Annotated in this window: 54 protein-coding genes and 1 pseudogene (1 of these 55 cut by a window edge); 21 read left to right on the top strand and 34 right to left on the bottom strand. The window is 64.8% G+C overall.

Annotated features, from left to right (window positions below):
- The 4 genes from PSTAB_RS14480 to PSTAB_RS14465 all read left to right on the top strand — a co-directional run.
- A protein-coding gene (locus PSTAB_RS14480) for a hypothetical protein (RefSeq protein ID WP_013983507.1) crosses the window boundary here: on the top strand, positions 1-281 show its end. Its footprint begins 718 nt before the window's first position; only the last 281 of its 999 coding nucleotides appear in the window; the start codon falls outside the window, past its left edge; it ends in the stop codon at positions 279-281.
- Positions 282-660: 379 nt separating this feature from the next.
- Positions 661-2,148, top strand: a complete 1,488-nt coding sequence (locus PSTAB_RS14475; protein WP_013983506.1) for a SulP family inorganic anion transporter — start codon at positions 661-663, stop codon at positions 2,146-2,148.
- Positions 2,149-2,452: 304 nt separating this feature from the next.
- Positions 2,453-2,887 carry a DUF6152 family protein gene (locus PSTAB_RS14470; protein ID WP_232244007.1) on the top strand — a complete coding sequence of 145 codons (435 nt, stop codon included), beginning with the start codon at positions 2,453-2,455 and terminating at the stop codon, positions 2,885-2,887.
- 10 nt (positions 2,888-2,897) lie between these two features.
- Positions 2,898-3,371 carry a hypothetical protein gene (locus tag PSTAB_RS14465; protein ID WP_013983504.1) on the top strand — a complete coding sequence of 158 codons (474 nt, stop codon included), beginning with the start codon at positions 2,898-2,900 and terminating at the stop codon, positions 3,369-3,371.
- Between the two features lie 55 nt (positions 3,372-3,426).
- On the opposite strand, the gene PSTAB_RS14460 is transcribed toward PSTAB_RS14465, so the two are convergent.
- Entirely contained in the window at positions 3,427-4,329 is a 903-nt protein-coding gene (locus PSTAB_RS14460) for a LysR family transcriptional regulator (protein WP_013983503.1), read from the bottom strand.
- Positions 4,330-4,442: 113 nt separating this feature from the next.
- Here PSTAB_RS14460 and PSTAB_RS14455 point away from each other — a divergent pair, with 113 nt between their 5' ends.
- Both PSTAB_RS14455 and PSTAB_RS14450 read left to right on the top strand, forming a co-directional pair.
- Positions 4,443-4,871, top strand: coding sequence for a VOC family protein (locus PSTAB_RS14455; protein WP_013983502.1), 429 nt, complete (start codon positions 4,443-4,445; stop codon positions 4,869-4,871).
- A complete protein-coding gene (locus PSTAB_RS14450; RefSeq protein WP_013983501.1) occupies positions 4,868-5,455 on the top strand; it encodes a glutathione S-transferase family protein in 588 nt (195 codons plus the stop codon). Before PSTAB_RS14455 ends, PSTAB_RS14450 begins: the two co-directional genes overlap by 4 nt.
- Positions 5,456-5,462: 7 nt before the next feature.
- Here PSTAB_RS14450 and PSTAB_RS14445 read toward each other — a convergent pair whose 3' ends face one another.
- Positions 5,463-6,368: a LysR family transcriptional regulator gene (locus tag PSTAB_RS14445; protein WP_013983500.1), complete on the bottom strand. Its 906-nt coding sequence runs from the start codon at positions 6,366-6,368 to the stop codon at positions 5,463-5,465.
- A 152-nt stretch (positions 6,369-6,520) separates the two neighbouring features.
- Here PSTAB_RS14445 and PSTAB_RS14440 point away from each other — a divergent pair, with 152 nt between their 5' ends.
- Entirely contained in the window at positions 6,521-7,567 is a 1,047-nt protein-coding gene (locus PSTAB_RS14440) for an SDR family oxidoreductase (protein WP_013983498.1), read from the top strand.
- A 61-nt stretch (positions 7,568-7,628) separates the two neighbouring features.
- The gene (locus PSTAB_RS14435) at positions 7,629-8,954 is read left to right on the top strand and encodes an NTP/NDP exchange transporter (protein ID WP_013983497.1); all 1,326 of its coding nucleotides are present in this window, start codon (positions 7,629-7,631) and stop codon (positions 8,952-8,954) included.
- A gap of 186 nt (positions 8,955-9,140) precedes the next feature.
- Here PSTAB_RS14435 and PSTAB_RS14430 read toward each other — a convergent pair whose 3' ends face one another.
- From PSTAB_RS14430 to PSTAB_RS14385, 10 genes are all read right to left on the bottom strand, one after another.
- The gene (locus PSTAB_RS14430; protein WP_013983496.1) at positions 9,141-10,409 is read right to left on the bottom strand and encodes a carbohydrate porin; all 1,269 of its coding nucleotides are present in this window, start codon (positions 10,407-10,409) and stop codon (positions 9,141-9,143) included.
- A 164-nt stretch (positions 10,410-10,573) separates the two neighbouring features.
- Positions 10,574-12,706, bottom strand: a complete 2,133-nt coding sequence (locus PSTAB_RS14425) for a PQQ-dependent dehydrogenase, methanol/ethanol family (RefSeq protein WP_013983495.1) — start codon at positions 12,704-12,706, stop codon at positions 10,574-10,576.
- Between the two features lie 388 nt (positions 12,707-13,094).
- Complete coding sequence (locus tag PSTAB_RS14420; protein WP_013983494.1) at positions 13,095-13,862, bottom strand: lipoate--protein ligase family protein; 768 nt, start codon at positions 13,860-13,862, stop codon at positions 13,095-13,097.
- A complete protein-coding gene (locus PSTAB_RS14415) occupies positions 13,859-14,563 on the bottom strand; it encodes a 2-oxo acid dehydrogenase subunit E2 (protein ID WP_013983493.1) in 705 nt (234 codons plus the stop codon). The genes PSTAB_RS14420 and PSTAB_RS14415 overlap by 4 nt, the downstream gene beginning before the upstream one ends.
- A 2-nt stretch (positions 14,564-14,565) precedes the next feature.
- Positions 14,566-14,805 carry a lipoyl domain-containing protein gene (locus tag PSTAB_RS14410; protein WP_013983492.1) on the bottom strand — a complete coding sequence of 80 codons (240 nt, stop codon included), beginning with the start codon at positions 14,803-14,805 and terminating at the stop codon, positions 14,566-14,568.
- A gap of 4 nt (positions 14,806-14,809) precedes the next feature.
- The gene (locus PSTAB_RS14405; protein WP_013983491.1) at positions 14,810-15,832 is read right to left on the bottom strand and encodes an alpha-ketoacid dehydrogenase subunit beta; all 1,023 of its coding nucleotides are present in this window, start codon (positions 15,830-15,832) and stop codon (positions 14,810-14,812) included.
- A gap of 13 nt (positions 15,833-15,845) precedes the next feature.
- Positions 15,846-16,916 (bottom strand): 2,3-butanediol dehydrogenase, encoded by a 1,071-nt coding sequence (locus PSTAB_RS14400; protein ID WP_041771972.1) that lies wholly within the window; start codon positions 16,914-16,916, stop codon positions 15,846-15,848.
- A 180-nt stretch (positions 16,917-17,096) separates the two neighbouring features.
- Positions 17,097-18,086, bottom strand: a complete 990-nt coding sequence (locus PSTAB_RS14395; RefSeq protein WP_013983489.1) for a thiamine pyrophosphate-dependent dehydrogenase E1 component subunit alpha — start codon at positions 18,084-18,086, stop codon at positions 17,097-17,099.
- A 23-nt stretch (positions 18,087-18,109) separates the two neighbouring features.
- The gene (locus PSTAB_RS14390; protein ID WP_013983488.1) at positions 18,110-19,687 is read right to left on the bottom strand and encodes a GMC family oxidoreductase; all 1,578 of its coding nucleotides are present in this window, start codon (positions 19,685-19,687) and stop codon (positions 18,110-18,112) included.
- 49 nt (positions 19,688-19,736) lie between these two features.
- Positions 19,737-20,240: a gluconate 2-dehydrogenase subunit 3 family protein gene (locus tag PSTAB_RS14385; RefSeq protein ID WP_013983487.1), complete on the bottom strand. Its 504-nt coding sequence runs from the start codon at positions 20,238-20,240 to the stop codon at positions 19,737-19,739.
- 400 nt (positions 20,241-20,640) lie between these two features.
- Here PSTAB_RS14385 and PSTAB_RS14380 point away from each other — a divergent pair, with 400 nt between their 5' ends.
- Entirely contained in the window at positions 20,641-22,572 is a 1,932-nt protein-coding gene (locus tag PSTAB_RS14380; RefSeq protein ID WP_013983486.1) for a sigma-54-dependent Fis family transcriptional regulator, read from the top strand.
- 6 nt (positions 22,573-22,578) lie between these two features.
- Here the strand turns inward: PSTAB_RS14380 and PSTAB_RS14375 are convergent, their stop codons facing one another.
- On the bottom strand, positions 22,579-24,099 hold the full coding sequence (locus tag PSTAB_RS14375; RefSeq protein WP_013983485.1) for a hypothetical protein: 1,521 nt from the start codon (positions 24,097-24,099) through the stop codon (positions 22,579-22,581).
- A gap of 223 nt (positions 24,100-24,322) precedes the next feature.
- Here PSTAB_RS14375 and PSTAB_RS14370 point away from each other — a divergent pair, with 223 nt between their 5' ends.
- Together PSTAB_RS14370 and ggt are read left to right on the top strand one after the other, a co-directional pair.
- Positions 24,323-25,333, top strand: coding sequence for a zinc-dependent alcohol dehydrogenase family protein (locus PSTAB_RS14370; RefSeq protein WP_013983484.1), 1,011 nt, complete (start codon positions 24,323-24,325; stop codon positions 25,331-25,333).
- A 116-nt stretch (positions 25,334-25,449) separates the two neighbouring features.
- A complete protein-coding gene (gene ggt, locus PSTAB_RS14365) occupies positions 25,450-27,120 on the top strand; it encodes a gamma-glutamyltransferase (RefSeq protein ID WP_013983483.1) in 1,671 nt (556 codons plus the stop codon).
- A 91-nt stretch (positions 27,121-27,211) separates the two neighbouring features.
- Here the strand turns inward: ggt and PSTAB_RS14360 are convergent, their stop codons facing one another.
- Both PSTAB_RS14360 and PSTAB_RS14355 read right to left on the bottom strand, forming a co-directional pair.
- Complete coding sequence (locus PSTAB_RS14360) at positions 27,212-27,604, bottom strand: VOC family protein (RefSeq protein ID WP_013983482.1); 393 nt, start codon at positions 27,602-27,604, stop codon at positions 27,212-27,214.
- 117 nt (positions 27,605-27,721) lie between these two features.
- Positions 27,722-29,172 (bottom strand): annotated as a pseudogene (locus PSTAB_RS14355) (MBL fold metallo-hydrolase).
- A 206-nt stretch (positions 29,173-29,378) separates the two neighbouring features.
- On the opposite strand from PSTAB_RS14355, the gene PSTAB_RS14350 reads away from it, so the two are divergent.
- Positions 29,379-30,320, top strand: a complete 942-nt coding sequence (locus tag PSTAB_RS14350; RefSeq protein WP_013983481.1) for a class I SAM-dependent methyltransferase — start codon at positions 29,379-29,381, stop codon at positions 30,318-30,320.
- Between the two features lie 13 nt (positions 30,321-30,333).
- Here the strand turns inward: PSTAB_RS14350 and rloA3 are convergent, their stop codons facing one another.
- The 10 genes from rloA3 to PSTAB_RS14300 form a co-directional block, all read right to left on the bottom strand.
- Positions 30,334-30,852: a retropepsin-like aspartic peptidase RloA3 gene (gene rloA3 / locus PSTAB_RS14345; protein ID WP_013983480.1), complete on the bottom strand. Its 519-nt coding sequence runs from the start codon at positions 30,850-30,852 to the stop codon at positions 30,334-30,336.
- 57 nt (positions 30,853-30,909) lie between these two features.
- Positions 30,910-31,869 carry a LysR family transcriptional regulator gene (locus PSTAB_RS14340; RefSeq protein ID WP_013983479.1) on the bottom strand — a complete coding sequence of 320 codons (960 nt, stop codon included), beginning with the start codon at positions 31,867-31,869 and terminating at the stop codon, positions 30,910-30,912.
- Positions 31,870-31,873: 4 nt separating this feature from the next.
- Positions 31,874-32,545, bottom strand: a complete 672-nt coding sequence (locus PSTAB_RS14335) for a TetR/AcrR family transcriptional regulator (RefSeq protein ID WP_013983478.1) — start codon at positions 32,543-32,545, stop codon at positions 31,874-31,876.
- Between the two features lie 259 nt (positions 32,546-32,804).
- Positions 32,805-33,620 (bottom strand): outer membrane protein OmpK, encoded by an 816-nt coding sequence (locus PSTAB_RS14330; protein WP_013983477.1) that lies wholly within the window; start codon positions 33,618-33,620, stop codon positions 32,805-32,807.
- Between the two features lie 367 nt (positions 33,621-33,987).
- Positions 33,988-35,274, bottom strand: coding sequence for a hypothetical protein (locus tag PSTAB_RS14325; protein WP_013983476.1), 1,287 nt, complete (start codon positions 35,272-35,274; stop codon positions 33,988-33,990).
- Positions 35,275-35,321: 47 nt separating this feature from the next.
- Positions 35,322-35,819, bottom strand: a complete 498-nt coding sequence (locus PSTAB_RS14320) for a curli production assembly protein CsgB (protein ID WP_013983475.1) — start codon at positions 35,817-35,819, stop codon at positions 35,322-35,324.
- A 212-nt stretch (positions 35,820-36,031) separates the two neighbouring features.
- Positions 36,032-36,862 (bottom strand): CsgG/HfaB family protein, encoded by an 831-nt coding sequence (locus tag PSTAB_RS14315; RefSeq protein WP_013983474.1) that lies wholly within the window; start codon positions 36,860-36,862, stop codon positions 36,032-36,034.
- Positions 36,863-36,883: 21 nt separating this feature from the next.
- Complete coding sequence (locus tag PSTAB_RS14310; RefSeq protein WP_011913961.1) at positions 36,884-37,300, bottom strand: curli assembly protein CsgF; 417 nt, start codon at positions 37,298-37,300, stop codon at positions 36,884-36,886.
- On the bottom strand, positions 37,297-37,680 hold the full coding sequence (gene csgE / locus PSTAB_RS14305; RefSeq protein WP_013983473.1) for a curli production assembly/transport protein CsgE: 384 nt from the start codon (positions 37,678-37,680) through the stop codon (positions 37,297-37,299). The genes PSTAB_RS14310 and csgE overlap by 4 nt, the downstream gene beginning before the upstream one ends.
- Complete coding sequence (locus PSTAB_RS14300; protein WP_011913959.1) at positions 37,677-38,324, bottom strand: helix-turn-helix transcriptional regulator; 648 nt, start codon at positions 38,322-38,324, stop codon at positions 37,677-37,679. Before PSTAB_RS14300 ends, csgE begins: the two co-directional genes overlap by 4 nt.
- A gap of 211 nt (positions 38,325-38,535) precedes the next feature.
- Between PSTAB_RS14300 and PSTAB_RS14295 the strand changes: the two genes are divergently transcribed.
- The 3 genes from PSTAB_RS14295 (at position 38,536) to PSTAB_RS14285 (ending at position 40,769) form a co-directional block, all read left to right on the top strand.
- Complete coding sequence (locus PSTAB_RS14295; protein ID WP_011913958.1) at positions 38,536-39,171, top strand: LysE family translocator; 636 nt, start codon at positions 38,536-38,538, stop codon at positions 39,169-39,171.
- Positions 39,172-39,244: 73 nt separating this feature from the next.
- Entirely contained in the window at positions 39,245-39,700 is a 456-nt protein-coding gene (locus tag PSTAB_RS14290) for a VOC family protein (RefSeq protein ID WP_013983472.1), read from the top strand.
- Positions 39,701-39,794: 94 nt separating this feature from the next.
- Entirely contained in the window at positions 39,795-40,769 is a 975-nt protein-coding gene (locus PSTAB_RS14285) for an SDR family oxidoreductase (protein ID WP_011913956.1), read from the top strand.
- Between the two features lie 9 nt (positions 40,770-40,778).
- Here PSTAB_RS14285 and metR read toward each other — a convergent pair whose 3' ends face one another.
- Positions 40,779-41,705 (bottom strand): transcriptional regulator MetR, encoded by a 927-nt coding sequence (gene metR / locus PSTAB_RS14280; protein WP_011913955.1) that lies wholly within the window; start codon positions 41,703-41,705, stop codon positions 40,779-40,781.
- A gap of 154 nt (positions 41,706-41,859) precedes the next feature.
- Positions 41,860-42,450 carry an exopolysaccharide biosynthesis protein gene (locus PSTAB_RS14275; RefSeq protein ID WP_013983471.1) on the bottom strand — a complete coding sequence of 197 codons (591 nt, stop codon included), beginning with the start codon at positions 42,448-42,450 and terminating at the stop codon, positions 41,860-41,862.
- Between the two features lie 161 nt (positions 42,451-42,611).
- On the opposite strand from PSTAB_RS14275, the gene metE reads away from it, so the two are divergent.
- Positions 42,612-44,927 carry a 5-methyltetrahydropteroyltriglutamate--homocysteine S-methyltransferase gene (metE, locus tag PSTAB_RS14270; protein WP_013983470.1) on the top strand — a complete coding sequence of 772 codons (2,316 nt, stop codon included), beginning with the start codon at positions 42,612-42,614 and terminating at the stop codon, positions 44,925-44,927.
- A 25-nt stretch (positions 44,928-44,952) separates the two neighbouring features.
- Here the strand turns inward: metE and glpD are convergent, their stop codons facing one another.
- On the bottom strand, positions 44,953-46,497 hold the full coding sequence (gene glpD / locus PSTAB_RS14265) for a glycerol-3-phosphate dehydrogenase (protein ID WP_013983469.1): 1,545 nt from the start codon (positions 46,495-46,497) through the stop codon (positions 44,953-44,955).
- 71 nt (positions 46,498-46,568) lie between these two features.
- On the opposite strand from glpD, the gene ybaK reads away from it, so the two are divergent.
- Positions 46,569-47,039 (top strand): Cys-tRNA(Pro) deacylase, encoded by a 471-nt coding sequence (ybaK, locus tag PSTAB_RS14260; RefSeq protein WP_013983468.1) that lies wholly within the window; start codon positions 46,569-46,571, stop codon positions 47,037-47,039.
- A 7-nt stretch (positions 47,040-47,046) separates the two neighbouring features.
- Here the strand turns inward: ybaK and PSTAB_RS14255 are convergent, their stop codons facing one another.
- Complete coding sequence (locus PSTAB_RS14255) at positions 47,047-47,577, bottom strand: ankyrin repeat domain-containing protein (protein ID WP_013983467.1); 531 nt, start codon at positions 47,575-47,577, stop codon at positions 47,047-47,049.
- A gap of 205 nt (positions 47,578-47,782) precedes the next feature.
- Between PSTAB_RS14255 and PSTAB_RS14250 the strand changes: the two genes are divergently transcribed.
- Positions 47,783-48,010 carry a DUF3820 family protein gene (locus tag PSTAB_RS14250; protein ID WP_026006463.1) on the top strand — a complete coding sequence of 76 codons (228 nt, stop codon included), beginning with the start codon at positions 47,783-47,785 and terminating at the stop codon, positions 48,008-48,010.
- Between the two features lie 18 nt (positions 48,011-48,028).
- Here the strand turns inward: PSTAB_RS14250 and PSTAB_RS14245 are convergent, their stop codons facing one another.
- Entirely contained in the window at positions 48,029-48,559 is a 531-nt protein-coding gene (locus PSTAB_RS14245) for a hypothetical protein (RefSeq protein ID WP_013983465.1), read from the bottom strand.
- Positions 48,560-48,816: 257 nt separating this feature from the next.
- Between PSTAB_RS14245 and PSTAB_RS14240 the strand changes: the two genes are divergently transcribed.
- From PSTAB_RS14240 to PSTAB_RS14230, 3 genes are all read left to right on the top strand, one after another.
- Positions 48,817-49,467: a c-type cytochrome gene (locus tag PSTAB_RS14240; protein WP_013983464.1), complete on the top strand. Its 651-nt coding sequence runs from the start codon at positions 48,817-48,819 to the stop codon at positions 49,465-49,467.
- On the top strand, positions 49,464-50,387 hold the full coding sequence (locus PSTAB_RS14235) for a c-type cytochrome (protein ID WP_013983463.1): 924 nt from the start codon (positions 49,464-49,466) through the stop codon (positions 50,385-50,387). The genes PSTAB_RS14240 and PSTAB_RS14235 overlap by 4 nt, the downstream gene beginning before the upstream one ends.
- Positions 50,388-50,786: 399 nt before the next feature.
- On the top strand, positions 50,787-51,908 hold the full coding sequence (locus PSTAB_RS14230; RefSeq protein WP_013983461.1) for a beta-ketoacyl-ACP synthase III: 1,122 nt from the start codon (positions 50,787-50,789) through the stop codon (positions 51,906-51,908).
- Positions 51,909-51,957: 49 nt separating this feature from the next.
- Here the strand turns inward: PSTAB_RS14230 and PSTAB_RS14225 are convergent, their stop codons facing one another.
- From PSTAB_RS14225 to PSTAB_RS14210, 4 genes are all read right to left on the bottom strand, one after another.
- Complete coding sequence (locus PSTAB_RS14225) at positions 51,958-52,365, bottom strand: SufE family protein (RefSeq protein WP_011913944.1); 408 nt, start codon at positions 52,363-52,365, stop codon at positions 51,958-51,960.
- On the bottom strand, positions 52,362-53,567 hold the full coding sequence (locus PSTAB_RS14220; RefSeq protein WP_013983460.1) for an aminotransferase class V-fold PLP-dependent enzyme: 1,206 nt from the start codon (positions 53,565-53,567) through the stop codon (positions 52,362-52,364). Before PSTAB_RS14220 ends, PSTAB_RS14225 begins: the two co-directional genes overlap by 4 nt.
- Positions 53,568-53,638: 71 nt before the next feature.
- Positions 53,639-54,673 carry a 2,3,4,5-tetrahydropyridine-2,6-dicarboxylate N-succinyltransferase gene (dapD, locus tag PSTAB_RS14215; protein ID WP_013983459.1) on the bottom strand — a complete coding sequence of 345 codons (1,035 nt, stop codon included), beginning with the start codon at positions 54,671-54,673 and terminating at the stop codon, positions 53,639-53,641.
- 44 nt (positions 54,674-54,717) lie between these two features.
- Positions 54,718-55,089 (bottom strand): ArsC family reductase, encoded by a 372-nt coding sequence (locus tag PSTAB_RS14210; protein ID WP_013983458.1) that lies wholly within the window; start codon positions 55,087-55,089, stop codon positions 54,718-54,720.
- Positions 55,090-55,132: the final 43 nt, after the last annotated feature.

Raw genomic sequence — 55,132 nt, 5'->3', positions numbered from 1 at the left:
TGCATCCGCAGTGGAAGGTCAAGTTCGATGCCGACGGCCACTTCCTCGCCCGTTTCGATACCAAACTGAGCGCGGCCATTGCCGGACACGGTGGCGCAAAGTACTGGAATGCCGATCAAGAGTGGCTAGCGCCGCCCGGTGCGTTCGTCGATGCGATTCACCTTCGCTGGTCCGCCGTTCATGACTTTTCCGAGGCATTGGCCGACCAGCTGCGCGAAGCCGAACAGGCACGGCTTGGCGAGTCGGTACTGGCTGGCAGCGGCGTGTACGGTGCGCCCTGAGCAAACCTCGGCAAACGTCGCGAGGTCGGAGATGAGTAACGGAACGAGTCCGGCCAGTTGCTCGTCCTGCCGTATGTGGCACGGAGCCGCCGGTCGTCAGGTCGCATCGGGCGTGCGTGCTGTGGTATGGTCCGCGCCCTTTGCAATTCCGACCGACGTACCGACCGTATGAACGTTCCGACCCGCTCTGCCTGGCTGCCTACGCCGCCATAGCGAAACGCCCCACCATTCGATTCGGCCCATCGCGGCTGACTCGCCTCGCTGCTGCAGCGATCCGACCGCGCCCGTGCGGCCGTCAGTCATGCCTATATCTCGAACACGACGCGTTCTGAACGCCACTTTGCATGGTGCGGTTGCGTCCCTTGCCTTGGATTTACCAATGTTGCAATCGATCAAACACAACTGGCTCTCAAATATCCGTGGTGACGTGCTGTCTGGTCTCGTCGTCGCGTTGGCCCTGATTCCGGAAGCCATTGCCTTTTCCATCATCGCAGGCGTGGACCCGAAGGTCGGGCTGTACGCGTCCTTCTGCATCGCCGTGGTAATAGCCTTTGTCGGCGGCCGCCCAGGCATGATTTCAGCAGCCACCGGGGCCATGGCCCTGCTGATGGTCACGCTGGTAAAGAACCACGGTCTGGAATACCTCCTGGCCGCCACGCTGTTGTGCGGGGTGCTGCAGATCATCGCCGGCTACCTGCGGCTCGGCTCGCTGATGCGCTTCGTCTCGCGCTCGGTGGTGACCGGCTTCGTCAATGCGCTGGCGATCCTTATCTTCATGGCCCAGCTACCGGAGCTGACGAACGTCACCTGGCACGTTTACGCCATGACGGCCGCGGGCCTGGCCATCATCTACCTGTTCCCGTACGTGCCAAAGCTCGGAAAGGTCATTCCGTCGCCGCTGGTGTGCATCCTCAGCATGACGGCGGTAGCCATGTACTTCGGCCTGGACATCCGCACCGTCGCCGACATGGGCGAGCTGCCCGATACGCTGCCGGTTTTCCTCTGGCCGGACGTGCCGCTCAACCTCGAAACGCTGGCCATCATCTTCCCTTACTCAGCGGCGCTGGCCGTGGTCGGCCTGCTGGAGTCGCTGATGACCGCGACCATCGTCGATGACCTGACCGATACCACCAGCGACAAGAATCGCGAGTGCAAGGGGCAAGGCGTCGCCAACATCGCAGCGGGCATGCTGGGCGGCATGGCTGGCTGCGCCATGATCGGACAGTCGGTGATCAACGTGAAGTCGGGTGGGCGCACGCGTCTGTCCACGCTGGTCGCCGGTGTTGTGCTGCTGTTGCTGGTTGTCTTCCTGAGCGATTGGGTCGGGCAGATCCCCATGGCCGCGCTGGTGGCGGTGATGATCATGGTATCCATCGGCACCTTCAGCTGGGACTCGGTGCGCAACCTGCGTCGGTATCCGCTGTCGACCAATATCGTGATGGTCGCCACGGTGGTCGTGGTTGTGTTCACTCATAACCTGGCCTATGGCGTTCTGGTTGGCGTGTTACTGGCCGCGTTGTTTTTCGCCAACAAGGTTGGCCACTACCTCTCGGTGAGTTCCGAATTGAATGAAGCGGCGGATCACCGTACGTATACCGTTGCCGGCCAGGTGTTCTTCAGTTCGGCGGACAAATTCATCAACGCGTTCGATTTCAAGGAGGCGATCGCCAAGGTCACGATCGACTTGCGCCGCGCGCATTTCTGGGACATCACCGCGGTCGCTGCACTGGACAAAGTGGTGATCAAGCTGCGCCGGGAAGGCACCGAAGTGGACGTGCTGGGTCTTAACGAAGCCAGCGCCACCATCGTCGACAGATTCGGCGTGCACGACAAACCCCACAGCGCCGACGAGTTGATAGGTCACTGAGCCGAGCCGGCACCGCTGCGGGAATACCGGTGCCGGCTATTAGGTGCGATTGCTCATGTCGGCAGTGGCAAAAGGGGTCACGGCAGCGACTTTCGAGTTGGACGATGAAGGCCGAAGCAGTTCGGTCGGGGCAACCGGATCCATGGGAGTTCAGCTCTCTGGAGTGACCGAGGGTGGCGCTCGAAAAAGGATGCTACACATTCCTCCCTCGATCCTCGGCACTGCAGCGCTTTGCGGTCTAAAACTCGGGAACTGCGTTCGCCGTGTCGGACGCCCAGCCATTCTTCGCTGAGGAGCCATGATCATGTCCCTATCGAGCCAAAGCCGAACCGCCCGCCATGAGATCTTTATGGCGCGCGAAGCGCTTCATCGTTTCGCCCTGACGCTGTGCGTGACAGCGATGACGCTGTTCACGACGCAGGCCTTCGCGCATCACGGCTGGGCCTGGGCCGAAGAAGAGCAGTCGGAGTTGAAGGGCACGATTGCCGAGATCTCGATGGCGCCACCTCATCCGGCCCTGCGCGTGAAGGCAGAAGACGGCCGCATATGGCAGGTCGATCTGGGAAATCCGAACCAGACGAAACGTTCAGGCTTTACCGGCGATACCGCCAAGGTGGGCGATGAAATCACCGTGCTCGGCAACCGCACCAAAGAGCCGAACGAAGCGCATATGAAAGCCGTCCGCATCACCGTCGGCGGCAAGCAGTACGACATGTATCCGGAACGCATCGGGCAATGACGACAGGGCCATGACAGCTTTCCTGCAGGCGATTGCGGGCTGGCCCGGTGCCGTCTTCCTGCAGGAATACTGGGTCGCCTATCTCGTCGTCAACGCTGCACACATCCTTGGCATAGGGCTGCTCCTGGGCTCGATACTGCCGTTGGATGTGCTCCTATTGCGGTCTGCGCACGGCCGCGATCTGTCGGGCCTCGGCCCCTTTCTCGTCCGAGCGGCGGCAACGGGCGCCACGCTGGCGGTGGTGACGGGGCTCTGGTTGTTCTCGGTGAACCCCGTGGCGTATGCGGACAATCCTGCCTTCCTCTGCAAGGTCGCACTGCTCCTGCTGGCCATCTGCAACATTGCACTTCAGCATCGCGGCGAACACTTTCATGCCGCGCTGTATGGCGGGCCGCCGAGGATGCGCGTCCGCGCGCTGGCGGCCACATCCGCCACTCTGTGGCTATCCATACTGATAGCGGGTCGCTGGATCGGCTTTGTCTGAAACGCAGATGGCGCTGCAGGCGGCCGTAAGGCGCTTAAGAAGACCGCTGCGCCTGCTAACCGGCTTCCAACACCGGCATGACCCGCTCCAGCCGCGGACAAGCCCACTCCACAAATGCCCGCACCCGTGGCGACAGTTGCAGGCTGTGCGGGTAGACGAGCTGGATCGGCAGGTCCTTCGGTTCGTAATCCTTCAGTAGCCTCACCAGGCGGCCATCGGCCAGTTCGTCGGCGATCTGATAGTGCATCAGCCGGGTGATGCCCAGGCCCTGGACGCAGGCAAGGCTCGCGCTGCGGATCTGGTTACAGGTCAGGCGCGGGGTGATCTCTTCGACCTGTTCCCTGTCGCCGTCGCGGTAGTACCAGTGCCGGCCCTGGGCGGCGAAGAGGATGCAGGCGTGCTCCTTGAGCGCGGCCGGGGTGTCGATTGGCGGGCTGCTGGCGAGGTATTCCGGGCTGGCGCAGGTGACCAGCCGGGTGGTGCCGAGCGGGCGCGCGACGAGGGTCGAGTCGGGCAGGTGGCCGATGCGCAGGGCGAGGTCGAGGCGTTCGTCCAGCAGCGGGACGATCTGGTCGTTCAGGTTCAGCTCCACCTGTACCTGCGGGTGTTCCTTGAGAAAGGCATTCACCAGCGGCGCCAGGTAGCGCTGGCCGAACTCCACCGGGGCGGTGAGGCGCAGTAGGCCGCGAACGCTGCCGTCCTGCGCGTCCAGGCGCTGCTCGATGTCGGCGAACTCGGCAAGCATGCGTCGGCTCCAGGCCAGGTATTGCGCGCCTTCGTCGGTGAGGGCCATGCGCCGGGTGCTGCGGTTGAGCAGGCGCACACCCAGGTGGCGCTCCAGCGCGGCCAGCGAGCGCACCACCGATGCCACGGACTGGCCGCTGGCGTCGGCCGCCGCGCTCAGGCTGCCGTTGTCGACGATCCTCACGAAATTGGCCATCGCCTTGAGCTTGTCCATTACCACCTTCGATCTGTGCGATTGCTGCAGGGGTATTGTCAGGTCCGCGGCATAGCTGGGATGCGCAGGGCGGCGGACACTGTCCCGGACCGACGACTTCCGGAGTTTCGCACATGACCCCACCATCCAGCCCCGCTCGTATCCTCGCCTATGACCACATCGGCATCCGTGTCAGCGACCGCCGTCGCGCCATGGCCTTCTACCAGGCGCTGGGCTTCGTCGAGAGCGCCAGCTTCCCGCTGTTCGAGGCCAACGAGATGCTCAGCCCGGACGGCGTGCGCATCAACCTGATCTTCAACGGCGCGCGCACCCGCGACGCGCACAACGTACTGCTGGATGCGCCGGTCAAGCGCCCGGGCATGACCCATCCGGCCTTTATCGTCGATGACCTTCAGGCGCTGCAGCGCTGGCTGGGCGAAGAGGGCATCGTCATCACCGAGGGGCCGCATCACATCGGCCCGCGGCGGATCGCGCTGTTCATCCGGGACCCGGACGGCAACGTTCTCGAATTCAATCAGCTCGTCGAAGGAGATGCGCAATGAAACTGTACGACCTGGAAGCTTCCGGCAACTGCTACAAGGTGCGCCTGTTCGCGGCGCTGGCCGACATTGAACTGGAACGGGTGCCGGTGGATCTCGCCAATGGCGCGCACAAGAAGCCGCCGCTGTCCGAGATGAACCCGCTGCGGCAGGTGCCGGTGCTCGAGGACGACGGCCATGTGGTTCGCGATTCCCAGGCGATCCTGGTCTATCTCGCCGGTACCTACGGCGGCCTGGCCTGGTGGCCGGACCATGCCCGCGGGCAGGCCGAGATCGTGCAGTGGCTGTCCTTCGCCGCCAACGAGGTGCAGCACAGCCTGAGCGCTGCGCGGCTGGTGGAAAAGTTCGGCTACCCGCTGGACAAGGAAGCGGCGCTGGCCAAGGCGCCGGCGGTGCTCGCGCTGCTCGATGCGCATCTGGAAACGAACGACTGGCTGGCGATGGGGCGACCTACCATCGCCGATTGCGCGGTCTACCCTTACGTGGTGCTGGCGCCGGAGGGCAGCGTCGACCTCGGACCCTATGGCAACGTGGCGCGCTGGATGACCCGGCTGGAAAGCCTGCCGGGCTATCTGCCGCGGCCCTGACCTGCCTTCAGGCTGGCTCTTGCCCCTCGGCCTTCAGGAAGTCGACGAAGGCCCTGAGCGGCGAGGGCATGTGGCGGCGGCCGTGGTAGTAGAGGAAGGGGCCGTCGAAGGACTGCCACCAGTCCTCGAGGATGGGCGTCAGGCGCCCATCGGCCAGCGGCTCGCGGATGAAGTCCTCGAAGGTGTAGATGATCCCGAGCCCATTGATCGCCGCGCTGGTCTTCAAATCATGTGAGGAGGTGGCCAGCTGGCCTTGCGGCGGTACACGCAAGGTCCGGCCGTCCTTCTCGAACTCGAACACGCCCAGCTTGCCGCTCTCGAAGCGATGGCCGAGCAGTTGATGCCCGGTCAGCTCGCTGGGGTGGCGTGGCGTGCCGTGGGCGGCGAGGTAGGCCGGTGCGGCGGCGGCCACGAAGCGTTGCCGGCGCGGTCCGATGGGGATGGCGATCATGTCCTTGGCCAGGCTTTCTTCGTAACGCACACCGGCGTCGTAGCCCGCCGCGATGACGTCGATGAAGGTGTTCTCCATCACCACCTCGACGTTCACCGCCGGATAAAGCTTGAGGAAGCGGCTCAGCAGGTCCGGCAGCACGAAGCGCGCCACCGGGACCGGCACGTTCAGCTTGAGGGTGCCGACCGGGCGCTGGGATTCGTCGTCGAGGTCGTTGAACGCGGCGTGGATCTCTTCCAGCGCCGGGCGCAGGCGCTCGAGCAGGCGTTCACCGGCGGTGGTCGGGGTGACGCTGCGGGTGGTGCGGTTGAGCAGGCGCAGGCCGAGGTCGCCCTCCAGCCGGCGCACGCAGTCGCTCAGCGACGAGGCCGACATGCCTCGGGTCTGCGCGGCAGCACGAAAGCCACCGGCCTCGACCACGGCAGCGAACAGCGCGACGTCACTCAGGTTGGGTTGGCGCATGGGAACTCCGCAAGCCATTCGGTTGTACGGATAGTCGTACAGCCTGTCCAATTTTGCCCGGATTATCACCTGATTTCCGTACGCTGATAATCCTCGCGTCGGCCACCTCCATCGCAGGTCGGCCTGTTTGCAACGACGACGAGGACAGGATCATGACGCACAGAACCACAACCGAGCCGGGCGACCTCGCCCGCCATCTGCTGAAACTGGCTAGAACGCTGATCGCCGGGGTGGCAGTGGCTGGCGCACTGACGGCCGAGGCCGCCAACCGTACCGCACCGAAGCCGGACTGGAGCCCGGCGGACATGCCGGATCAGGCTGGCCGCATCGTGCTGGTCACCGGCGGCACCAGTGGCATGGGCTACGAAGATGCGCTGGCGCTGTCGCGCGCCGGCGCCGAGGTGATCATCGCTGCGCGCAATGCCGAGCGCGGGCAGGAGGCGATCGAGCGGATACGTGAGCAGGTGCCGGATGCCCGCGTGCAGTTCGAGGCGGTCGACCTGGCCAGCCTGGCCTCGGTGCGCAGTCTGGCCGAGCGCCTGCAGCAGCGCCTGCCGCGTCTCGACGTGCTGATCAACAATGCCGCAATCATGGCGCCGCCTGAGCGCGGCACCTCGGCCGACGGTCACGAGCTGCAGCTGGCCACCAACTACCTCGGCCCGTTCGCCCTGACAGCGCTGCTCATGCCGCTGCTGCTGGAAAGTGACGATGCCCGGGTGGTCAGCCTCTCCAGTATCGCGGCCGGGCGTGGCCAGCTGGACTTCGCGGACCTGCAGGCCGAGCAGCGCTACAACCCCTACGCCACCTATGCGCAGTCCAAGCTCGCGGTGCTGATGTGGGCCATGGAGCTGCAACGCCACAGTGACGCATCCGGCTGGGGCATTCGCAGCATCGCCGCGCACCCCGGAGTAGCCGTCACCGAGCTGGTCGAGCGTGGCCCAGGGCTGGACAGTGAGTTCGCCGCCAACTGGGCCAAGGACCGTGACAACTACCACTCCGCCGCCCAAGGCGCGCTGCCGACGCTGTATGCCGCCACTGCGCCCGACGCCATCGGCGGTGCCTACTACGGGCCGACCGGCGAGGAAGAAAAACGCGGGCCGCTGGGCTTTGCCAGGGTTCCAGACGCCGCCGCGAACCAGGCGGATGCCGCCCGGCTGTGGCAACTGTCGGAACGCCTGACCGGCGTGCGTTACCCCTGAATCCACGGGCGCGGCCTTGCGCTCGCGCCCTGTTCTCACTTCATTCTTCAGGAGCGCGCCCATGAGCACGCCATCCGTTGTGCATCGCCTGAGTGCCGCGATCAATGCCGAAGCGCATGAGCTGCGCCCGGCACTGAGTGGTTTCCTGCTGTTTTTCTGTCTGTTCGCTGGCTATTTCATGCTGCGCCCGATTCGCGAGTCGATGGGCATCGCCGCCGGCGTGGAAAACCTGCAATGGCTGTTCACCGCCACCTTCTTCGTCATGCTGGTAGCCGTGCCCCTGTTCGCCTGGCTCAGTTCCCACGTACCGCGCCTGCATTTCGTCGATTGGGTGTACGGCTTCTTCTGCCTGAACCTGCTGGGCTTCTCCGTGCTGTTTCTGCTGCAGGGTGACAGCGCCTGGCTGGCGCGGGTGTTCTACGTGTGGATTTCGGTCTACAACCTGTTCGTCGTGTCCGTGGCCTGGAGCCTGATGGCGGATGTGTTCGACAGCGCCCAGGCCAAGAGGCTGTTCGCCTTCATCGCTGCTGGCGCGAGTGTCGGCGGGCTGGTCGGGCCGGCGCTCAGCGCGCTGTTGGTCGGCAGCCTGGGCGAGTCGGGGCTGATGCTGCTGGCCGCCTTGTTGCTGGGCGCGGCGCTGGCGCTCAAGTTCTCGCTGATGCGCTGGCGCGAGATCGGCGGAGCGGGGCGCCCCGGCGCGGCTCCGGCGGAGAGCACGCGCCGGCCGGTGCCCGGCAACCCCTTCAGCGGCCTGACTCGGGTGATGCAGTCGCCCTATCTGCTCGGCATCGCCGGTTTCGTGGTGCTGCTGGCCACTGTGACCACCTTTCTCTACTTCGAGCAGGCACGCCTGGTGGCCGAGCTGTTCCCCGACCGCGCCGCCCAGGTTCGCGTGTTCGGCATCATCGACGTGGTCGTCCAGGCGGGCGCGCTATTGTCGCAACTCTTCATCACCGGGCGCCTGGCGCAGAAACTCGGCGTGCGCGTGCTGCTGGCCATCGTGCCGCTGCTGGTCGGCGTCGGCTTTGTCGGCCTCGCGCTGATGCCCAGCTTCGCCGTGCTCGCGGCGCTGATGATCGTGCGCCGCATCGGCGAGTACGCGTTCGTCCGGCCCGGCCGCGAAATGCTCTTCGCGCCGCTGGATGCCGAGAGCAAGTACAAGGCGAAGAACGTCATCGACACTGTCGTCTACCGCGCCGGCGATGCCGTCAGCGGTTGGGGGAAGACGGCACTGGACATGTTCGGGCAGGGCGCCGGCCTGGTCGCCGTGGCCGGCGCGATCTGCGCACTGCTCTGGGGCTATCTCGGCTGGCAGCTCGGCAAGCAGGCGGACAGGCGAGCGGAGGTGCGGGTGGGCACAGCTGTGGCGGGTGAGGGGGGAGCCTGAGCGGAACGCTAGCGGTGGCGGGTTCGAGGTTTGGCTGGTGTCAGCCTTGCAGGTGCGGCGCTTTGGTTCGCCAAGAGTCACAGCTTGGTGAGCCTGCGCTGAGGCTGAAGTCCCAAGCATGGTATCCGCTGCTTTTACCGAAGCGGCGACCGGCTTTTCGCGCGGTCGCCGCGCTTCATGCGCCGGTCAGAAGCTGACCACCGTCTTCAGTCCGACGACCACCACGTCCTTGTCTTCGTCGAAGCCGCCTGGTCGGTGGAAGTACTGGATGTTCGGCGTCAGCGAGAGGGCGGGTGTCAGCGCCACGCGGTAATACAGCTCGGCCGGGTATTCCACGTCGGGCACCGGGTCGCCCTGTTCGCGCAGGCGACGGCGGGCATCGTCGTTGATTTCCAGGCGCCCGAGGCCCAGGCCAAGCTCGTCGTTCGGGCGCGAGGCGAATGGCGCGGAGAGCATGCCGCCAACCTGCCAGACCCGCTCGATATAGGTCACGTCCGGGTCGGACTGGATGAAGTTGGCGAACAGCTTCAACCGTCGCGCCGGCACCGCGGCGCTCTGCCAGACCTGCTGCTCGGCCATCAGGTAGCCGCCCGTGCCCTGGTCGTGCTCGGCGGCTGATGCGCCGGAAAGCGACAGGGGCAGGCCGGAGCTGTCGCGGTACAGGTCCTCGAAGTCGCCGGTATTGCGCCACAGGCCCAGCCGATAGGCGCCGGGCTGGCCGGCAACGGTCGGCGTCCAGCCCAGCTCGGCGACCGCGTGGTAACCGGTGGTGCCCGACGGGCTGCCGAAGTTCAGGCGCTGGCTGCGCTCGGTGAAGCGCGGATTGACCTGATAGATCGCAGTCTGCAGCGACCAGGCTTCGTTCAGCTGGTAGCGCGCGGTGGCGCCCCATTGGCTGATCGGCCAGGTGTACCAGTTCGATGTGATGTAGCCGGGCACCGTGCCGCAGAAACCGAGGTTCTGGAACGGGCAGGCGAAGGGGTAGATATCGCCGCTCATGGGAAGGCGGCCGAGCTTGACCAGCAGGCGGTCGTCCAGCAGCGCCTGCTGGTAGTAGAGCTGCACCAGGCGGGTCGCGCTGCCGTAGCCGTAGATTTCCTGCGGTTGCAGGAGCACGCCCAGGTCCGCTTCGGCATTGAGGTTCTCGCCGTTGCGGTTGGTCAGCGTGAAGTGCAGGCCAGCGCCGGACCAGCCCAGCAATCTGTCCAGGTCCAGCGCCGCATCGAACATCAGCTGGTCGGCGTAGGTGCCGGTATGGTCGTCGCCGCCCTGGGTGTTGCGGGCCAGTTCGTTGACGTAGGTGAATTGCAGGTCGACCCCGGCCTCGTGCAGGCGGGTGCGGGCGCCGTTCCAGTCGCCGAAGAGAAACTGGTCCGGTGAATATTCGGCCGCTTGGGCAGAAGTGAGCAGGCAGGCGACGAGAAGGCCGCTGCCGCAGCGCAGGCTTGTTGTCATTGTTCTGATCCTTTGGGATGTAACGGTGCGGGTGCCGCGAATACCGTTAGCCGCCATGGGAGTGGGCATTCACGGTATTCGCGTGCGTTTCTGCTCAGTGGTAACGCCTGGCTACTCAGGCGTTACCGGTTCAACTGTTTGGTTGGCGATCGAAGGTTGCCGACCTAATGGCCGCCGCCCGATTTCACCCCGTCGTGTGCTTGCCTGCGCACGAAATGGCGAATGCTTTCCAGCTCTGCATCGGTCAGATCCGGGAACTTGGGCATGCCATTGACGAGCAATGCTCCACCGCGCACCACGCTCTCAAACGCTTTTTCGCTGCCTGTGAGCAAGATCGGCGACTCCCGCAGATCGGGTGCCTTCATGCCCGCAACAGCCCCGGCGCCGTGGCAACCAACGCAGAGGTTTTCCGCATAGACACCCGCGCCCGTCTCGGCCTTTTCGGCATCGACTTCAAACTTCTCATCGATGATGGGTTTGGCGAGTTGCGGCGCCGGCTGTTCTGGAACGACCGCTTTTCCGTCAAGCGAGAAGGTCATGATGCGGCGCTCATGCGCACCATATTTCCAGCCATGGCTTTCAAAACCCAGTTCGCCTGAGCCGCCGAAGTTGGAAGCCAATGCACCACCAGGGCCCACCAGCAGGGAAACCATCTGCTTGCCATCCAACTTGTAAGTGATCGGTGGCGCGGAGATACCGAGGCCGACGTCATAGGACCAGAGTTCTTGACCGGTGCGTGCGTCATAAGCCTTGAACAGGCCATCGGGCTCGCCCTGGAAAACCAGGTTGCCGGCCGTGGTCAAGGTACCGCCGCCCCAAGGACTCTTCTGATTTACTTGCCACACGCGCTTGTTCTTGACCGGGTCCCAGGCCTGCAACGAGCCCCGTGACTCGTGCGGGTCCTTGGTCAATTCCCAACCGGTCAGCCCCAGGTAGAGTTTGTGGCTCGCCATCTTATGGCCAGGCTTCGTATTTTTACCGTCGTCCTTGAAGGTGTTGCCTAGATGGTTGGTGGGGATAAAGGCAAGATTCAGCTCGGGGTTATAGGACATCGCGTGCCATGAGTGCGCACCGAATGCCGATGGATAGATATTCTTCTCGCCGTCGGGATACCTGGCGTCGTCGGCAACGATATGGCGCTGCTCTTTCAGGTCGTACCTGGTTGACCAGTTGGCATCGGCGAATTTCTCCGCGGACAGTACCTTGCCGTTCGAACGGTCGATCGTATAGAAGAAGCCGTTTTTGGGGGCGTGCAATACGGCGTCAACATCCTTGCCGTCTATTTTCAGATCGGCCAGCACGATGTCCATGTTCGAGTTGTAGTCCCAGGTGTCACCCGGGGCAGTCTGGACATGCCACTTGTATTCGCCCGTATCCGCATCGACCGCCACGACAGAACACAGGAACAGGTTGTCGCCACCCTCCGGGCTACGCACCTTGATGTTCCAGGGGCCGCCGTTACCTGTACCAAAGATGAGCTGGTTGTACTTGGCGTCGTACGTCCAGCCGTGCCAGGCATTACCGCCGCCGCCGTTCTCCCACCAGCGGCCACTCCAGGTCTTGGCCGCCATCTCCTGAGCGGCATCCTCGAATCCATCGGCAGGATTGCCGGGAACGATATAGAAACGCCAGACCTGTTTGCCGGTTTCGGCATCGTAGGCAGTTACATACCCACGCATCGGACCAAGTTCGGTGCCGCCATTGCCGACGAATACCTTGCCGTCGAAGGCCTTGGGATGGCCGGTGATATTCAACGGCTGGTCGTGATCGAATGTACGGGTCTGCCAGACTTCCTTGCCGTCCTTTCGGTTGATTGCAATCAGGCGGCCGTCCCAGGTGGCAATGAACAACTTGTCGCCGTAGGTTGAAAGTCCCCGGTTATGCTTCCAGAAGACCTTCTTCATATTGTTGTCGAGGATCTCTTTGGAAACTTGCGGATCGTATTCCCAAAGCTTCTTTCCCGTGCGGGCATCGAACGCACGTGTTCTGTTCATTTCGCCCACATAGTACATGACGCCATCGACCACCAAGGGCGTTCCGACCATATCTGAGCGGTCAGGTAGCGGCGAATACCATTCAGGTTTGAGTTGGCTGACATTATCTACGTTGATGTCCTTGAGCGGGCTGAACCGTTGTTCGGAGTGTGTGCGCCCGTAAGCCAGCCAGTCAGCAGTGTTTGATTCATCGGACAATTCCTTGTCTGTGATGATTCTGTCTGATGCATGCAGCGGCGTGATCGCAAAAAGCGAGGCGGCCATCATCAGGTGAACCCTTAGGTTTGACTGTTTTAATTTCATTTTTATTATTTCCTTGTTTAGGGTTTCAGGCGTGCGTGGGGTACAACGAGCATTTACGGATAAAGCTCTTCTGGCATTTCTTTTGTTATTAAGTCGATTCCGGTATGAGCCCCCGTAATGGCGCGAAACAACATGCACCTATCACGGCTTTTCGAAATCTTTATTCAAACTTCTATAACTTCTGGCCGGCTTCATTGCGCTCTGGTTGCCAGTGTTGGGGCCGTTGTGCCCTGCTGGGTGAGGCTCCTCGGAAGACGGTCACCGCTTCGCCTGGACTGGGCAGGGCGAAGTGTTGGATACCCGCGCTGGCCGGGCGGGTCGGGGGTGGAATAGCTCATGGGGTTTTCCTCCGATGCATGGCCGGACCGGTTGGTGGCCGTGGTGTTTTTCAAAGCACGGGGGAGGGTGGACCGGCGACCGTGCCTGTGGCCGGGCAGGGCAAGGGGCGGGCGCCGAGTTCCAGGCCTTGCCAGGCCAGCACACGTTGATAGCGGTCGGACAGCGACTCGGCTTCGCTCCAGGCGCCTGGCAGTCGCTCACCGAGCGCCAGATGACTGTCGGCCGCGCAGCGCAGGTCGCTGGCGCAGGCGTGATAGAAGCGGTTGACGATGTCGGCCATCGGTTCGCGCCAGTCGTCCATCAGCACCGCCGCATGGGCGAGCACCGCCGGGCGGCCATCACGGCTGCGCCGCCAGCGTTGCGCTGTGCCGGCCAGCTTGCGGCCTTCCAGCGTGAGGTTGTAGCGGCCGTCGCAGAAGGCACCCGGAACCGCGCCGACTCCGGCCCGCAAACCATGCTCGGCGAGCCACAGCGCCAGCGGATCGAGCAGTCGCTCGTAGGCAATGACGATGCGCTTGCCGGCCTCGTCTTCGATGGGCAGCGCGCAGGCGAGGGCGATATTGAGCACGGCAGGCGACTGCGGCACTGGCTCGCCGCCGGTGTCTCGCAGCAGGATCGGCCAGCCCTGCGCCGCGCAGCGTTGGCTGGCCAGGGCGAAACCGGGGCGGCGCTCGAAGCTGCCGGGCATCACCAGCGCCTGGCCGGTCGGGCGCCAGAGCAGCAGCTGGCAGTCGAACAGGCCATCGCAGACGCGCTGCAGCAGGGCACGTTCGGCATTCAGGCCGGCCGCTACACTGAAGCGGGCGATGCCGTTCATGCCGCACCCTCCTCGATGCGCCGGCACAGGTCGTCGAGGAAGTCCGCTGCCGGCGCGCCGTTCACGGCGCGATGGTCGAAGGTCAGCGACAGGCCCAGCCATTCGGCCTCCACCAGCGCACCGCTCGCGCTCAGTTCCAGCCGACGTTGCACGCCGCCGATGCCGAGGATGGCCACCTGCGGCGGGTTGAGCACCGGAGTGAAGTGGTGCACCCGCGACAACCCCAGGTTGGACACGGTGAAAGTGGCGCCGGTCAGCTCCTTGACCGACAGCTTGCCGGCCAAAGCCTTGTCCACCAGCGTCTTGCGCGCCTGGCACAGCTCTTCGCCGTCCAGCTGTTCGGCATTGAACAGCGCCGGTGCCACCAGCAGGTCGCCGGGCAGGGGGATGGCCAGGCCGAGATGCACCGCCGCATGGTGGTGGATCACCTCGTCGGCCAGGGTGGCGTTCAGGCCAGGATGCGCCTTGAGCGTTTCGATCACCTTGAGCAACACGAGGTCCTGCACCGACACCGCACTGCCAGCCGTCTTGAGTTCGGCGCGGCGGGCCTTGAGCGCATCCAGCCGGCATTCGGCGTGGTGGGTCAGCTGGGCGGTGGTCTGCAGGCTCTCGAGCATCTTCGCCGCGATCATCTTGCGCATGCCCTTGAGTGGCACCCGCTCGGGGGGCAGTGCGCCGGACAGGTTTTCCAGTTGCGTCATGGCTATTCCACCTGGGCGATGACTGCGCCCTTGGCGATCACCGCGTCTTCGTCTTCGAGGATCTTCAGTACGCCGGCCACCGGCGCTTCGATCTCGAACTGGGCCTTTTCCGACATGATCTCGGCGACCAGGTCACCGGCGGCGACTTCGGCGCCGTCGCTCACCAGCCAGGAGGTGATCACCGCTTCGGCGTCACCTTCCCAGAGGTCATCTGCGATCACGATGGGGGTTGGGTTACTCATGGGGTCATTCCTTGTTCAGGGCGTGATAGGCGGCCACGATCTTGTCCGCATTGGGCAGCGCCCATTGCTCCATGACCGGGGTGAAGGGGATGGGGATGTCGGGGAAGGCCACCCGTTGCGGGCGTGCCTTGAGCATGCCGATGTCGTGCTCGACGACGCTGGCGATGATTTCGCCGCTGACGCCGAAGCTGTGGTAGTCCTCGTCGATCACGATCAGTCGGCCGGTCTTGCGCACCGAGGCGATGACGTGTTCGCGGTCCAGCGGCACCAGGCTGCGCAGGTCGATGACCTCCGCGCTGACGCCATCCTTTTCCAGCAGCGTGGCGGCGCGCAGGGCGTGATGCACCCCGGCGCCGAGGCTGACCAGGCTGACGTCGCGGCCCTCGCGCACCGTCTTCGCCTTGCCGATCTCGACGATGTAGGGCTCCTCCGGCACCGGCACCGTGGCGCCTTTCTCGGTGCCCAGCCAGCCCATGCCCTGCAGCGCCTTGTGGAAGAGGTAGACCACCGGGTTGTCGTCGCGGATGGCCGCGGTCATCAGGCCCTTGGCGTCGTAGGCGTTGCTCGGCACCACCACCTTCATGCCCGGCAGGTGGGCGAAGGTGCCGTAGAGGCACTGCGAATGCTGGCCAGCGTCCGAGTAGCCGGCGCCGGTGGAGGCCATCAGCACCATGGGCACCGGCACCTTGCCGCCGGAGAAATAGGTGTTCTTGGCCATCAGGTTGTAGATGGCATCCATGCAGACGCCGAAGAAGTCGACGAACATCAGCTCGACGATCGGCCGCATGCCGTCCGAGGCGGCGCCCACCGCGGCACCGATAAAGGCCGTTTCGGAGATCGGCGTGTCGCGGATGCGCGTCTTGCCGAACTCTTCATAAAGGCCACGGGTGTTGCCGAACACACCGCCGAGCTGGCCGATGTCCTCGCCCATCACGAATACGCGCGGGTCCAGGCGCATCTCCTGGGCCACGGCTTCGGCCATGGCGCGGGCGACGGTGAGCTTTCTCTCTTTTACTGCTGTGGTCATGGTGGTCTCCTGCTCAGCCGGCCAGCGCGCTGGGGCTGACGATGATCTTGACGTTGCGGTCCTTGTGATTGGCCAGCTCCTCGAAGCCCTGCTCGAGGATGTTGTCCAGGCCGATGCGGCCGGTGATCAGCGGGGTCACGTCCATGCGCCCGTCGGCGATCAGGGCGATGACGTCGGGGAACTCCCCTGCATAGGCGAGCGAGCCGATCACCTGTTTCTCGGTGGCGACGATCTCGAAGAAGTTGAATTCCGAGGGCTCCTCGAAGATGCCCACCATCACGCAGCGACCGGCCTTGCGGATCACGTCGAGGGCGAGCTTGGCGGTGGCCTTGTGGCCGATGCACTCGAAGGAGGTGTCGGCGCCGTAGCCGCCGGTGAGCGCCTTGATCTCGGCGATGGCGTCGCACTCGCTGGGGTCGATGACCCGCGTGGCGCCGACTTCCAGCGCCTTGGCCTTGCGCGCAGCGGACATTTCCAGGGCGATCACCTGGCCGGCGCCGGCGGCCTTGGCGCACATGATGGTGCACAGGCCGATGGTGCCGGCACCGACCACCACAACCGTCTCGCCGAGCAGGCTGCCGGCCTTTTTCACCGCGTGCATGCCGACGGCCAACGGTTCGATCAGCGCGCCGGCCTCCAGCGGAAAGCCTTCGGGCAGGCGGTAGAGCAGCTCGGCGGGTACGTTGACGAACTCGGCAAAAGCGCCGTTGTTCATCAGGCCCGTGAAGGCCAGCTGCTCGCAGAGGTTGTACTGGCCGGTCTTGCAGAAACGGCACTGGCCGCAGTGCTGGCAGGCATCGGCGGCGACCTTGTCGCCCGGTGCGTAGCCTTCGACGCCGTCACCGGTGGCGACGATCTCGCCGCAGAACTCGTGGCCGAGGATGCACTGACCCCTGATGCCGGTGAGCGGGTGGGGCGCATCCACCGGGATGAACACCGGGCCGGCGAGGTACTCGTGCAGGTCGGAGCCGCAGATGCCGCACCAGTGCACGCGGATCTGTACCCAGCCCGGTTGTGGCGCGCCGGGCAGCGGTACCTGTTCCAGGCGGATGTCCTTGCGACCGTGCCAGACGGCGGCGGTCATGGTGGCTTGGCTGTTCATGGGTGTTCCTCTTGTTGTTCTGGCTGGTGCCGTTCTCGGGACTTCTTTCGCGAGCGAGCTCGCTCCTACGGGGTCGGTCTGTCACGTGCCGGCTTGTAGGAGCGACCTTGGTCGCGAACCGGTGGCTCCGGTGCTCGTTCGCGAACTCGCTCCTGCGGTGCGTTACACGAACACCTTTTCCATTGCCTCTTCCGGGCGCGGGTAGGGGCTTTCGCGGGCGAAGGCGACCGCTTCGTCGATACGGCCGCGGGCGCGTGCGGCGATGTCCTCGGCCTGGGCCTCGGTCATCACGCCTTCGTCGATCAGGCGCTGGCGGTAACCGGGAATGGGGTCCTTTTTCATCAGGCCGTCCTTCTCGCCCTCGGGGCGGTAGGTTTCGCCGTCGCCCATGAAGTGGCCGGCCAGGCGGTAGGTCTCGATCTCGATAAGGGTCGGGCCGCCACCGGCACGGGCGCGCTCGATGGCTTCGCCGGCCGCGCGGAACACGCCGTCCGGGTCGTTGTTCTCGACGAACACACCGGGCATTCCGTAGGCCGCGGCGCGCACGTGGTGCTGCTTGATGCAGGTGGCGCTGGCCTTGGCCACCGAGATGCCCCAGGCGTTGTCCTCGATGACGAACACCACCGGCAGCTTCCACAGCGCGGCGAGGTTCAGCGTTTCGTGGAAGGCGCCCTGGTTGGCCGCACCCTCGCCGATGAAGGACACGGCCACCCCGGGCTTGCCCTGCATCTGCCGCGACAAGGCGGCGCCGACGGCCGGCCCCATGCCTTCGGCGATGATCCCCGAGCAGGAGAAATTCACCCGGCCATCGAACAGGTGCATATGGCCGCCGCGGCCGCCGGAAAGCCCGGTGGCCTTGCCGAAGATCTCGGCCATCATCTCGTTGAGGTCGACGCCCTTGGCCACGGCGATGTGGTGCGGGCGGTGGGTGGCGGTGACGATGTCGCCGGCCTCGAGGTGCGCACAGACGCCTACCGCGCAGGGCTCCTGGCCGTTGGAGAGGTGCATCTCGCCGGGAATCGGCCCCTTGGCCATATTGAACACCGGCGTCTTGCCTTCCATGTAGATGCGCTCGATGGATTCCTCCATGTAGCGGCTGGTCAGCATCTGCTCGTACATCCACAGGCGCTGCGAGTTGTTGGGCTGGGTCATGGTCGACTCCCTTGTAGTGGTGGTCAGATCGCGCGTTCGTTGAGCAGCCGGCCGATCTGCTCGGCCTGGCGCAGGGCCAGCGCGACGATGGTGAGGGTGGGGTTCTGGCCGCCGCTGGTGGTGAACTGGCTGCCGTCGGAAACGAACAGGTTGGGGATGTCGTGGCTCTGGCCCCACTTGTTCACCACGCCGTCACGGGCCTTGGCGCTCATGCGGTTGGTGCCCATGTTGTGGCTGGCCGGGTAGGGCGGCAGCTCGATCACGTCGGTGGCGCCGGCGGCCTCGTAACACCTGGCGGTGGCGGCGACGCCGTGCTTGCGCATGGCGGCATCCATGGGGTGATCGCTCTTGGTCACCACCGAGATCGGCAGGCCGTACTGGTCCTTCTCGGTGGCGTGCAGGGTGATGCGGTTGCTTTCCAGCGGCAGGTCTTCGCCGCACAGCCAGACGCCAGACATGTGGTTGTACTTTTCCATCCGCGAGGCGAACTGGCGGCCCCAGCCCTTGGGCGTCGGGTCGAGGAAGGCGGACAGGAACGGCAGGCCGAGGGCGAGGATTTCCAGGCGGTAGCCGCCGACGAAACCGCGCGACGGATCGTTGTACGACTCGTCGGAGATGACCCCGGCGCAGGTGGTGCCGCGGTGCATGTTCACCGGCTTGGGCATCACCGCGAAGATGCCGGCGGTGGTGTGGGTCATGTAGTTCCTGCCGACCTGGCCGGAGGAGTTGGCCAGCCCGTCGGGGAACATCGAGGAAGCGGAGTTGAGCAGCAGGCGCGGCGACTCGATGGAATTGCCCGCCACGCAGACCACCCGGGCCTTCTGCCGCTGGATGGTGCCCTGGGCGTCGGCGTAGACCACGCCGTTCACCTTGCCCTTGGCGTCGTGTTCGATGCGCAGCACCATCGACTGCGGCCGCACCTCGCAATACCCACTGGCTTCGGCGCGGGGAATGTCGGTGTAGAGCGTCGACCACTTCGCGCCCATCTTGCAGCCCTGCATGCAGAAGCCGATCTGCTGGCAGGCGGCGCGGTCGTCGTAGGGCTCGGTGTTGATGGCCATCGGCCCGGAGAGGATCTCCTTGTAGCCGACCCGCTTGGCGCCGGTGGCCAGCACCTTGAAGGAGTTGTGCCAGGGGTGATAGGCCATGCCGGTGCTGGGGCCGGTCACGCCCATGTGCTTCTCGGCCTTCTCGTACCAGGGCGCCATCTCTTCCAAGGTTATCGGCCAGTCCAGCAGGTTGGCCCCGGCGATGTCGCCGTTGATGCTCCGCATCCTGAATTCGAAATCACGGAAGCGCAGGGCGATGCCGGCCCAGTGCACGGTGCTGCCGCCGACGCCCTTGACGATCCAGGCCGGCAGGTTGGGGTTGTTCTCGGCCAGGTGCCAGTCGCCGGCGGCGATGCGCTTGTCGAGCCAGGAGATCTTCTTGAACATCGCCCACTCGTCGTTCTCGATGTCCTCCAGCGTGTGCCGCTTGCCCGCCTCGAGCACCACGCTGCGAATCTTCTGTTTGGCCAGCGCGTTGGCCAGCGTGCCGCCGCCAGCGCCGGAGCCGATGATCACCACGACGCCATCGTCGTCCTGGGCAAAAGTTGCCATGGGGTATCCCTCTCTTGTTCTTGTTGTCGGCGCCGCGAGGCGCCCTGGCTCAGAGCCAGTTGAGATCGTCGAAGCCGCGGTTGACGTAGCCGCCGTATTCCCACGACGAGCCCTCGTAGCCGAACAGCGGGAATAGCGTCTTGTTGTCGTACAGGCCGAACATCAGGCTGCTGCGCACCGCCTTGAAAAACGGGGTGTTCTCGATGTCGCTGAGCAGCGCCACGCGTTCGGCTTCGTCCAGCTGTTCGAAGCGCTTGCCGTGGGCCTTGCGTGCCTGACGCTGCAGCTCGTCGAGCCCGCCGCCGAGCAGCGCCGGCTCCTGTTCCGCGAGGTCGAGCAGGGGCTGTACGTAGTGGCGATCGCTGATGAAATCGTGGGGGAAGATGTCGCGACCCATGCGCAGCAGGCCGTCAGGCAGTTCCGCCTGCCGCTCCTCGGCGAGCAGGTTCACCGGGATCAACTGGCTCAGGCTCAACGCCAGCAGCGACTGGCTGGACAGAGAAAGAAAACGTCGACGGTTTAGCGTGCCGTGCGGACGAGCTGAATCGTGCATGACAGTAGCTCCTGATTATTACCAACAGCACTGAGGGGAGCAGGCGGCTGGCGATCTTGTTATGCGAAGAGTTTGTTCCGCACAGGGTGATCAGCAGGGGTCATGCCAACTTTCATGTATGAATATTTATTTACCTATCTGTATGAATTTAAAGGATTTATCTTGTTTGAAGTGGATGGCCGTATCAGTGGTGTAACGCAAGTTGCGCGTTACACCTGTAAAGCGTTGTAAAGCGCTTTACAACGTGCGGCTAATATTTGAAACACCCGAGCAGGCATACTTCCAAAGTTCAGGCTGGTCCTGACGGTTCAATCGTTTATCCTTCAGTACACTTCATAACAATAAAGCGTTTCGCTGAGGCGCCCGTTGCCATCCGCTGCGAGCGTTTCGAGGAGGATGCATGAACCTGCTCTCCGGTCCCGTGAGCCATATCGACGCGGTGCTGACGCTGGCCAACGCGCCGCATCTTTCCGCTGACCGCGATCCGATCATTGCGCGCTCCTGGCGCCGCTGTGTGCACGACTACGGTCTGGACCCGGCGCGTCCGTCCGAGGCGCGCTTCGTGCCGCGGCAGGTTCTGCGCGAGCACCAGGACCAGGCAGACGAGCTGATCAACGTGGCCCGTGCGGGCGTGGAGCAGCTCTACCGGCAGGTGGCCGAGCTGGGCTACGTGATTCTGCTGACCGACAACCGCGGCATCGCCGTGCAGTTTCTCGGCGATCCGGCGGACGAGAAGGCGCATCGCAAGACCGGCCTGTATCTGGGCTCGGACTGGGGCGAGGACCACGCCGGCACCTGCGCGGTCGGCACCTGCATCAAGGAACAGCAGGCGCTGACGTGTCATCAGCACGATCACTTCAGCGTCTGGCATACCAACCTCACCTGCACGGCGGTGCCGATGTTCAACCCCCAGGGGCAACTGCTGGCGGTGCTGGACATCTCGGCGCTGCATTCGCCGCCGTCCAAGGATTCGCAGACCTTCGCCCTGCAGCTGGTCAAGCAGTACGCGCGGATGATCGAGGACGCCTACTTCCTGCGCCTGTATCGCGACCGGCCGATCCTCTGTTTCGATGGCTCGCGGGAGTTCGTCCTGATCAACCGACGCTACCTGCTGGCGCTGGGCGATCAGGGCGAGCTGCTGGCTGGAAACACGGCCGCGCGCGGACTGCTGGCCGAACATGGGCTGGCGCTTTCCGGCCCGTTCGGCACCTCGAACCAGGTGCATGTCGATCAGTTGTTCGACTGCGAACTGGCGGACGTGCTGAGCATTCCCTACGCCAGCCACGATCAGGTACGCGCTTTCCGCACCCATCGCCATCAGCTGTTCTTCGCGGCGCTGATGGAACCGCGCCGCCGCGCGCCGGCAGCGACGGAGCGCAGCTCGCCGGCCGGGCAATCGCCGCTGGATGCGCTGGCCGACGATGACCCGGTCATGCGCAAGATGCTCGCCCGCGCGCACCGGCTGTGCAGCGAGCCGCTGAACGTACTGCTCAACGGCGAGACCGGCACCGGCAAGGAACGTCTGGCCAAGGCGCTGCATGAAAGTGGCAGCCGACGCAGCAAGCCGTTCGTGGCCATCAACTGCGGAGCGATGCCCGAATCGCTGATCGAGAGCGAACTGTTCGGCTACGCCCCGGGTACCTTCACCGGGGCGCGCAGCAAGGGCATGCGCGGCCTGATCCAGCAGGCCGACGGCGGCACCTTGTTCCTCGACGAGATCGGTGACATGCCGCTGCACCTGCAGACGCGCCTGCTGCGCGTACTGGCCGAACAGGAGGTGACGCCACTGGGCGCCGAGCGGCCGGTGAAGGTGGACATCCGCGTGATTGCGGCCAGCCACCGTGACCTGCGGCAGATGGTGGAGAGCGGGGCGTTTCGCGAGGATCTGTTCTACCGGCTCAATGGCGCGTCGCTGAAGCTGCCGCCGTTACGTGAGCGGGCGGACAAGGCGTTCCTGATCGACCGCGTCTTTGCCGAGTTGGCCGAGGGGCGACCGGGCAACCCGCACCTGCGTGGTGATGCGATCAGCGCGCTGCTGGCCTATCCCTGGCCGGGCAACATTCGCGAGCTGCGCAACGTGCTGCAGTACGCGCTGGCGACCTGCGAGGGGGACGAGATCACCGTGCAGGATCTGCCGGATGAATGCCTGCCGCGCATTCTCGCCCGCAGCCGGCAAGCCGAGGCGGAGCCAGAACCCGAGTCGGCCGCGGCCTTGCGCGAGACGCTGCGTCGCCATCGCTGGAACGTCAGTGCCGCGGCGCGCGAACTCGGCGTGTCACGGCCGACGATGTACCGCCGCATGCGCCTGCTGGGGATCGAGGCGCCGATCTGACGTGAGTCAGCGCGCCGCGGGCTCGGTGCCCGGTCGGCCCGCCACCTCGATATCGAAGGCGATGCTCCAGTTCTGCAACGGGTAGGGCTGGTGCACCAGGGCCTTGATGTTCGCTTCGGCGGGCATCAGGTCCTTGAGGTACTCGTAGGTCGCATCGGCACGCATGGGATCGCTGTCGCGTAGCTGGCCGGCGCCGCCCACCTGGTAGCCGGCATAGCTGACGCGTGGCTGGCCGCTGAGTTCGCGATCGGCGCGCAGGCGGACAATGGTGTCAGCGACGATCTCCACGGCAGTGATGGGCACCTCGCCCTGGTCGTCCTGCAGCATGAAGCCCTTGTTCTTCACGTCGCGGGCCTCGTGGCCGATGTAAGGCTGGTCGAACGCCAGCGGCGGGTGCGGCACGTGGAAGTCGATCAGTACGTCGCGGCCGTCCAGTGTGGCCTGACGGGGCGACAGGGGCATCCATTCCTTACGCTCGATGACGACGTGGTGATAGACCTTGCCGAGCATCTGGCCGAACCAGCGGTAACCGTTGGCCGACAGGTGCACGCCCTTGTCGGTGTAGGGGTAGACCGGCCCGACCAGGTACCAGCCGGGCGCTTCCTGAGCCAGCTCCCATTGCGCCATGCCGACCGCGAGCGAACCGTCCTTGACCGAGGATTTGGCGTCGGTCTGGTAGCTGAAGAAGGCCGGCATCTTTTCCTGCCCGGCGATGGCCTTGGCGGTGTCGGCATAGAGGTCGTCGCGCAGCTGGCGCAGCTTGGCCTCGTAGTACGCCTGATCGTTCTTGCCGCCATTGGTATGGGAATAGTCGTACTCGCCCTGCAGCCAGAAGAATGCGCTGATGCTGTAACTGGCCTGTTGCGCGTCGGCCAGCGCCTTGGCCTGATCGACGGCCTGGGTCACGCGCAGGTATTCGTTGGTGCCACCGGTTTTCGAAAGCTGGGCAATGGAGCGACCCGAGGTCGAGGCGTTGCTGGCGACGAACAGGTGCTCCGGATCGGTGTCGCGGCCGAGGTGATGCAGATAGAGCCGACGTGCCATGTTCAGCGCGCCGACTTCCACCGATTCGCCTTCCTCCTGCGCCTGCGGCGCGAGCTTGCCGACCTTCTCTGCATCGAGCACCACGGCCGCGTTGCTCTTCTGCTGCACCACGGCACGCAGCGGGGTGAAGGCTGCTTCGCCCACTGGCTTGAACGACGCGCCGCTGAAGGCTGCCGAGCGTGGTGACTGGCCGAGCATCAGGTTGTCGTAGCGTGGCGCGACGGACAGCGCCGGCCAGCCCTCGGCGGCGGAGGCCAGCGACTGCCCGTAGGTGATGATGTGGTTGTACTTGCTCTGCAGCGGCTGGGTCAGCTCGTTGGGCTTGGCCATGAGCTCGGCGGTCACCCGCTTGTTCTCGGCATCTCGCTCGGCGAGCTGACTCTCGGTGACTTCGGCGAAGCAGGGTGCGGTGATGCTCATCAGCGCCGCGGCAATGGCCAGGCGCAGGGCTGTGGAATGGCGGAGGCGTTGGAGCTCGGGCATGGGCGGTTCCGGGGCGGCACTGGATCGTCTGCTGAGGCTGCGTCGGGCGAGCCGTAGCAGGGTGGACGCGCTTTCGACGATGGCAATCGAGGTAAGTTCGTGGCGGTCATGCCGATGCAGGATTGGCTATGCTGTCCGCCATTCCCGGGGCGGCTTCGATGACTCGAACGATGCCGATGCTGGCCGCTGCCCTGGCAGGTCAACCCGTAGCGGAGAAGTGTTCATGAGCCACAAAGCCATATTCGTACAGCCCGGCGGCGGTTATGAGCGGGTCATCGTCGGCACCAGCGAGGCCGCCCGGCCCGAGGCCGGCGAGATCACCGTGCGGCTGCGCGCCAACTCGCTGAACTACCACGACTTCGCGGTGGTGAGCGGCATGTGGGGACCCAGCGAGCCGCGCATTCCCATGGCCGATGGCGCCGGTGAAGTGGTGGCGGTGGGTTCGGGCGTGACTGAATTCGTCGTTGGTGACGCGGTGGTCAGCACCTTCTTCCCCGACTGGCTGGCCGGCGAGCCGCTGGTGGAAGGCTTCGCCACGGTGCCGGGCGACGGTGTCGATGGCTATGCCCGCGAAATGGTCACCGCCCGCGCCACCTCATTCACCCATGCGCCCAAGGGCTACAGCCATGCCGAGGCGTCGACCCTGACCACCGCCGGCCTCACTGCCTGGCGTGCGCTGATGGCCGACGGCAAGCTCAAGCCCGGCGACAGCGTGTTGATCCAGGGTACCGGCGGCGTATCGATCTTCGCCCTGCAGTTCGCCAAGATGGCCGGCGCCACGGTCATCGCCACCTCGTCCAGCGACGCCAAGCTGGAGCGCCTGCGGGAGATGGGCGCCGACCACCTGATCAACTACCGAACGACACCCGCCTGGGGCGAGACGGTGCGCGAGCTGACCGATGGCCGCGGCGTGGACCATGTGATCGAGGTCGGCGGGCCGGCGACGCTGGCGCAGTCGATGGTTGCGGCGCGCATCGGCGGGCATATCTCGGTGATCGGCATTCTTACCGGCATTGCCGGCGAGCTGCAGCTGGTGCCGGCACTGGTGCGTCAGTTGCGCTTGCAGGGCGTGCTGGTGGGCAGCCGCACACAGCAGCAGGAAATGATCCGTGCCATCGATGCCAATGGCATCCGTCCGGTGATCGACAAGCGGTTTGCGCTGGACGAGATCGTCGAGGCGTTCCGTTACCAGGAGAGCAACCAGCACTTCGGCAAGATCTGCCTGGAGTTCTGACGCCGCTGCCGTGCGGCGGCCAAGCGGTACGGCGGCATCACGGTCGTCTATGTTGGATAAGTGCCCGCTCCGAGCGATGTCGGGGCGGCGCGATCACGACAATAAGGATGACTACGATGCGCTTGCTACACATCACCCAGTTCACTCTGGCGGCAATCGTCGCGACGAGCTCCGTGGCCTACGGTGCGCTTCTGGAAGGCGGGGCGGTTGCCGCTCCCGATGAATACAGCGCCAAGGTGGCCGCCCAGGTCCTGAAGAATGGCGGCAACGCGGTGGACGCGGCGGTGGCGACCGCCTTTACCCTGGCCGTCACCTATCCCGAGGCGGGCAATATCGGCGGCGGCGGTTTCATGACTCTGTACATGGACGGCAAGCCGTATTTCCTGGACTACCGGGAAGTCGCGCCGAAGGCCGCCAGCAAGACCATGTTTCTGGATGATCAGGGCGAGGTGATCGAGAACCTCAGCCTGGTGGGCGCCCGGGCAGCCGGCGTGCCTGGCACGGTGTTGGGTATGTGGGAAGCCCACCAGCGCTTCGGCAAGTTGCCCTGGAGTGAACTCATCACCCCGGCAGTCGGTTATGCCCGTGAAGGCTTCACGGTGGCCGACCAGCAGTTCCAGTATCGGGAGGACGCCATCGGCCTGTTCAACGGTACGACCAACTTCGAGGACTACTTCGGCAGCATGCGTCCGGGTGCGACCTTCCGCCAGGCGGAGCTGGCCGAGACGCTGGAACGCATCGCCGACCAGGATCCGGACGACTTCTACAAAGGCAAGACCGCCGCATTGCTGGTCGCGCAGATGGAGCGCGATGGCGGGCTGATCACCCAGCAAGACCTGGCCGACTATCGCGTCAAATGGCGTGAGCCGATGCGCATCGACTGGCGTGGCAACAGCCTGTACACCGCGCCTCTGCCCAGTTCCGGCGGCATCGCCCTGGCCCAGCTGATCGGCATCAAGGAGCGCCGTGCCGCCGACTTCGAGGGTGTCGAGCTGAACTCGGCGCGCTACATCCATCTGCTGGCGGAGATCGAGAAGCGCGTGTTTGCCGATCGCGCGGACTACCTGGGCGATCCGGACTTTTCCGATGTACCGGTAAAGCGGCTGACCTCGCCTGAATACCTCGCGCAGCGCGCCGCCGAGATCAACCCTACGGCCATCTCCGCAACGGAGAAGGTACGACCGGGCCTGGAAAGCCATCAGACCACGCACTTCTCCATCGTCGATGCCGACGGCAACGCGGTGAGCAACACCTACACCCTCAACCTGGACTACGGCAGCGGCGTGGTGGTCAAGGGTGCCGGCTTCTTGCTCAACGACGAAATGGACGACTTCAGTGCCAAGCCAGGTGTGGCCAATGCCTTCGGCGTGGTCGGCAGCGACGCCAACGCCATCGAACCCGGCAAGCGCATGCTGTCGTCCATGAGCCCGAGCATCGTCACCCGCGACGGCAAGGTCAGCCTGGTGCTGGGTACACCCGGCGGCTCGCGCATCTTCACCTCGATCTTCCAGGTGCTGAACAACGTTTACGACTTCGGCCTGCCGCTGGAAAAAGCCGTGGCCGCGCAGCGGGTGCACCACCAGCTGTTGCCCAAGGACACGATCTACTACGACGCCCATGCGCCGCTGACCGGAGAGGTGGCGCAAGCGCTGGAAGCCATGGGCTATACGCTGGAGGATCAGGGCTGGTTGATGGGTGACATCCAGGCGATTCGCGTCGACGGCAGACGTCTGCAGACCGGGTCTGACCCGCGTGGGCGCGGCGTCGGTCTCATCGTCGAGCCGTGAGACCGGGGTGAGCGGGCGGCCATGCCGCCTGCCAACGGCGATGCGTCAGCCGGCCCTGACGCATCCATGGCAATGCCCAGTGGGCGGCGCGTCACTTCATGCGATGGATCGCGCACAGCTTGTTGCCGTCGGGGTCACGCACATAGGCGACGAACATCCGGCCCAGGCTGCCGTCACGCTCGCCCGGCGGGTCCTCGCAGGTACTGCCGCCGTTGGCGAGACCGGCCTCGTGAAACGCCCGGACCTGCTCCGGCGAGCTGCACTTGAAGCCAATGGTGCCGCCGTTGGCCGCGGTGGCTTGTTCGTCGTTGATGGGCTCGGTAATTCCGAACGTGCTGCCGTCGTGGCGATAGAAGTACCGGGTATGCCCGGTCGGGGCCTTGTGCAGCATCGGCTCGCCTGCGCCGAGTACGCCGAGCACGGCATCGTAGAAGCGCTTCGACCGTTCTATGTCATTCGAACCGACCATTACATGATTGAGCATGGGCCCCTCGCTTGGGTTTGACGTGAACTTGCACTGTAGCTGGCTTCGCGCAGGCATGCTGCCCGGTGGCCAGCTGTCACGCATCGGGATCAGCCATGAGGATGGGGCTCGCGGGCCTCATGGGATAACCACCCGGCCTTGCCGGCTGGCCTGCTCGTAGCGCTCGCGGAGCACCTCGGCCAGGCGCTGCTTGGCCTGGTCCTCGCCGTGGATCAGGCGGACCTCGCTCGGCCATTGCTGCATGCGAGTGACGAAGCCCACCAGGTCCGCCTGGTCGGCGTGGGCGGAATAGCCACCGACGCTGTCGATGCCGGCGCGGATGTCGATGCGCTCTGCGTCCAGATCGACGAAGCCGCCGTCCGGCCCGTAGGTCTGTATGTCCCGTCCCGGCGTGCCCTTGCCCTGGTAGCCGACGAACACCACGTTGTGTCGCGGGCCCCCAGCATGGCCTTGAGGTAATTGACGATGCGTCCGCCCGAGCACATGCCGTTGCCGGCGATGACGATGGCCGGGCGTGCGGTCTGTGCGAGGTGTTCGACGATGCGCATGTGTTCGTCATGGCTGTCGACGGTGATGAGCTGCTTGAACGACAGCGGCTTGCGGCCTTCCTCCAGGCGATGACGGGCGTCTTCGTCCCAGTAGCCTTGCAACTCCTTGTAGGTGGCGGTGAAGCGGCTGGCGAGCGGCGAGTCGAGGATGATGGGAAGCTGCGGCCAGTCGATATCGGGGTCGCCATCCCTGGCCTGTTCTGGCGCTTCGACGGGCGTGCCGCTGGCTTCGGCCGCTTCGCGCTTCTCGTGGAGGATTTCCTCCAGCTCGAACAGCAGCTCCTGCGTTCGGCCGATACTGAACGAGGGAATGAGCACCGTGCCCTGGTCGGCCAGAGCCCGCTCGATGGCAGCCTGCAACCGCTCGCGGCGGTGCGCGCGATCCTCGTGGCGGCGGTCGCCATAGGTGCTTTCGAGAATCAGCAGATCGGCGCGCTCGGGCGGTACCAGGTCCGGCAGCAGCGGTGAATGTGGGGCGCCCAGGTCGCCGCTGAATACCACGCGCTGGACGTCGGAGCCCTCGCTGAGCTCCAGCTCGACGTAGGCCGAACCCAGCACATGCCCCGCCGGCTGCAGGCGTACCTTGCACGCGCGGCCGTCGGTTTCGTTGAGGGTGAACCAGTGATCGTAGGGCAGGGCGATGATGCGTTGCTCGACGACCTTGAGGTAGCGCTCCAGTTGGTCCTGGTCACGGCTGATGGAGAGCCGGAAGGCATCCTCCAGTACGATCGGCAGCAGCCGGGCGGACGGTTCGCTGCACAGGATCGGCCCGTCGAAGCCCGCTGCCAGCAGGTTCGGGATACGCCCGACATGGTCGATGTGCACGTGCGTCACGATCAGCGCCTTGACACCCTCGACGGAGAAATCCAGCGCCAGCTCATCTTCGTGCCCCGCTTCGTCGTCGCCCTGAAATTGCCCGCAGTCGATCAGTACGCTGCTGTTTTCGTCCATCCACAATTGATGACACGAGCCGGTCACGCCTTCGCGAGCGCCGTGGTGGATGAGTTTTGGATGCTTCATCGGGTGTCCTTAACGTGGACCGATAGGGCTCGGCAGAAGAGTGCGATGCCAGTGTTCGCTGACGCTAGATTGGGCAATTGGCCGTCGCGCATAGTTTCCGCCGCCTGACGAGCCGGTTCTTGCCGGCCAAGCAAACGCCACGCGGGCATGCTCCCAGACGGCTACGCCGTTTAGAATGCACGGCCCGCTGCCAAGATGCCCGTCCCATGACCACCGCCCCCCTCGCGATCCTCGAACGACACCTGCTCGACGCCCTGGCCGCCGCGCCCGAGGAGACACGGCGGCTGTTTCATGGGCGGGGCCGCTGCTATCCGGGGCTGGAACAGCTGACTGTCGACTGGCTGCAGGGTGTGCTGCTGGTGGCGCTGTTTCGCGACCCCGGTGCGGCGGAGCTGGAGGCGCTGAAGCGGATGCTGCGGGCGTTGGCCGAGTCCTCGGCATGGCAGCAGCGGCAGGTTCAGCACCTCCTGCTGCAGCACCGCTACCTGCCTGAGGCGCCGGCCGAGGCACTGTTCGGCGACGTGCCCGCGGAGTGGCGGATCAGTGAGAACGGCCTGCACTACAAGCTGGATCTGGGCCGCAAGCAGAACAATGGGCTGTTCCTCGACATGCGCCATGGGCGCCGCTGGGTACAGGAGCATGCGCGCGGCAAGCGCGTGCTCAACCTGTTCGCCTACACCTGCGGTTTCTCGGTCGCGGCGATCGCCGGCGGCGCCGAGCATGTGGTCAACCTGGACATGGCCAGCGCGGCGCTGACCCGGGGGCGCGAGAACCACCGCCTGAACGGCCATGAGATCAGTCGGGTCAGCTTTCTCGGCCACGAGCTGTTCAAGTCCTGGGGCAAGGTCCGCAAGCTCGGACCCTACGACCTGATCATCATCGACCCGCCGTCCTTCCAGAAGGGCAGCTTCGCGCTGACCCGCGACTACCAGAAGATCCTGCGCCGCCTGCCTGAGCTGCTGAACCCGGGCGGCCAGGTGCTGGCCTGCGTCAACGACCCGGATACCGGCACCGACTTCCTGATCCAGGGCATGGCCGCTGAAGCGCCGCAGCTGCGTTTTTCCGAACGCCTGGAAAACCCGCCGGAGTTTCCGGACATCAGTCCGGAGAGCGGGCTCAAGGCGTTGTTGTTCGTGGCGCGGGACTAGGGCTCAGGCCCGTTCAGCGCTCGGCAACTTCCGCACAGCTGGGCTCGATGGTGAAGGTGCGTGCCGAGTCCACCGGCCCGAGCTTTTCCAGCGTGCGCCGGCCCAGCAGCACCGGGTAGTTCATCTCGTCGCGGTCTCTCAGGGAGAACTCCTCCTCGAGCAGACGATCACCGACGCAGACCTTCATCAGCACCACCGGCCGATCTTCCTTGCCGCCGGCGCCGCGCACGGTCAGCTCGCGCTGCAGCTTGCGCTCGATGCGCGACTTGACCAGCTTGTCCTGCTCCACGTCCTTGAGGTCCAGATCGAAGCGGACCCACTTGTCGCCGTCCTTTTCGAAGTAGTCGAGGTCTTCGGCATGCATGGACGAGGTCAGGGCGCCGGTGTCCAGCTTGAATTTAACCGTGACGTGCTCGGGCAGTATCTGGCCGCGCTCCACCCAGCCCAGCGGGGTGCCGTCGGCAGCAAGACAGGAGAAGGACGCGAGCGAGAAAAGCAGGGCAGCGGGTACGGCGAGCAGACGGGAAGCCATCAAGAACGCTCCTGAGCAGTGGGTTCGCTCAATAGAGCGGCATCCAGGGCGGAACGTTCAGCGCTGCTGCGGCGCTGTGCGGGACGAGGAGGTCGCCTGCGCCGCTTCGCGGATGGCGATTTCCTCGCTCAGTGCGCGGACAAAGGCGTCCACCGCGACCGGCAGGTAACGCGAACTGCGCACGTATACGCCGAGGTCGCTGAACACCGAGCCGCCGTCGTTCAGCGGAACGTGCACCAGGGTGCCGTAGGCCAGCTCGGCCTCGATGCCGATGCGTGTCTGGAAGGCGACGCCGGCGCCGCGCTTGGCCATCTGCAGGGCCAGCTCCACCGAACTGGTTTCCAGCGGCGCCTTGTGCCGCGGGCGAGTGCGTGCGAGCAGCGGCGCCAGCAGGTGATGGATGGAAAGGTCGCTCTTGGCCAGGATCAGCGGGTACTCGGCGCAGGTGGCGAAGCTGACGTCCCGGCGTTCGGCCAGTGGATGCCCCGGCGCGACGATGGCGCCCAGGCGGAAATGACCGACGCCCAGCTGCTGCAGGTCGGCGGTACGCGGCAGGGCGAAGGCCAGACCGATATCCGCCTGGCCGCTGGTCACCGCGTCGGGAATGGCCTGCGAGCCGAGGCTGGTTACGCCGACCGTGACGCGCGGATAACGCTCACGCAGCTGTTCCAGCACGCCGGGCAGCAGATCGGTGGTGACGCCGGATACCGTGGCGATCTCCACGTGGCCGGTGCGCAGGCCCTGTAGCGCGTCCAGTTCGGAGCGCACACGCTCGGTGTCCTGCAGTACGACGATGACGTGGCGGGCGAAGATCTCGCCAGCGGCGGTCAGGCGCAGGCCACCGGGCAGTCGCTCGAACAGCGGCGTGCCGACCTCGTCTTCGAGCTTGAGAATCTGCCGATTGACCGCCGAGGAGGCAACGTTGAGCCGGCGCGAGGCTTCGCGGATCGACTGGCAGCGGCGCACCATGTCGAAATAATGGATGGCCGGCGAGTGGATGCGCAGCTTGCGGGCCAAGCCTTCAGCGCTCCGCTGCCGGTGGCTTGAGCCCACAGCCCTTGAGGATGATGGCGATCAGGTTGTCGCTGGCAAGGGCGAAGTCCGCGCGGGTCATCCGCTTGCCGTTGATGCGGCGGATCTGGTCGGAGAAGTCGGCGTAGTGCTGCGTTCCGGCCCAGATCAGGAAGATCAGGTGCATGGGGTCGACCGGGTCCATCTTGCCGGCGGCGATCCAGGCGTCGAATACCGCGGCGCGGCCGCGGAACCAGTTGCGATAGTCCTGGTTGAAGTGCTCGGACAGGCATTCGCAGCCGCTGATGACTTCCATGGCGAAGATCTTCGAGGCTTGCGGATGGCGCCGCGAGAATTCCATCTTGATGCGGATGTACTCGGCCAGGGCGGTGGCCGGGTCGTCGTCCACGGTGAGGTCGTCGAAGGCGGTATCCCAGAGTTCGAGGATGTGCCGCATGACCTCCACGTACAGCCCCAGCTTGCTGTTGAAGTAATAGTGAACGTTGGCCTTGGGCAGCCCGGCGCGGCTGGCGATGGCGTTCATGCTGGTGCCCTTGAAACCGTAGCGGGCGAATTCCTCGGCGGCCGCGGCGAGGATGGTTTCCTCATTCTTCTGGCGAATGCGGCCAGCGGGTTTGCCTTGGGCGGTGTAGAGCGGCTGCGCTGCGTTGTTCTTGTCCATGGTTCCTGTCCGTTGGCGCACTGGCGGTTGGCCTGCGCCCGGGGCGGGACAAGCCGATGCGGAGTTGATGATGGCGTCTTCGGGGTGGTCGTGCGCTGGACGCAGAGCCGGTGCCTGGCCGTCGAGTCGCCGCCGGGTGATGCCGAAGCAGGCCGATTCTGCACGAGATTCACTGATCGTTGCAGTCGTTGTGCTTGCGTGGATGCGGTCGGTGGGCAGGGCGCTGAAAGCGCCGCCCGGTGTACGGGCGGCGAGGGCATCAGAAATGCGCTTTGACGATGGCGCTGAAGGTGTTCTGGTCGGTCGGGCCGACGAAGTTCTTGCTGACGAAGCCACCGTCCTCGATGCCGTATTTGTTAGACCAGTAGTCGTATTCGATACCGACATAGAGTTTGCCTGGCGTGTAGTCCAAGGCCTTGCCCAAGTCGTACTTGATCTGTGGGTTGAAGTGGAAGTTCTTCTTCAGCTCGGTGTTGCTGTTCTTCTTGTCGTTGACGACCCAGTCGATATAGCCGTCGAAGAGAATGTCCGACTTGCCCACCGGGAAGGTCATCGCCCAGGTCGGGGTGATCTGCCATTGGCCGCTCGGCTTGCCGGTGGTGCCGTCGGGCTTGCGGTAGTAGGTGTTCAGCGCGAAGCGATCGAAGCCGGGGATGGCCAGGTCTACCGCCGGGCCGAGCAGGTAATTCTGGTTGGGCGTGCCGTCGTCCTGGCTTTCACCGCGCTCGTAGGTCGCGGAGATCAGCACATCCTTGACCGGCCCGAAGGACAGGTCGGCGCCGCTGATCTTGCCCAGCGAGAGGCGTGGGCTGAACTCGCCGTAGTAGGTGTGGCCATCGCTGCCGGAGATGCCGTTGTACCACTTGTTGTCGACGAACAGGAACATGTCACCCCAGGTCCAGCCGCTGGCATGTTCGAAGGTAATGGTTTGCTGGATTTCCCCAGCATCCACCTTGTAATCCTTGCCATAAAGATAGGTAAGGCTGTTGTTCTGCCAGAGCATGGGGCTGGCCATGGCTTGGCTGCTGAGGATGAACCCGGCCGCGAGGGCTGCGGTGGTCAGGCTGCGCTTCATTGAGTGTGTCTCCGTATTGGCATTTGAGTGAGCTTGTAAGTTGTCCAAGCGGTCAGGCTTTGGTCCCATAGCAAGCGCCGCGCCAATCACGGATTGCGGTTGTAGCGTAAGGTTAACTAGATGATTTGAAAGGCTATTTTGTGGCGATTGAAATCCAGGAAGCGCGCAGCCCGGCTTCCGCGCAGCTGACTGTCGGGCAGGGATGACCTGACCGATGCGTCAGCTTGCTTCAGTTTGGGGCGAGGGCAATGGCGGATCGCCAGGGTTTCGACCGAAACGGTGCAGCCGCACGGCGGTCGGGCGATGAGAAAGGTGGGATGCAGGCGTGCGACTGCCGGCGCGAGGCCGGCAGTCGGTGAGCGCCAACTCAGTGCTGGGTGACCAGCGCGCTGTTGTTGGTGCCGTTCTGGTTGATGTAGGCAGCGTTGCCGTAGCCGGCCTGGCTGACCAGGGCGTCGTTGGCGAAGCCGTGCTGAGTGACCTTGGCCAGATGGTCGTAGCCACTCTGGGTCAGCATCAGCTCGTTCAGGGTGCCTTCCTGACGCACGGTGGCCAGGTTGTCGCCGCCGGTCTGCTCGATGTCGCTGCTGTTGTGCCAGCCATGGCTGACACCGACGATTTCATTGTCGCTGCCGTTCTGCACCGCGTTCAGCTCGTTGCCGACGCCGTCCTGCTGGAAGTGCAGTTCGTTGCCGCGACCCTGCTGATCCACCGAGGCGACGTTGAGCCCGCCGTGCTGGATGGTCTTGGCGGTCTGATTGCGGCCGTGCTGGTTGATGTCGGCCTCGTTGGCTGTGCCGAACTGCTCGGTGGTCGCAGTGTTGTTGCCGCCGAACGGGCTGTTGCTCTGTGTGATGCGCGAATCGTTGCCGTTGCCGTACTGCAGCGCAAAGGCGTTCTGCGCATTGCCGCTCTGGTCGATGTCCACCCGGTTGTTGTTGCCATCCGACAGCATGTAGGCCTCGTGCTGGTGGCCGGTCTGGGAAACCATGGCGTCGTTGCGCCAGCCGACCTGCTCGACTTCCGCGATGGAGCCGAGGCTGGCGACCTGAGTGACATGCGCATCGTTGTCGGTGCCTCGCTGGTCGACAAGGGCGCGGTCGCCCCAGCTGGCGGTCTGGGTGATGCTGGCATTGTTCAGTTCGCCGTCCTGTACCAGCTTGCCTTGGCTATTGATCGCGGCGCTCTGGGTGATCAGACCATAGTTGTGCTTACCGGTCTGCTCGGTGGTGGCGCTGCTGGTCGTGGTGCCGGTCTGGAAGGTTTCGGCAACGTTGTGAATACCGTTCTGGTTCTGCGTGGCGCTGGTCTTGTAGGTACCGGTCTGTTCGACCGTTGCGTCATTGCCCCAGCCGCGCTGGTTCTGCGTAGCGGCGGTCAGCGCGGTGGCGCTCTGCTGGGCATCGGCGACGTTGTAGTTGCCAGCCTGGGACTGCGTTGCGGTCGTCTCCCGCGAGTGGCTCTGCTCGACCGTCGCCTGGTTGCCGAAGCCGCTCTGGCCCTGCTTGGCCAGGTTGCCCGAACCGCCGCTTTGCAGCACTTGCGCGACATTGTTGATGCCCAGCTGGTCCTGCTCGGAGGTGTTGTTGGCCGCGAAAGCCTGGGCAGTGGCGACAGTCAGGATGGCTGCTACAAGAGGTTTGAACTTAAACATTTTTGTCACTCCATGGATGTTTTAAGTACAGCGGTATTTCCCTGGGATTAGCGGTACTGGCGAACCACTACCGTCAGACCGCGGCCGCTCTGGCTGACATTGCTGCTGTGCCCGCTGCCGGTCTGTTCGATGAGGGCGCGATTGCTCGAGCCCTGCTGTGCGATGGCGGCACGGTTGTCCGCGCCGGTCTGTTCGATCTGGGCCTCGTTGCCGAAGCCGTCCTGGCTGATCAGCGCCGCGTTGCCCTGGCCGATCTGTTCGATCGAGGCGCTGTTGGCGTAGCCGTTCTGAAAGATGTAGGCCTCCAGCTCCGCGCCGCTCTGGGCGATGCGTCCGGTCATGCCTTGCCCGGCCTGCTGAACGACCGCGAGCGCACCCTGCGCGCCGCTGGCAGCCTGACCGAAAGCGGATGAGCGAATGGCGGAAGGAACGAGTTCATTCGGGGCCAGATCGCCCGGAATGGCGACCTCGGCATGGCCGTAAGGGGCCAGCAGGAGAATCATGGGCAACAGCAGGTCATGCGCAATCCGTTGCGAGCGTTTCATGGGCGTCCTGTCCTGATCGAGCTCAGATACCGACATGTTTGCCTCGATTCAGTGCAGAAAACATCCATCCAACGATTGAAAGTGATGTCTGTTGGTGCGCAAGAGATGTTTACGTGGACGCGAAAAAACACCGCGGCGGCAGCGCGCGGTGTCGGTTGCATGATCGGGGCTGTCGTCAGGGCCGCTGGCGACGGAGCACCGGCCGGTGTGTGTCAGTTCAGCTTGCTCAGGTACTTGCTCAGCGCAGGGTGCTCGCTGCCGTTGCCTTCGGCGGTCTGCCAGAGACGGCGTTCGACGCCCTGAGCGATCAGGTGGGCGACGGCAGCCTCGATGGCGGAGAGCACGCACAGCTGCGCGGGCTCGTTGGTGGTGTAGCCTGCCTCGGCTTCCAGCAGTTCCTTGAACTCGATGAACTTGTAGACGTTGGCGCTGCGGCCGATGGAGAAGATCGTCTTGGTGGTCATCACGTTGGACAGCACTCGACCGCTGCGCACATCGATGGCCCGCAGGTTCACCGTCACCTGGTCGACGCGATACTCCTGCGAGACGCCGATGCCCAGGTAGCGTGCGCCCTGGCCGCCGCTGCGCACGTTGGTTTCGTAGGCGACGATGGCGCCCTCCATGATGATGTTCGCTGCCAGCAGCGAGGGCAGTTCGGACTGGATATTGGGCGCGACATCCGGCTTGGCCTGGGAGGCACGAATGATCTTGCGCTCGGTCAGCACGTTCTGCAGGCCTTCGCGCTCGAGCACCACGAACCAGCCGCTGGCCTGCATGGCATCGACCAGCATGCTGGCCGCGCCCTGGGTCACCGCGGTGGAGAAGGAGCTGGCAGGGGTCGGTTTGTACTGCCCGGTCTGGTCGCGAAAACCGTACACCGCAGCCACCAGCGGGCCTTTCGGACGGGGCAGCGCCAGCAGATCCTGGTAGGTAGAGGTGCGTGGGGTCAGCGTGGGCGGATGCTGGTCGGCAGGCAGGGGCTCGCGAATGCTGCAGCCCTGAAGTAACGCCATCATCCCTATGGCTACGAATAGGCTTCTCATGGCCTTTGTTTCTCCTTGGGGTCAGTTCTGCCCGACGATGATTTCGGACATTTCTCCGGTGAGGCGGTCGGTGATTTCCACGATGAGCATGCCGGCGTCGCCGTTGTAGACGCGCACGATGAAATCGTCGGTGGTCACGGTGCCGGTCTTGCCGCTGCTCACGCCACTGAGCAGGTCGCCCAGCAGGCGCGACTCCAGCTGGCTGGTGAAGCGATCCAGCGCGGACTGGTTACCGAACAGCGAGGAACGATCCAGCGCATCCGGATCCTTCTTGTTGTTCTGCGCCTGGGCATTGCCCAGCAGCCAGGCACCGTTGAGCGGGCTGCCACCGAAGGAGGGATTGACCGGGGTATAGACCAGCTCGGTGGCGCTGGCGCCGGCACTGAGCAGCAGGCCGCCGAGCAGCATGCCGAGGGGCTTGTGGGTGTGCGGTTTCATAATTCGTCCTTGGCCATGTCAATGTTGTCTTCGAACAGCGCTTCGATCTTTCGCCGATTGATTTCCTCAACCACGAAGTCGGCCGCCTCATAGGCCGGCTCCTTCATGTCCGCCACGTTGGGCTGCAGAAAGCGTCGGTACAGCGTCTGGTTCTCGTGCTCGACCCAGACCAGAACGCCCCAGCGGGCCGAGGGCCTCTCCTTGATGGCAAGGTTGAAGTCCAGGCCGCTGATGTCGTTCAGGCGCTCGCAGAAGCGCAGGTAGAACTCGTGACCGGAGCGGGAAATCGTGTTGTTGGTGATGAAACCCTGCAGCTCGGCTTCGTCTGCCTGGGCCGTCAGGCCCACCAGCAGCAGAAGCAGAGCGCCGGTGCGTTTCACGACACCGCCTCGCTGACGTGGGCGAGTACCAGCGAGGCGCCCTGGGCACGGTTGCTCGCGCCCAGTTTGCGCAGAGCGTTGTGCACATGGCTCTTGATGGTATGGATGCTCAGGTGCAGCTTCTCGCCGATCTCCGCATTGGAAAGACCCTGACCGGCGAGGGCGAGAATCTGCTTCTCCCGCAGCGTCAGTTCGTCGATCACTTGATTGGCGCTGCTCAGCTGCCGGTAGCGTGACAGCAGTGCCTCCATCAGCTCCCGTGGCAGCCAGTCGCCGCCGGTGAGCAGCGTGCGGATGCCGCGAACGAAGATGGTGCGCGGGGTGGCGCGGTAGAACACGCCACGGATCCAGGGGTGGGTTTCGACCAGCCGGCGCGCCTGGTCCGGCTGCGCATTGACCAGCGCGACCGGCGTGTCGCCGATCTGCCTGAGCAGGTGAACGTTGGTGTCGCGGTCGTAGCTCCCCACGTCGAGCAGCACCAGCGCTGCCTCGACCTCGCCGCGCGGTGCCGAGGCGTGGCTGAGCGTCCAGTCGGGGCAATCGTACAGATGCTGCCGCAGGGTGCTGTTGAGCGAGCTGCTGGCCGAAAGCAGCAGTACACGGGGGGAGTTGGGCTGATAGGCCGGCACGACGTCGTCTTTCATTCGCATGTCCTTTGCTGAATGTTGAAGGGGAGTCCTGGACGCGTGGGCTTAAGCATCCACGCGCAACTGAAAGTAGTTCAGCTTTGCGACAAAAAAAAGTCAAAAGTTGAAATTCGTGTCAGCTTTCCGACGAAGAGAGGCGGGTGATTTTCTACTGGCGCGGCTGCAGTGAAGTTCCTACGCTGATGCGGTTGGCAGATGGAGACCTGCGATGAGCGATCCCTTTTTCTGGATGGTGTTCTTTTCGGCTGCGCTGGCGCTCAACCTGTCGCCCGGCCCGGATCTGCTCTACGTGTTTTCCCGAACGCTCAGCGGCGGCCGGCGCATCGGCATCATTTCCGCGTGCGGCGTTTGCAGCGGGGCGCTGGTGCACGTGGTGTTCGCCGCGCTGGGTATTTCGGCGATCCTGGCAACGTCGGCGCTGGCGTTCACTGTGGTCAAGTACGTCGGTGCGGCCTATCTGCTCTACCTGGGCTTCCAGGCGCTGCGCTCGGCCGGTGCCGGCGGAACGCTGATGCCCAAGGCAGTGCCGCAGGCGTCGGCCTGGAAGGCCTATCGACAGGGCGTTCTGGTCGACCTGCTGAACCCCAAGGCGGCGATCTTCTTCATGGCCTTCCTGCCGCAGTTCGTGCGCCCCGAGCACGGCGCCGTACCGCTGCAGCTGCTGGTGCTGGGCGTGCTGGTCGTGGTGGTGGCGATCGTCGTCGAATGTGCGCTGGTGCTGCTGGCCGCGCGGGCGACCACGGCGCTGCGCAGCAATCCCGCGGTGAGCCAATGGCTCGACCGCGCGCTGGGCTCGATCCTCATCGGCCTGGGGATACGTCTGGGCCTGAGCGAGCGCATCTGAGGGAATTGCACGGCCCGGTACGGTTCTCAACAGGGGAAGGTTGCCGATCGGCAATCCACGACGGGAGCTGCGTATGTCAAATCAGAGCAAGCACACCTGCGCGACGCTGATCCCCTGCCTGCGCTATCGCGATGTCGCCGCCGCCATCGATTGGCTGGGCCAGGCCTTCGGCTTCGAATGCCAACGCCAGTATCGCGATGAGCAGGTGGGCATCACCCACGCGCAGCTGGCCTTCGGCAACGGCATGGTGATGGTGGCACCGGTGATCGATTCCGAATATGGACGGCTGCTGCGGCAACCGGACGAGATAGGCGGTGCTGCTACCCAGGGCCTCTATGTGATCGTCAACAGCGCCGATGCGCTTTATGCCCAGGCCAAGGCCGCTGGCGCGGAAATCGTCATCGAGCTCAAGGACGAGGATTACGGCGGTCGCGGTTTCAGCTGCCGCGACCCGGAAGGGCATCTGTGGAGCTTCGGCACCTACGACCCCTGGGCGGACGAAGCGGCCGGCACTGTGGCGCAGGCCTGAAGCCGAACGGCCGCCGCGCCGACCATCGGTGGGAATGATCGTCCCGCCGCGGTTGTCAGCTTAGCTACAGACGACTGCGGAGGGAGGAACGACGATGGCCCATGCAAATCTCCACGGCGCCCTGGTGGTGCTGACCGGCGCCTCCAGTGGCATCGGTCGCGCCGCGGCCCAGGCGTTCGCACGGCAGGGCGCGCGCCTGGTGCTGGCGGCGCGTGATGCCGAAGCTCTGGCGGAAACCGCCGACGAGTGCCGCGCGCTCGGTGGCGAAGTGCTGGTGGTGCCCACCGACGTCACCCATAGCGATGAGGTGGAAGCCCTGGCCAGCGCGGCGGCGGAGTTCGGACAAGGGCGCATCGACGTCTGGATCAACAACGCCGGCATCGGTGCGGTCGGTGCCTTCGATGAGACGCCGCTCGATGCCCACGAGCAGGTGGTGCAGACCGATCTGCTCGGCTACCTGCGCGGTGCCCATGCGGTTCTGCCGTATTTCAAACAGCAGCAGCGCGGCGTGCTGATCAATACGCTGTCGGTGGGCAGCTGGGTCGCGCAGCCGTTCGCGGCGGCCTATTCGGCGAGCAAGTTCGGCCTGCGCGGGCTGTCCCAGGCGCTGCGCGGCGAGCTGGGGCCCTGGCCGGGCGTGCACATCTGCGATGTCTATCCTGGCATCGTCGACACGCCCGGTTTCCGCGACGGCGGTAACTATGCCGGGCGCTCGTTGCAGCCACCGCCACCCCTGATCGACCCGCGTCAGGTGGCCAATGCCATGGTCAGCCTGGCATTGCATCCGCGGCACACCACCTCGGTCGGCGCCACCGCGACCCTGCTGCGTCTGGCGAACTTCCTTACACCGGGCTTTGATCGGCTCAACGGCCTGATCACCGGCTTCGCCCTGGGCCGGGCACAGCGTGTGCCGACGTCGTCGGGCAATCTGTTCCACCCGCCGCTGGGGCAGCGGCGCATCGACGGTGGCTGGCGTTCGGCGGTCGATGGCGATAAGCACTGGCTACTGATCGGTGGTATCGCGGCGGCGGCCGTGGGTGTCTGCCTGTGCCTGACGCGGCGGCGCTGAACGCCCGGGTCAGCGACCCTTGGGCGCGGCGCTGACACCTTCAAGGGTGGCAAAGGAGGTGTCTTTGGCCGTCAGCAGGAAGTCGCGCATGAACGGCGAATCGAGCATGTCTGCGCGAATGCCGGCATAAAGCGTGGCGAACAGGCCCTTGTCGCCGAGACGCTTGGCGGTGACGTAGCCGCGCGAGCTGTACTCGTGCAGGGCCCAGTTGGGCAGACAGCAGACCCCGCGCCCCGATGCGACCAGCTGCATCATCATCACGGTGAGCTCCGAGGTGCGCACCTGCGCGGGTTCGATATCGGCCGGTTCGAGGAAGCGGGTGAAGATATCCAGACGATCCCGCTCGACCGGATAGGTGATCAGCGTCTCGCTGGCCAGATCCTCTGGCCGTACGTACGGCCGCGCGGCCAACGGGTGCTGGTTGGCCACCGCGAGCAGCGCCTCGTAGGTGAACAATGGCACATAGGTGATGCCCGGCAGCTCCAGCGGGTCGGAGGTCACCACCAGGTCGAGATCGCCGCGGGCCAGGGCTGGCAGCGGCGCGAAGGAAAATCCGGACGCCAGGTCCAGCTCCACTTCGGGCCAGGCGTCGCGGAACTGGTCGATGGTCGGCATCAGCCACTGGAAACAGCTGTGACATTCGATGGCCATGTGCAGGCGGCCGGCCGTGCCTCCGGCGAGGCGGGCGAGGTCGCGTTCGGCACTGCGCAGTTGCGGCAGCATCAGGTCGGCCAGTTGCAGCAAGCGCAACCCGGCGCTGGTGAAGCGCACCGGGCGGGTCTTGCGCACAAACAACTGAAGGCCGAGGCGCTCCTCCAGCTCCTTGAACTGATGGGAGAGCGCCGACTGGGTCAGGTGCAGGCGCTCGGCGGCTTCGACGAGACTGTCGGTTTCCCGCAGTGCATGAAGCGTCTTCAGGTGGCGAATTTCCAGCATGCCGAACTACCTTGCGAAGCGGGATCGGCACCGCGCTGAGCGACAGGCGAGCGAATCCCAGAAAGAGGGTGAAGATGAGCGAGGCTCATCCTTCGCAAGTGTGTCGCAGCGCCCCCATGCTGTCGAGAGGCCGCTATCGGGCGTCACGACCGGCTCACAGCCAGAGCCGGGACACCATGAAGGCCAGACCGAAGAAGAACAGCAGGGCGGCGATGACCATGGCGCCGTCGCGCGCCATCATGCCCAGGCCCAGCACGCTGAGCCCGGCGCCGGCGATGGAATTGCCGAACGGGATCAGCTCCAGCGGCGGCATGGTGGCGGCGATCGCCAGGCAGAGCACGGCGTTCAGCCGCGTCGCGATGCCGCTGGTGAGGAAGGTCAGCCGGCGCCGCACCAGGCGGTCGATGTATCCCGAGATGTGTTGGAGAAAGCCGATGGCCTTGTCGTACTTGCTGCGCGAGGCGCTGCGCTTGAGCAGCCACCTGGGAAGCCAGAAGCGCTCGCGGCCGAACAGCAGTTGCACGGCGATCAGCGACACCATTACAGCAAAAACGCTGGGCAGCCCCGGAATGCCCGATAGCGGCGACAGCACCAGCAGACCCGGCACCAGCAACAGCGCACCGAAGCTGCGCTCGTCGGTCGCCTGCAGCATGCACTCGATGCTTACCGGCTCACCCGGCTCCCCGGCCTGCTCGAGGCGCTCCAGCAAGCGTTCGAGGTTCTGCGGTGGTGTTTCGGAATTCATGAGGGCGCCTTCAGGTTGGGTTCTGGTTTAGAGCCCCGGGTGCGCCAAATGCTCCAACATGAATATTTCTTACTTTGAAATGAAATTACGTGAGTTTGTTTCATTGGATTGGTCCGCGGACAATCCTCGCATTCATGCAGAACGACATTTCGGAGTGAGTAATGGCTGTAGCGCATAACCTTGGCTTTCCACGCATCGGTGCGGATCGCGAACTGAAAAAGGCCCTCGAGGCGTACTGGAAAGGCGAGCTGGACGAGCAGGGCCTGCGTCAGGTCGGTCGCCAGCTGCGGGCGCGCCATTGGCAGGCTCAGCTCGACGCCGGCATCGAGTTGCTGCCGGTGGGCGACTTCGCCTGGTACGACCAGGTGCTGAGTCATTCCTTGATGTTCGGCGTCATCCCGCAGCGATTCCGTCCGGCCGAAGGCCAGGCGACGCTGGACACCTTGTTCGCCATGGCGCGCGGCGTGGCCAGGAGTTGCTGCGGTGGTGCCCAGGCTCAGGAAATGACCAAGTGGTTCGATACCAACTACCACTATCTGGTCCCGGAGTTCAGCGTCGACCAGCAGTTCCAGCTGTCCTGGACGCAGCTCTTCGAAGAGGTCGAAGAGGCCAAGGCGCTGGGGCATACCATCAAGCCAGTGCTGATCGGCCCGCTGAGCTATCTCTGGCTCGGCAAGCTCAAGGGCGAGGCGGATCAGACCCAGGCCTTCGACAAGCTGGAGTTGCTGGACCGGCTGCTGCCGGTTTACGGCGAGGTGCTGGACCGACTGGCGGCGCAGGGAGTCGAGTGGGTACAGATCGACGAGCCGATTCTGGCGCTGGATCTGCCGCAGGACTGGAAAAATGCGTTCGAGCGCGCCTACAACCTGTTGCAGCGGGCGCCGCTGAAGAAGCTGGTCGCTACCTACTTCGGCGGCCTGGAAGACAATCTCGGTCTGGCTGCAACCCTGCCGGTGGACGGCCTGCACATCGACCTGGTGCGCGCCCCGGAGCAGTATCCGGTGATTCTCGATCGCCTGCCGGCCTATAAGGTGCTGTCGCTGGGGCTGGTCAACGGGCGCAACGTCTGGCGCTGTGATCTGGACAAGGCGCTCGAAGTGGCACGGCATGCGGCCGAACGCCTGGGCGAGCGCCTGTGGCTGGCGCCGTCCTGTTCGCTACTGCACAGCCCCGTCGACCTCGAGCGCGAGGACAGGCTGGACGAGGAAGTGAAGAGCTGGCTCGCCTTTGCGGTGCAGAAGTGCTCGGAAGTCGCCACGCTCGCCCGGGCCATCGACGATCCGCAGGACGCCGAGGTGCAGGCTGCGCTCGCCCGCAGCCGCGCGGTCCAGGCGGCCCGCGTGCAGTCGCCGCGCATCCACAAGCCGGCGGTACAGGCACGCCTGGCCGCCATCGAGGCCAAGGACAGTCGGCGCACGTCGGTGTTCGCCACGCGCATCGAGCTGCAGCGCGCGCGGCTGCAGCTGCCGGCATTCCCTACCACGACTATCGGTTCGTTCCCGCAGACGCCGGCGATCCGCCTGGCGCGGCAGGCTTACAAGCAGGGCAGGTTGTCGCTCGGTGACTACACCGAGGCGATGCAGGCCGAAATCCGCCATGCGGTGGCGGTGCAGGAGCAGATCGGCCTGGATGTGCTGGTGCATGGCGAGGCGGAGCGCAACGACATGGTGGAGTACTTCGCCGAACAGCTCGAAGGCTACATCTTTACCCGCTTTGGCTGGGTGCAGAGCTACGGCTCTCGCTGCGTCAAACCGGCGATCATCTATGGCGATCTGAGCCGTCCGCGACCGATGACCGTGGACTGGATCCGGTATGCCCAGCAGCAGACGGACAGGATCATGAAAGGCATGCTCACCGGTCCGGTGACCATGCTGATGTGGTCGTTCGCCCGCGAGGACGTGCCGCGCGAGGTGCAGGCGCGACAGTTGGCGCTGGCCATTCGCGACGAGGTCTGCGACCTGGAGGCAGCCGGCATCCGCATCATCCAGATCGATGAGGCGGCGTTCCGCGAAGGCCTGCCGCTGCGCCGCGAGCAGTGGCGGCACTACCTGGACTGGGCGGTGGAGGCGTTCCGCCTGTGCGCCAGCGGGGTGCGCGACGAGACGCAGATCCACACGCATATGTGCTACAGCGAATTCAACGACGTGATCGAGTCCATCGCGGCGATGGATGCCGACGTCATCACCATCGAGACCTCGCGTTCGCAGATGGAGCTGCTCGAAGCGTTCCGTGCCTTCGACTATCCGAATGACATCGGCCCGGGCGTCTACGACATCCACTCGCCGCGCGTGCCGGATACCGCCGAGATGGTGCAGCTCCTGGAGAAGGCCGCCGAGTGCATTCCGGCCGAACGACTCTGGGTGAACCCGGACTGCGGGCTGAAGACCCGTGGCTGGCCTGAGACCGAGGCGGCGCTGGTGAACATGGTGGCAGCTGCCCGGCAGCTGCGCGCGGCGCGAAGCGCCAAGGTCGCCTGAGCGATGGCGCTGTCCGGGGCTCGTGTCAGCCTTGGGCGGCGTGCTCGAAGGTCGTCAGGCGTTCGGCGGTCCGGCTGTCCATGTACTGCTGCAGACGTGCCGTTTCGGCGGCTTGCAGGAACAGCCCGAGCTTGGTTCGGCGCCAGAGAATGTCGTCAACCGTTAACGCCCATTCCTCGACGATCAGGTAATCCACCTCGCGGGCATACGGCCCGGCGCCGAAGCATTCGCCGAGATCCTGAATGCGCTCGGTGCCCTTTAGCAGCAGCCAGCTGCGCGTGCCGTAAGTGTTCGTCCAGCGGCGGGCGACCGGGCCGGGGAGCCATGGGTAGCTGGCGCAGAGGGCATGGGCCAGAGTGGATGGATCATCGAAGTGTTCGCCGCCGGGCAGCGTTGCTCCGCGGGTCCAGGCGCCTTTCATTTCCGGAAACAGCGGTGCCAGCTGAGCCAGGGCTGCTTCGGCGAGCTTGCGGTAGGTGGTGAGCTTGCCGCCGAACACCGAGAGCAGGGGCGCATCGCTGCCGCCGTTGTTCAGTGTCAGGGTGTAGTCGCGGGTGATGGCCGATGGTTGGTCTGACTCGTCATCGCACAGCGGGCGGACGCCGGAGTAGCTGTGGCGGATGTCTTCACGGGCCAGCTGGTGTGTGAAGTGCGCATTGACGATGTCCAGCAGGTAATTGATCTCGCCGTCGGCGATCTGCACCCGGGTCGGGTCACCGTGATACTCCTGATCGGTGGTGCCGATCAGGCTGAACTGCCCGAGATAGGGAATGACGAAGACGATGCGCCGATCCTCGTTTTGCAGGATATAGGCATGGTCCCCATCGTAGAGCTTCGGCACCACGATGTGGCTGCCCTGAATCAGGCGCATGCCGTGCGGGGAGCGTTGGCGAAGCTGTTCATCGAAGAAGGACGCCACCCAGGGGCCGGTGGCGTTCACCAGGGCGCGCGCCCGGATGGAAAAGCGGCTGCCGTCGTCGCGCTCCAAGTGCAGGTGCCACAGCCCCTTGCTGCTGCGCGCGCTGACGCAACGGGTGCGGGTGTGGATATGCGCGCCCTGCTCACGGGCAGCCATGGCGTTGAGCACCACCAGGCGGGCATCGTCGACCCAGCAGTCGGCGTATTCGAAGCCGTGGCTGATCTCGTGCTTCAGTGGGCTGTCGGCGCCGAAGCGCACGCTATGCGAAGCGCCTAGCTTCTCGCGCTTGCCGAGGTGGTCGTAGAGGAACAGGCCGGTACGGATCATCCAGGACGGGCGCAGGTGCGGTCGGTAGGGCAGCACGAAACGCAGTGGCCGAATGATGTGTGGCGCCTTGGCCAGCAGTACCTCGCGCTCGGCCAGTGCCTCGCGCACCAGACGCAGTTCGTAATGCTCGAGGTAGCGCAACCCGCCATGTATCAGCTTGCTGCTGGCCGACGACGTGTGCTCGGCCAGGTCGCCCTGCTCGCAGAGGAAGACCGTCAGGCCACGACCTGCGGCGTCTGCCGCAATTCCCGCGCCGTTGATGCCGCCGCCCACAACGGCCAGGTCGTAGACTTCCGCGAGCGGTGCAAGAAGAGGATGATTCATGGGCGCTTGTGACTACCGAACGTTGATCAGTTACGTTACCGCCATTCATCAATCATTAGCACTACAAAGCCATGACACCCGCCATCGACCTGTTGAAAAAAGCCCGCGCCGAGCATCGTGTGCACAGTTACGAGCACGACCCGAAGTCCGCCTCCTATGGTCTTGAGGCCGCCGAGAAACTGGGACTCGAGCCCGCGCAGGTGTTCAAGACGCTGCTCGCCTGCACCGAGAAGAACGAGCTGCTGGTGGCCGTGGTGCCGGTGGCCGGCACGTTGGATCTGAAGGCACTGGCCCAGGCGGCCGGGGCGAAGAAGGTGGAAATGGCCGACCCCATGGCCGCGCAGCGGGCCACCGGCTATCAGGTGGGCGGCATCAGCCCGCTGGGGCAGAAGAAGCGCCTGCGCACCTTTATCGACAGCTCCGCACAGGCGCAGCCGAGCATCTACGTCAGCGCTGGCCGTCGCGGGCTGGAAGTGGAGCTGGCACCGGCAGTGCTGGCCGAGCACACGAGCGCAGCGTTCGCCCCCATCGGCCGCGGCTGACGGCGTATCAGGCTTGAGCGGCGGCGATGCGCTGCAGCAGCGCCACTGCCTCGCTCGCACCCATCATGCGCGCCGCCGCCAGAGGCGTGGTGCCTCCGGCATCGGTCGCATGCGGGTCGGCGCCCTGCGCCACCAGCCACTCGACGATCGCGGTGTGATTGAACATGGCGGCCATCATCAGTGCGGTCTTGCCGTCTGCGCAGGGGCTTTCGACATCGGTGCCTCGCTCGACGAGCAGCCTGACCATCGGCAGGTCACCCTTGAACGCGGCGCCCGCCAGCGGCGTATGGCCGCGGCGGTTAGCCAGTTGCGCATCGGCGCCGTGGTCGAGCAGTACGCTGGTGGCGGCGAGGCGGCCATGGTAGCTGGCCAGCATCAGCAGGCTGTCGCCGGCATGATTGCGCAGGTCCGCCGGCATGCCCTGGCTGAGCAGGTGACCGAGCCTGACGCTGTCACCGATGCGTGCGGCATGAAACACATGCTCGGCGAACGCCAGCGTGGCGTCATCCAGTTCTGCGGGTCTTGTGTGCGCTTGCATCGCATTCCTCCAGGCAAGATCGGCGGGCGCCGTGTTGGCAGCCATTGTCTGCACGCCGTCCAGGGCGCTCCAGGCAAGCCTTTCTATGCCTCGGATAGAGACGCTTGATACCGCCGCCCCGTAGGCCGCGGCAGTTGCGCTCTGGGCGGACGCAGGAAGGCGACCTGTGGCAGTATCGGCGCCTTATCACCTGGCCATCAGAACGATGAAACCCGAAGACCTCGAACGCCTGGTCACTCAGACGATGCCCTATGGCAAGTACAAGGGGCGCCTGATTGCCGATCTGCCCGGCCACTACCTCGGCTGGTTCGCCCGTGTCGGCTTTCCGCCAGGCAGCCTCGGCCAGCTGCTGGCGCTGATGCACGAGATCGACCACAACGGCCTGTCCGCGCTGCTGGAACCGTTGCGCCGCGGCAGGACGCAGCGGCGTTAGCCTCGCCTTCGGGCCGGATTACTGTTCGGTCTCGGCACGCAGGGCTTCCAGCGCGGGCGCGGCATAGATGCCGACGTCCACAGCCAGCTCCAGCAGCCTTGGCACATCGCAGGTGTAGACCAGTACCGCCTGCAGCTCATCGTCCAGCGGCTCACTGAAATCCACCAGCACGTAACCGCCCTTCTCGGGATAGAGGCTGCTCAACTGCACCTGGATGCGGTTCAGCGCGGTCAGCGGCTCGGTCTTGGCGAGCTGCTTGGGCTTCAGCACGAAGCTGACGCTCTCGCCGAAAGACGCGACGATCTGGCTGAACAGATCCTGGTAGTCATCTGCCTGGAACAGCACCGTGTCCGGCAGGCTGCCCACCACTACCCATTCGCCCAGCGGAATGGGGAAGCTGTCGTCATAGTTGATGTCCGGATTGGCCTCCAGAAAGGCCTGCGGATCGGCATAGGCCTGGGCGGCTTCATCCGCGATCCGAGCGATTTCTTCATCGGTCATGCAACCGGAGCTGATGAGCGTAAGCAGCTCGGCAAGTTGATCTTTCATGGCTGATCCTGAGGTGGGGGCGGGCAAGGATAGCCAACCTCGTCGCCTTGTGCGCGACCAGCGTGATTCTCCCAGAGGCCACTTCGTCAGCTATATGCAAACGAGTTCTAAGCTTATTCTGTTTCTAGAGGTCAGCCCGGCCGCTGTGATAGCGTTTTCATGCGACAAGCTGCCGCATACCGTCAACAGAACAGAGCGTCGCGCGACGACGCCGGGTAGCGGACAGCATAACCACAACAGCTGATGAGGCGCTTTTCATGAACTCCACTCACTGGCCCCTGGCCGGCGTGGCTGCGTTGTTGCTGACGATGCAGGCACAGGCCGCCGACGGGCAGACGATCTATGCACAAGGGGGTGCCAACCCAGCCGCCATGGCCTGCGCGACCTGCCATGGCGCCGATGCGATGGGAATGGCAGCGGCGGGCTTTCCGAGACTTGCCGGAATCGCTGCGGGCTACAGCCGCAAGCAGCTCGAAGACTTTCGTTCCGGTGCGCGCAGCAACCCGATCATGCAGCCGATAGCCGCTGCGCTGACGGATGAGGAGATGAATGCCGTCGCAGCGACCCTGGAGGCCATGCCGGCTCCGACCTTCGCTGCCACCAGCCGAGCAGAGAAGGCCGAAGGCGTCGGCGCACGCCTGGCGCTGCGCGGCGCCTGGGAGCGCAACATTCCCGAATGCGTGGCCTGCCATGGCCCCGCAGGCATGGGTGTCGGCGCGAGCTTCCCGCCACTGGCCGGACAGTCGGCCCAGTATCTCGGCGCTCAGCTCAACGCCTGGCGCCAGGGCACGCGCAAGAACGATCCGAATGATCTGATGGGACATATCGCTCGGGCGATGAGCGACGACGAGGTTCAGGCCGTAGCCGGGTATTTCGCCGACCTCGGGCAGAAGGAGACCGGTCAATGAACACGCATCTGCTTCCTACGCTGCTGGCGCTGTTCGTGAGTGGCGCGGTGCTGGCCGCCGAGATCAAGATGGACGATCAGTCCCAGCTGACTCAGAAGGCGACCAAGGGTGCCGGTGAGCGCTACTTCCAGCCGCCCCAGGAAAAGGACCTGCCGAGCAACGCCTATGGCGAACTGGTTCAGCAGGGGCGAGCCATCTTTGTCGACACGCAGAAGCATGCGGCCGAGTACGTCGGCAACGGCATGAACTGCACCAACTGCCACCTGGATCAGGGCCGCAAGGCCAACTCCGCGCCGCTGTGGGGTGCCTATCCGATGTATCCGGCCTATCGGAAGAAGAACGACAAGGTCAACAGCTATGCCGAGCGGGTGCAGGGCTGCTTCCAGTTCAGCATGAACGGCACGCCGCCAGCGGCGGACAGCCACGTCATCAATGCACTGACGGCCTACTCCTACTGGTTGTCCACCGGCGCTCCCACAGGTCAGGAACTGCCGGGGCGGGCGTATCCGGAAGTCCCGCAGCCGGAAGGGGGTTTCGACATCGCCAAGGGCAAGCGAGTCTATGCCGAGCAGTGCGCGATCTGCCACGGGGACAACGGCCAGGGGCAGAAAGCCGGAGATGGTTATGTGTTTCCACCGCTGTGGGGAGCGGACTCGTTCAACTGGGGCGCCGGCATGCACCGAATCAATACCGCAGCGGCCTTCATCAAGGAGAGCATGCCGCTCGGCAAGGGCGGCACCCTCAGTGATGCCGACGCCTGGCATGTCGCGGCCTACATGAACAGCCATGAGCGCCCGCAGGATCCGCGCCTGATCGAGGGTTCGGTGGAGAAGACGCGGGAGAAGTACCACGCCAACGATGGCATCAACCTCTATGGCCAGCAGGTCGATGGCGTGCTGCTCGGGCAGGGCGTCAAATAGCGCTGCAGGCTACGCTGTGAACAGAAGAGGGCGCCAAGTGGCGCCCTCTTCATATTCAGACCGTGTAGTCACGGGTTTATGCGCCGAATGGCTTAATTACAGCGATTGTAATCTGCGCAATGTTACGGATTCTTTCAGCTTTTCATGCACAATAGCTGCCATTACAGATCACGAGAAAGCGTAGCGAGCGAAGGCCGGACAAGGCGAAACGCGGATGAGACAGCAGCGTTTACCGGTGGTGAACGAGCATTTCTGCCCGCTTTCAACGCAGCCCGACCACAGTGCAGCAGCTTGCCCGAGTCTGGTTAAAGAGGCGCTGGAATGATCGTGGTTGGCCAAGGCTAGCCGCCGTACCGTCCCACCGTCAGTACGATCAAGCCCTATTCGAGAGGAACGACTGTGTACAACGTCGTCATCAGCGGTACCGGCCTTTACACCCCTGCCAGCAGTATCTCCAACGACGAACTGGTGGAGTCCTTCAATACCTACGTGCACCGCTTCAATAGCGAGAATGCCGCGGCCATCGAGGCCGGTGAGGTCCAGCCGCTGGCCGAATCCAGCTCTGCCTTCATCGAGAAGGCCTCCGGCATCAAGAGCCGCTACGTCACCGACAAGGCCGGCATCCTCGACCCCGAGCGCATGGTTCCGCGCATTCCGGAGCGCAGCAATGACGAGTGGTCGATTCTCTGCGAGATGTCGGTCAAGGCAGCGGAAGAAGCGCTGGCCCGCGCCGGCAAGACGGCGGCCGATATCGATGGCGTGATCGTCGCCTGTTCCAACCTGCAGCGCGCCTATCCGGCCATCGCCATCGAGGTGCAGGCCGCACTCGGCATCAAGGGTTTCGGCTTCGACATGAACGTTGCCTGCTCGTCTGCGACCTTCGGTATCCAGAACGCGGTCAACAGCATCAAGCTCGGCCAGGCCCGCGCCATCCTCATGGTCAACCCGGAAATCTGCACCGGGCACATGAACTTCCGCGACCGCGACAGCCACTTCATCTTCGGCGACGCCTGCACCGCGGTCGTCATCGAGCGTGAAGACCTGGCCACCTCCGCGCATCAGTGGGAGGTGCTTAGCACCAAGCTGGTGACCGAATTCTCCAACAACATCCGCAACAACTTCGGCTTCCTCAACCGCACCGCCGAAGAGTACATGAGCAACCCGGACAAGCTGTTCATCCAGGAAGGCCGCAAGGTCTTCAAGGAAGTCTGCCCGATGGTGGCGGAGCTGATCGGCGAGCACCTGAGCGAAAACGGCATTGCGGTGGAGTCGGTCAAGCGCTTCTGGCTGCACCAGGCCAACCTGAACATGAACCACCTCATCGTGCGCAAGCTGCTCGGTCGTGATGCCACCGAGGAAGAGGCGCCGGTGATTCTCGACACCTATGCCAATACCAGTTCGGCCGGCTCGGTGATCGCCTTCCACAAGCATCAGGACGACCTGCCCAGCGGCAGCCTGGGCGTGCTCAGCTCGTTCGGCGCCGGTTACTCGATCGGCAGCGTGATCCTGCGTAAGCGTTGATCGCGGGAGACGGCCGTTCGTAGGCTGGGCTGTAGCCCAGCTGTGGCGGTCAGCCGGTCAGCTCACGCATTCGCTGCAGCACGGCATTCATGCCGTTGCTGCGCGAGGGCGACAGTTGGCGTGAAAGGCCGAGGCTTGCGAACCAGTCGGCCATGTCCACTCGGGCCAGTTCATCTGCATCCAGCCCATTGACCCGCGCCAGCAGTACCGCCAGCAGGCCGCGAATGAGCCGGGCGTCGCTGGCGGCGCGGAAATGCCAGCGGCCATCCTGGCATTGGCCTATCAGCCAGACGTGACTCTCGCAGCCGGCGACGCGGTTGGTCTCGCTGCGTTCGCCATCGTTTACCGGCTCCAACCGTTCCCCCCACTGCATCAGCAGGCGTGCGCGCTGCTCCCAGCCAGGCGCCTGGGCGAAGGTCGCCAAGGCCTCGCGGGCGGCGTCGGGCAGTTCACTCATCGCAGCAGCTCCAGGGCCTGGTCCAGCGCATCGAAGAAGCGCTGCAGATCGTTGTGGTCGTTGTACAGGCCGAGCGAGACGCGCGTGGCGCCATCCAGGCCGAGATGCTTCATGAGCGGCATGGCGCAGTGGTTGCCGCTGCGCACGGCGATGCCTTGCTCGGTGAGCAGGTGACCGAGATCGGAATGGTGCACACCGTCGACAACAAAGCTGGCCAGCGCGACCTGCGGCGCGCCGAGCAGACGAATGCCGCTGCGCTCGGCGAGGCCGGCGAGCAACAGGTCGTGCAACGCCTGTTCATGTCGGCCGACCGCGGTGGCGTCGAGGGCGGCGAGATAGTCCAGTGCGGCGCCCAATCCGATCACGCCGGAAATCGGCGGTGTGCCGGCCTCGAAACCCAGTGGCGCAGCGTGAAACTCGGCGCTCTGGTAGTCGGCGATCCGCACCATCTCGCCGCCGAACTGCCAGTGACGCAGCTGCAGCAGGGATTCGCCGCGGCCATAGAGCGCGCCAACGCCATCCGGGCCATAGAGCTTGTGGCTGGACAGCACATAGAAGTCGCAGCCCAGCGTGGTCATGTCATGGCGCCCGTGGACCACACCTTGCGCACCATCGACGACGGTCAGCGCGCCCTGTGCCTTGGCCAGGCGCAGCAACGGTCCAAGCGGTTGCCAGCAGCCGAGCACGTTGGACAACTGACTCACCGCCAGCAGCCGCGTGCGCGGCCCGATCAGCCCGGCGGCCGCGGCGAGGTCGATACGCCCGGAGGCGTCGATGGGCAGCACCTGCAGCCTGGCCTCGCGCCGTCTGGCCAGCTGCTGCCAGGGCAGCAGGTTGGCGTGATGCTCGAGGGCGCTGATGACGATCTCGTCGCCGGCTTCGATCAGGTGTTCCAGACCGTAGGCAAGCAGGTTCAGCGCTTCGGTCGCGCCACGGGTGAATACGATTTCGGTCGGGCAGGCGGCATTCAGCCACTTGGCGACCTTGATACGGGCGTCTTCGTAGGCACGGGTGGCGCGTTCGGCAGGTTGGTGCTGGGCACGGTGCACATTGGCCGCACCGCAGGTGTAGTAACCGCTGAGGGCGTCGATCAGCGCCTGCGGCTTCTGTGCCGTGGCGGCGCTGTCGAGGTAGGTCTGGCCTTGTGCTTCGAGCACGGCCAGAGCGGGGAAGTCAGCGCGCCAGGGGGATAACAGGGCCATAAGCGGCAAGCCTCGTGCAACAGGGTGCGGCAAGGCAGGCGCTCATGGCTCGCAGCTTGCCGCTGCTCCCGTCAGTTATGCGCGTGCAGCGCCTCGTTCAGCTCAATGGCCGACTTGTGGGTCTTGCACTCCACGGTGCCGGTCTGCGAGTTGCGGCGGAACAGCAGGTCGCTTTGGCCGGCCAAGTCGCGAGCCTTGACCACTTTCACCAGCTGGTCGTTCTCGTCGAGCAGGCTGACCTTGGTGCCAGCGGTGATGTACAGGCCCGACTCAACCGTGTTGCGATCGCCCAGCGGAATGCCGATGCCGGCATTGGCGCCGATCAGGCAGCCTTCGCCAACCGAAATGATGATGTTGCCGCCGCCGGAGAGGGTGCCCATGGTCGAGCAGCCGCCGCCCAGGTCCGAACCCTTGCCAACGAACACGCCGGCCGACACGCGGCCTTCGATCATGCCCGGACCTTGGGTGCCCGCATTGAAGTTGATGAAGCCTTCGTGCATGACGGTGGTGCCTTCACCCACATAGGCGCCGAGGCGCACGCGCGCGGTATCGGCGATACGCACGCCGGCCGGCACCACGTAGTCGGTCATCTTCGGGAACTTGTCCACCGAGAAGACTTCCAGCAGGTCGCCCTTCAACCGCGCTTCCAGTTGGCGCTCGGCCAGTTCGGCGAGATCCACGGCGCCCTGGTTGGTCCAGGCGACGTTGGGTAGCAGCGGGAAGATGCCGGTCAGGTTCAGGCCGTGCGGCTTGACCAGACGATGGGAGATCAGGTGCAGCTTGAGGTAGGCCTCGGGCGTCGAGGTCAGGGCTGCGTCTTCGGCCAGCAGGGTAGCCACCAGCGGGCGCTGGCTTTCTGCCAGACGGGTCAGCAGGGCATGCTGGGCGGTGTCCAGCGGCTTCAGCGCGTCGGCCAGCTGCGCCGCCTGGGTGGTGGTGATGGCGATCGCCTGGTTGCCGCCGGCGTAGCCGAGCAGCGGGGCGATGGCGTCGACCAGCTCGCCGGCCGGTTGCAGCAGCGGCTGCGCGTAGAAGACTTCCAGCCAGTCGCCCTGGCGGTTCTGGGTGCCAACGCCAAAGGCGAGGCTGAAGAGGGTTGCAGACATGGGATTATCCTTTTTCGATGGCCGCGCCGTCCGGCGAGCGGCTGTCAGTTCGGCGCTGCCAGTGCGGCAGCGTAAAGATCGGGCTTGAAGCCAATCAGGGTTCTGTCGCCCAGGTCGAGTACCGGGCGCTTGATCATCGACGGTTGGGCCAACATCAGCTCGATGGCCCGGGCCTGGTCAAGATCGGCCTTGGCAGCGTCGTCCAGTTTGCGGAAGGTGGTGCCGGCACGATTGAGTACGGTCTGCCAGCCATGCTCGTTGCACCAGGCTTCCAGGTGGGCGCGGTCGATTCCGGCGCTCTTGTAGTCGTGGAACTCGTAGTTCTGCCCATGTTCGTCGAGCCAGGTACGGGCCTTTTTCATGGTGTCACAGGCTTTGATTCCGTATAGGCACAACCGCTGATCGGGTTCGGACATGGGCGACTCTCCAAGGCTCCTGCAAAACTGGACGGCGGATTAT

It is taken from the genome of Stutzerimonas stutzeri (assembly GCF_000219605.1).
Lineage (GTDB): Bacteria > Pseudomonadota > Gammaproteobacteria > Pseudomonadales > Pseudomonadaceae > Stutzerimonas > Stutzerimonas stutzeri.
Note: the sequence above shows the minus strand (reverse complement) of the source record. Positions and strands in the feature narration are given on the sequence as shown.

Coding starts and splice junctions, on each gene's coding strand:
- PSTAB_RS14425 (WP_013983495.1), bottom strand. CDS start 12,706: ATGAAATTAAAACAGTCAAACCTAAGGGTTCACCTGATGATGGCCGCC.
- PSTAB_RS14290 (WP_013983472.1), top strand. CDS start 39,245: ATGTCAAATCAGAGCAAGCACACCTGCGCGACGCTGATCCCCTGCCTG.
- PSTAB_RS14370 (WP_013983484.1), top strand. CDS start 24,323: ATGAGCCACAAAGCCATATTCGTACAGCCCGGCGGCGGTTATGAGCGG.
- PSTAB_RS14350 (WP_013983481.1), top strand. CDS start 29,379: ATGACCACCGCCCCCCTCGCGATCCTCGAACGACACCTGCTCGACGCC.
- PSTAB_RS14240 (WP_013983464.1), top strand. CDS start 48,817: ATGAACTCCACTCACTGGCCCCTGGCCGGCGTGGCTGCGTTGTTGCTG.
- PSTAB_RS14320 (WP_013983475.1), bottom strand. CDS start 35,819: ATGAAACGCTCGCAACGGATTGCGCATGACCTGCTGTTGCCCATGATT.
- PSTAB_RS14295 (WP_011913958.1), top strand. CDS start 38,536: ATGAGCGATCCCTTTTTCTGGATGGTGTTCTTTTCGGCTGCGCTGGCG.
- PSTAB_RS14445 (WP_013983500.1), bottom strand. CDS start 6,368: ATGCGCCAACCCAACCTGAGTGACGTCGCGCTGTTCGCTGCCGTGGTC.
- PSTAB_RS14470 (WP_232244007.1), top strand. CDS start 2,453: ATGTCCCTATCGAGCCAAAGCCGAACCGCCCGCCATGAGATCTTTATG.
- PSTAB_RS14275 (WP_013983471.1), bottom strand. CDS start 42,450: ATGAATTCCGAAACACCACCGCAGAACCTCGAACGCTTGCTGGAGCGC.
- ybaK (WP_013983468.1), top strand. CDS start 46,569: ATGACACCCGCCATCGACCTGTTGAAAAAAGCCCGCGCCGAGCATCGT.
- PSTAB_RS14465 (WP_013983504.1), top strand. CDS start 2,898: ATGACAGCTTTCCTGCAGGCGATTGCGGGCTGGCCCGGTGCCGTCTTC.
- metR (WP_011913955.1), bottom strand. CDS start 41,705: ATGCTGGAAATTCGCCACCTGAAGACGCTTCATGCACTGCGGGAAACC.
- PSTAB_RS14410 (WP_013983492.1), bottom strand. CDS start 14,805: ATGAGTAACCCAACCCCCATCGTGATCGCAGATGACCTCTGGGAAGGT.
- PSTAB_RS14415 (WP_013983493.1), bottom strand. CDS start 14,563: ATGACGCAACTGGAAAACCTGTCCGGCGCACTGCCCCCCGAGCGGGTG.
- PSTAB_RS14310 (WP_011913961.1), bottom strand. CDS start 37,300: ATGAAACCGCACACCCACAAGCCCCTCGGCATGCTGCTCGGCGGCCTG.
- PSTAB_RS14255 (WP_013983467.1), bottom strand. CDS start 47,577: ATGCAAGCGCACACAAGACCCGCAGAACTGGATGACGCCACGCTGGCG.
- rloA3 (WP_013983480.1), bottom strand. CDS start 30,852: ATGGCTTCCCGTCTGCTCGCCGTACCCGCTGCCCTGCTTTTCTCGCTC.
- PSTAB_RS14210 (WP_013983458.1), bottom strand. CDS start 55,089: ATGTCCGAACCCGATCAGCGGTTGTGCCTATACGGAATCAAAGCCTGT.
- glpD (WP_013983469.1), bottom strand. CDS start 46,497: ATGAATCATCCTCTTCTTGCACCGCTCGCGGAAGTCTACGACCTGGCC.
- ggt (WP_013983483.1), top strand. CDS start 25,450: ATGCGCTTGCTACACATCACCCAGTTCACTCTGGCGGCAATCGTCGCG.
- PSTAB_RS14325 (WP_013983476.1), bottom strand. CDS start 35,274: ATGTTTAAGTTCAAACCTCTTGTAGCAGCCATCCTGACTGTCGCCACT.
- PSTAB_RS14330 (WP_013983477.1), bottom strand. CDS start 33,620: ATGAAGCGCAGCCTGACCACCGCAGCCCTCGCGGCCGGGTTCATCCTC.
- PSTAB_RS14380 (WP_013983486.1), top strand. CDS start 20,641: ATGAACCTGCTCTCCGGTCCCGTGAGCCATATCGACGCGGTGCTGACG.
- dapD (WP_013983459.1), bottom strand. CDS start 54,673: ATGTCTGCAACCCTCTTCAGCCTCGCCTTTGGCGTTGGCACCCAGAAC.
- PSTAB_RS14430 (WP_013983496.1), bottom strand. CDS start 10,409: ATGACAACAAGCCTGCGCTGCGGCAGCGGCCTTCTCGTCGCCTGCCTG.
- PSTAB_RS14435 (WP_013983497.1), top strand. CDS start 7,629: ATGAGCACGCCATCCGTTGTGCATCGCCTGAGTGCCGCGATCAATGCC.
- PSTAB_RS14390 (WP_013983488.1), bottom strand. CDS start 19,687: ATGGCAACTTTTGCCCAGGACGACGATGGCGTCGTGGTGATCATCGGC.
- PSTAB_RS14360 (WP_013983482.1), bottom strand. CDS start 27,604: ATGCTCAATCATGTAATGGTCGGTTCGAATGACATAGAACGGTCGAAG.
- PSTAB_RS14220 (WP_013983460.1), bottom strand. CDS start 53,567: ATGGCCCTGTTATCCCCCTGGCGCGCTGACTTCCCCGCTCTGGCCGTG.
- PSTAB_RS14385 (WP_013983487.1), bottom strand. CDS start 20,240: ATGCACGATTCAGCTCGTCCGCACGGCACGCTAAACCGTCGACGTTTT.
- PSTAB_RS14235 (WP_013983463.1), top strand. CDS start 49,464: ATGAACACGCATCTGCTTCCTACGCTGCTGGCGCTGTTCGTGAGTGGC.
- PSTAB_RS14225 (WP_011913944.1), bottom strand. CDS start 52,365: ATGAGTGAACTGCCCGACGCCGCCCGCGAGGCCTTGGCGACCTTCGCC.
- PSTAB_RS14375 (WP_013983485.1), bottom strand. CDS start 24,099: ATGCCCGAGCTCCAACGCCTCCGCCATTCCACAGCCCTGCGCCTGGCC.
- PSTAB_RS14335 (WP_013983478.1), bottom strand. CDS start 32,545: ATGGACAAGAACAACGCAGCGCAGCCGCTCTACACCGCCCAAGGCAAA.
- PSTAB_RS14315 (WP_013983474.1), bottom strand. CDS start 36,862: ATGAGAAGCCTATTCGTAGCCATAGGGATGATGGCGTTACTTCAGGGC.
- PSTAB_RS14475 (WP_013983506.1), top strand. CDS start 661: ATGTTGCAATCGATCAAACACAACTGGCTCTCAAATATCCGTGGTGAC.
- metE (WP_013983470.1), top strand. CDS start 42,612: ATGGCTGTAGCGCATAACCTTGGCTTTCCACGCATCGGTGCGGATCGC.
- PSTAB_RS14405 (WP_013983491.1), bottom strand. CDS start 15,832: ATGACCACAGCAGTAAAAGAGAGAAAGCTCACCGTCGCCCGCGCCATG.
- PSTAB_RS14300 (WP_011913959.1), bottom strand. CDS start 38,324: ATGAAAGACGACGTCGTGCCGGCCTATCAGCCCAACTCCCCCCGTGTA.
- PSTAB_RS14395 (WP_013983489.1), bottom strand. CDS start 18,086: ATGACCCAGCCCAACAACTCGCAGCGCCTGTGGATGTACGAGCAGATG.
- PSTAB_RS14420 (WP_013983494.1), bottom strand. CDS start 13,862: ATGAACGGCATCGCCCGCTTCAGTGTAGCGGCCGGCCTGAATGCCGAA.
- PSTAB_RS14440 (WP_013983498.1), top strand. CDS start 6,521: ATGACGCACAGAACCACAACCGAGCCGGGCGACCTCGCCCGCCATCTG.
- PSTAB_RS14455 (WP_013983502.1), top strand. CDS start 4,443: ATGACCCCACCATCCAGCCCCGCTCGTATCCTCGCCTATGACCACATC.
- PSTAB_RS14245 (WP_013983465.1), bottom strand. CDS start 48,559: ATGAAAGATCAACTTGCCGAGCTGCTTACGCTCATCAGCTCCGGTTGC.
- PSTAB_RS14250 (WP_026006463.1), top strand. CDS start 47,783: ATGAAACCCGAAGACCTCGAACGCCTGGTCACTCAGACGATGCCCTAT.
- PSTAB_RS14285 (WP_011913956.1), top strand. CDS start 39,795: ATGGCCCATGCAAATCTCCACGGCGCCCTGGTGGTGCTGACCGGCGCC.
- PSTAB_RS14400 (WP_041771972.1), bottom strand. CDS start 16,916: ATGACCGCCGCCGTCTGGCACGGTCGCAAGGACATCCGCCTGGAACAG.
- PSTAB_RS14450 (WP_013983501.1), top strand. CDS start 4,868: ATGAAACTGTACGACCTGGAAGCTTCCGGCAACTGCTACAAGGTGCGC.
- PSTAB_RS14460 (WP_013983503.1), bottom strand. CDS start 4,329: ATGGACAAGCTCAAGGCGATGGCCAATTTCGTGAGGATCGTCGACAAC.